The organism is Sporomusa sp. 246TCP1, assembly GCF_057319775.1.
This window is the reverse complement of the sequence record NZ_CM170492.1, coordinates 911,216-968,886: the sequence shown is the minus strand read 5'-3', so window position 1 is coordinate 968,886 and position 57,671 is coordinate 911,216. Positions and strand designations below refer to the sequence as shown.

Here is a 57,671-nt window from a genome sequence, read left to right as displayed (position 1 = left end):
CGTTTGCCTTGGCTAATAATGGTGTTAGGAGCTATCTCCTTTAGGTGTTCAACAACTTCATGATGGGTAGTTGATTCAAGGTGGTCAAGCAAGCCAAGGATGCCAAGGATTCTAGCGCCCGAGCACACTGACATGGTAATTTGGGAGTTTTTGCATGTCTTATTTATCCAGTCAAGAACTTCCCGTTTGTTAATTTCTGCTCTGGTTCCCACTCCTCCGGGGATTACAAGAATGTCGATGGGGGGATGGTTAGCAAAGCTGAAGTCAGGCACTACTCTTAATCCATTTACAGATCTTATCTCGTAGCCATCACTGGATATAGTGAAGACCTTGAAGAGTTGATACTCATTTAGTTCAGATGTTACGGAAAATACTTCGTACGGACCGGCAAAATCGAGAAGTTCGATATCGTTGAATAAAAAAATACCTACGTTATTCATAAATAAGCCCCTCCTTATTAAACCCCATTAAATGTTTTACTTTATAGCAGTTTTCCGGCGATGTCAGCATCTCTAGCAAAGTAAACGCCACATTCAAAGCAGTGAATAAACAAGAAGATGTTATTATATTTTTATCGATCACCATTAATTGGTCAACTATTTCCACTCCGTAAGACGCTAATTGATCTTGTCGATAACCATTATTTAGATGATATGTAGTTCCTTTGCGCCCCTTCAGTACGCCGCTTCTGCCTACCGGTAAAGCTCCAACGCATATGGAGGCGATGATTTTGTTTGCCCGGTCAAATTCACGAATGACAGAAAGAAATTCATCGCTGAAAGCATCGGTGTAAAAGCCGGCTTCCTCAAAACCGCCGGGAATAGCCAGTGCGTCAAACATATTCACGTCAACTTCCGAAAGCAACATTTCGGGAATAACGGTGAAATTCCAGGTACACTTCAATTCCTTGCGGCCGCCGCAGGTTATTACCTCGGTGCAGCCGTCACCCTTCTGCTTATTCCAGCCCAGTACATCCGTAAAGACGCTGGCTTCATAGGCTTCAAAACCGTTGACAGCAAAAGCAACACTTTTTTTGTTTTCATCAGATCACCACCTAATTTTCTATAGCAGTTTCTTGTGATTTATCTTATCATAGACGTAACAAATGATAAAATTGAATAATTAGAACGTAACATTCGAAATTACTGAACCAAGGGTGATGATCATGGAACTTCGACAACTCAAAACATTTGTAACTATCGCAAAACAGGGAAGCTTTGTGCAGGCGGCAGATGCGCTGGGATATGCTCAGTCAACCATAACAACCCACATTCAGAATCTGGAAAACGAGATGGGAGTAAGACTGTTTGAACGGCTTGGACATCGCATATGTCTGACTGCTCAGGGAAAAGCTTTGCTGCCATATGCTGAACAAGTAATCAAGCTTACTTCGGAAGCTGCGAAAGTGATTGCCAATCCCGATGTTCCGCAAGGCGCTTTGACCATCGGAACTAATGAATCGTTAGGAACTTATCGCTTGCCAGCATTGCTTCAAGCGTATCGAAAGGCTTATCCCAAAGTAGAAATGGTCCTGAAGTTTGTAAACTGCGATGCAATTTATGACGACATTCGCAATAACAGAATCGATGTTGGGGTAATTATTAATAACAAGGTTTGGGAGTATGATCTTATTGCAGAAGATATTTCCCGCGAACAAATGCTGTTCCTGGCAGCTCCAAACCACCCGCTGGCTCAGAAGGAAAAGGTTAGACCGTATGACTTGGCCGAAACATGCGTAATTCTCACTGAACCGGGTTGCAGCTATCGTTTAACGCTGGAAAAATTCCTCAAGGATTTTAGGACAACTCCGCAATCCATCCTCGAAGCCAGCAGTATCGAAACAATAAAGCAACTTATCATGCTTGGTTTGGGAATATCTATGTTGCCTCGTTTTACGGTAGAGAAGGAATTAGCCGAAGGGCAAATACAGCCTCTCCGATGGGACGAGCCTATTCCCAATTATACTGTGCAGTTGTTGTACCACAAAGATAAATGGATATCACCTACACTCCGGGCTTTTTTCCAGGTGGTGCGTACGCGGCAAACAGACGATGGCCCCACTACGCATCAGCTATATCCCTGACCCTGCCAAATTCTTGCCGAAAAAACATAAAAAACCGGTCAAGGTGATTCATTCTACACCCCAACCGGCCTGTTTTCTATTTCTGTTTAATTTCGCATTCTATTTCTGTACCATCAAGCAAACTTACAATCAATCTACTATCGTCATATACTTGTACATTCTTGTTGTTGCTCAAACGGTGCTAACAGAATCACTCAACGCATAAAGCGTTAGTTGAAAAAATGTAAGCGATTGCCCTAGAGATTATTATAGTAGTAATAGATACCCGCTCTTATTCGATCCATCTATTAGCAAACCACATAGCATAATCACTACTGGTTGAAAATTCCTACTTGTTTTTTCGACCAGTTCAAGATCGCAAAGAGTCCAGATGTACTTTCTTCTACCAAATCTTACAGCGACAAGTATTCCATACTTATCATCTATAATCTCTTCTATTCCCGTAACTTTCAAGATATTGCCAATCATCAATGGGCCAGGCTCATCAATTATTTCCGCTTCAAAAGGAAATATAAGTTCCTCTTGAAGCCGGTTTTTCCACGCTTCTAAAATTTGTTCATCATCTTCATATCCGCAATTTCTGATGAAATCCTTGACACGCTGCTCCTGTTTATCGTAACGTTTTTCCGCACGTTTGAATTCCAGCGATGATATTGCTGGCGTTTGAACATTAATATATTCAATTTTGACGTTGATCAGTTGGCTTCTTAATATTTTTTTAAATTTGTTCAAGTCAATTTCTTTCTTAATTTTTTGCAACCGCACAAGCCCGTCTGCACCCAAAATTTCAACAATAGCATTCCTGTTCCGCGTAAATTTAACTGAATTAATACTGCCCCATTCAACAAACACCCTATCATTACTTAGCCCTGAAGAAATAGAGAGGCCTTTATCAAACAATTTAACAACTGCATTCATAATAATCAGGAAAAACACAGGGACAGGAGATATGTTTCTTAAAACAATATCCCTGTCCCACGTTTTCTTCTGTATTTTATCATGGTTATCCTTGACCTCAAGGCTTAAGAATAGTCAATAATTGGGGTTTTCGACTATTTCTTTTAAACCCCCGGATCATTCCTTTTCGTCCTTGACCTCACACAATCACTAAGCGTTTGACTTTTACTATGCTCAAAGGTTTAACACTAATCTTCCATGAACAGCCAGCCAAATACATGGCGGTTGCTTCGAGGTATAGGAAACCCGATGCCGCTTATGAGCAGGAATACAGACCCAATCACCGGCTAACAGCTTTTGTTCGCTCCCATTTTCCCATTGAAGAGCGGCCTCGCCTTGTAATACAACTACCCATTCGTCCCGTTCCTGGTCATACCAAAAATCTGGCGGCGATACTTGCCCTGTTGAAATAATTCGTTCAATCAAAACCCCCTGGTCAGGCAGCAGCGTTTCAACCAGTTCTTCCGCTGGCAATATCTTGGGCAAATCAAATAAGTTCATCGGCCTCACATCCCTATAATGCTCCCTATTCTACTAAGTGGCGAACACAATTTAGTAACGTAATTGTCGGCCGGCCATCATAGTATTCAATGATATTGACGGCTGTGTTATCCTGTCTGATGCTCCACACATGATTCAAATGAATGCCAAGCATAGCGCATAAAATTGTGCCAATTGTGCCGCCATGGGCCACTACTGCTACCGTCTGGTCCGGATGCGCTGCTACAATTCTTTCGATAGCCGCATAAGCTCGTTCTTTGAGCTGTTGAAAGCTCTCCCCGCCTGGTATTTGAAGTTCATCGGGAGTTGTCCATAACTTACCCAGCAGCCCTGGCCATTGCGCAGAAATTTGTTCATAATTGAGACCTTCCCAGTCACCAAACTTTATTTCCCGTAAGGCAGGAACAACACTTACCGTTAGACTGTGCCTGGCCGCAATGCATTCCGCTGTTTTGAAAGCGCGCGATAAATCACTGGCATAAACGGCATCAATTTTTTCATCAGCTAAACGCGCGCCAACGGCCTCCGCTTGCCTGAGCCCCTTGTCTGTCAGCGCAATATCGCTGTGTCCCTGATATTTTCGTTCTAAATTCCACACTGTCTGCCCGTGGCGTACTACTATTAATCGAGTCATAGCTTCACCTCAATACCTGCTCTAACCATTGGAGCAAAATTTTGTTTTGTTCATTGAGCTTAACAGCTACCCGCACATAACTAGTAGATAATCCCGGATAATTACTACAATCACGAATTAAAATACTCTGGGCAGCGAGTACCTGCCGCAATTGCGGTGCAGTCCAGCCACTTGGGCTTATATCTATTAAAATGTAGTTAACAGCCGGCACAAATGGCTTTATTCCTGGCAGGGCTTTTAGACTGGTATAGAATCTATTTTTTTCAACCTTCACAGTCTCCCGGCTCTTTATTTGATACTCCGTATCTGCTAAAGCAGCCACACCGGCGGTTTGTGCCAATAAGTTAACATTCCATGGATCTTTAGCAGCATGAAGCTTAGCCGCTAAACCAGGATGAGTCAACGCAAAACCAAGCCTAAGACCGGGAATAGCATAAAACTTTGTCAGTGAATGGATAATTACCAGATTATCATATTTCGTAAGCAATGGCCGGCAAGTATAGTCCTGATCACCGATGATAAAGTCCATAAAGGATTCGTCAACAACGACGATTGTTCCCGTCTGCCTGGCTGCTTTCAATAAGCAATCTATTTGACTGACAGTCACTAGCGTACCTGTAGGATTATTAGGATTGCCGATAAAAACCATATCTATTCCATTTAGACGGCTGCCTAACCCCTCTACATTGATGGTAAAATCATTTGCCGGTACTAAATAGGCATACTCAATTGCTGCACCAACCGCCCTGGCAGCCCGCTCATATTCGCTAAAAGCAGGCGCGGGAATTAGTACCCGCTTAGGACGCAGCGTATGTGTCAACACATATAACAATTCAACAGCACCATTGCCAGCCGTAATTCGCGCAACATCCACATGATAGTGCCTGCTTATCGCTGCTTTCAACAGCGCAGCCTCTACATCCGGATAATGAACCACCTGGCCTACTGACTGAATTATAGCTTTCCGAACACTCTCAGCCAAGCCCAGCGGATTGATATTCGCACTATAGTCTAGTATATCTGCTAACTCACCAGCGCTCTCTCTGGCCCAAGCATGCACATTACCGCCGTGAACAAAGCTATCTATCTGCTTTTCAGCGATCACTACCATCATCTCCTGTTATGATAAGCCCACCGGCAATTAACCGGACAGTCTTGAGATAGACTACTGCCGAGCAGACACGACCTATTTCCTTGATACAATTTTCATGGCCGTTCATGGCAGTTGCACTAAACATAACACCCAGAACTGTGCCACTATGAGCGGCGCAAACGCCGACAGCTCCAAAATCCCGACTGATCGTTATAACCTGCTCCAGACAAGGCTTATATAGTATCGATTGATTAGCTACAGCACTCATCGTCGCTCCCTGGCCAATGAGCCGCGCATCACCAGTTTCCAGGCCTTTGGCCACTAATCTAGCGGCAGCCATAATTTGCGGCTCTTTCGCTTGATTTAAAACGGCTAGATCCTTACGGTGGTTAAAAGCCAGTGTATCTACTTGACCGCCAACATCGAAAACAGCAATATATATTGGCGGGGGATTGCCTAAAGAACGGCGAATTTTGCCTTCCACATGATCAAACATAATAATTCCCGGATAGAAAATCCCATCAGTTGGTTCAATGGTTAAAGCAATATCGGCAATCTCGTCACAAGACAAGTGCCGGCCTGCCACTGCCAGTGCAGCAGCCTGACAAGCAGCACTAATATCAGCACTGCTTGATGCCATACCTTTGCCTACCGGCAAATCAGATTCCACAGTTAAACCAAGGTTTCCTGAAACAGTAAGATATTCAAATGTCTTAGATACAGCTGTGGCAGTCTTAGGCTCAGTATGTACCATACTATCACCGGAAACTACGGTAACTTCAGAATACCAATCCACCGGACAGGTAATTAAGAAGTTGATGCCATTTATTGTGCCCTGCACTAATTCGCCGCATGAGCCGGGTGCTTTAACTTTAATCGTCATTGAAAAGTCTGCCTTTCAGTGATTGAATCTTATTTCCTTTAGATTACAAATAGGAGCAATACTGCTAATTCGGTCAATTCAGTAACAGCGCCATAGGTATCTCCAGTTAAACCACCCAAAACGTTAGCCAAATAACGAGCTGTCAATATTCCGGCCACAACAGCTCCACCAGCACTAATTGAGGCCCGGATGCCTAATGCAGCAACCACTGCGATAGCGATAGCAGCAGTAATACCTAAGGTAGCACGACCGGCATATTGCGCGAAGGCTTTCCCCATACCTTCAGGACGTGCATAGGAAAACGAAGTAATACTGATTACCATAACCATGCGCCCTGCCACCGGCATAGTAATAAGTGCAGCAAATAACATTGTCGGTGTCATATCTATAATAAGTGAATACTTCAGCAGCAGTAATAGACCAAAGGCCACTACGCCGTTCGCACCAACCCGGCTATCCTTCATGATCTCCAGCATGCGTTCCCGGGAACGGCCGGAAAATACGCCATCAGCCGTATCCATAAAACCATCACAATGCAGCCCGCCGGTAAGCACAATCTCAGCGATAATAAGGACCGCTGCCAGCACATGGGACGGTAAGAACTGACTAAGAACATAATTCAGTCCAGCTAAAATCAAGCCAATAATAGCACCAATCAATGTAAAATATTTAACACTACGCCCAAAGCTATCTGGTGACCAATCATTTTGCTCAACCAGCCGAATGCGGGTAAGAAACTGTAATCCGGTAAAAAAGTCTTTCAACCTTTATTCCTCCACCTCGAATGGCTGCCTATAGGTAAGCAAACAACCATTTACAAGCTAATGTCCCTGCAATAAACAAAATTGTCACCATATACATAATTTGGATCGTATTCTCAATATGTATTGGCTCAAGCTCACACTTTGCCTCACCCATGTAAGAACGCAACGAGGCCACCCCACCATAATAATTAAGTCCACCCAGTCTAATCCCTAATGCTCCGGCCACACCAGCTTCAGAATAACCACTGTTGGGGCTGGGATGCTTAACCGCATCGCGCTTGATGGCCTGAAAAGCGCCACTCGCATTCTGTTTGAGCAAAGCTGCTGCCAAAATAATCAGTAAACCGGTAATTCTCGCGGGAATATAGTTAAACACATCATCAACCCGGGCAGCAACCATGCCAAAATCCTGGTATTTTTCGTTTTTATAGCCAACCATCGAGTCCATAGTATTAACCGCACGATATAAAAAAGCCAATGGTACACCGCCGATTGCAGCATAAAAAAGCGGTGAGATAATGCCATCTACAATGTTCTCTGCCACTGTCTCAACAGTGGCCCGGGTCACTTCGGCAGTATTGAGTTCAGCGGTATCCCGCCCGACAATCCAGCCCACCTTATAGCGGGCCTGTTCCATATTGCCGCTACTCAGAAAGCCTGCTATCTCCCGTCCGGCTTCCGCCAAACTTCTTGTTGATATCGTAAACGATAGCAGCACTGCACCGCCAATATAACCAGCCCAGGAATGAAGCGAACTTAAAGCCACCATAACCAGCCACACTACGCCATATACTACTGCCAGCACACTAAGAACGAGAACTGCACCAGCCAGCTTTTTATAAACCGGTGCATGAGTGGCCTGCAAAAGCCGTCGTTCCAACCAGGCAATAAAATTGCCGATAATAACTACCGGATGAAGTGCTGTCCGAGGATCGCCAACCAAACGGTCAAGGATGACTGCTCCGACTATTACATACTCTGTCATAGCTATCTACCATTATTTTCGTTCATAATCCGGTAGACGAGATCCATATCCAGACTCTGCCGGACAACGTCAGCCAACCGGTTATAGGCGGCATCTTTAAGCGCCTGCGTATCCTTGATTACTCCTAACGGCGCTAACCCTTTGCGCACTCTCAGCGCATCCAGCACCGCCCGCCGATAGGTGTCATTGTCAAAAATTCCGTGGATATAGGTACCCATAACCAAACCGTCGGCAGAAATAGCGCCGTCAGTCAACTGTACTGGCTTACCTGACCGGGTGGCAATAGTAAAAGCAGCATCTACCGGGGATAAAAACTGGGTACGACCCATATGAATTTCATAACCGGCCAAGTTGTGACCACTATAATTAATCCCTAAAAACTTATGGTTACACGCCGCCACCTTAACTTGATGGGTTACTTTATTGGCTTCAAAGATCGTAATACTGTCGATAAGACCTAAGCCCATAACTTTGTCCAGGTCTGACTCTGTATGTTCAGGGTCTTGTACCTCCCGCCCCAACATCTGATAACCACCGCAGATGCCCACAAGCGGCGTACCGCTTTTAGCCAGCTTGATAAGCTCCTGTTCATAGCCATTGTGGCGAAGATACAATAAATCTTCCGTGGTATTTTTACTGCCTGGCAGGATAATCAGATCTGGTTTGCCAATAGCTTCCCCCTGGCGCACATATCTCACCTGGACATCACTTTCATTAGCTAACGCATCAAAATCAGTAAAGTTGGATATCTTCGGCAAACGCAATACGGCGATATCAAGCTCGCTGACTTTCTCCGGCTGCTCTTTATCCTCCAGTGATACAGAATCTTCATCATCAATCCCCAGCCTGTCAAGATGTGGCACAACGCCAATAACCGGCTTACCTGTCTTCACTTCAAGAAAATCCAATGCTGGTTTCAGTAAGGTAATATCGCCCCGGAATTTATTAATAATCAGGCCTTTGACCAACGCACGTTCATCCGTGTCTAGCAATTCCAGTGTCCCGACAATGGAAGCTAGGGCTCCGCCTCGATCAATATCGGCAATAAGCAGAACTGGTGCACCAGCCAGTTTAGCAACACGCATATTAACAATATCATTGTCTTTAAGGTTAACCTCCGCCGGGCTGCCGGCTCCTTCAATGACAATAGTATCAAAGTCTTTGTGCAGCTTTTGGATACACTCGGTCACTACCCCCAGAGCCTTCAGACTATAACCGGCATGATATTCCTTTGCTGACATGTTACCCACAGGCTTGCCCATAACAATGACCTGTGAGCAGGAATTACCTGTCGGTTTTAGTAATACCGGGTTCATTTCGACAGTCGGGTCCAGTCCGGCTGCTTCGGCCTGAGCCACTTGTGCCCGACCCATTTCGCCACCGGTTTTGGTAACATAAGAGTTAAGTGCCATATTTTGTGCTTTAAATGGGGTTACCCGCTGACCATCCTGTTTAAAAATCCGGCATAACGCCGTAGTTAAAATGCTTTTGCCAACATGGGAGCTTGTTCCCTGCAGCATAATTGCTTTAGCCATTAAGTTCACTCTCCTTCAGACTAACGGCTATTTTTTTTAGCTCAACAGCCAAACCACTTACTACCAAATATACTTCATCCGCATTAGCCGCTACCATTTGATTGACAAGCCCCGCCACATCACGATATTCGCGAGCCAACGCATTATCTGGCACAATTCCTAAGCCAACTTCGTTAGAAACAAAGATCACATCACAATTTCCCTGTTTAGCACTTGCCAGTAATTTTTCAATGCTGCCAAGCACAGCTTGCCGGCGTTCTTCCCTGTCACTTGGTGCCTTAGGTGCTAAGAGTAAGTTACTTGTATAAAGTGTCAGACAATCAAATAATACAGTGTCTGCACTCAAAGCTGCTTTTGCCATGGCCTCGTCGCCATTATAAGGAGCTTCAAAAGTCAGCCAGTTGGCGGGACGGCGGCTTTGATGGATACTCACCCGTTCTTTCATTTCCTCATCATAGATTTGAGCAGTAGCAATATATGCTACCCTCCGTCCGCCGCGAGCGGCTATCTGTTCAGCAAATGTACTTTTACCACTGCGGGCACCGCCGGTAACCAAAACAATTTTACCTGCCATCGTAGCTACATCTCCAGTCCTGCTAGGTGTCTATACTGAGCGCACCGCGTGACAAACTGCTCAGCAGCTTGTCTATTGCCCGCAAAATGCATATGCAGATAAGATGCTAATACATTTCCTGCCGCATAGCCGCCCTGATAAATAGCACCTGTCCGCATTTTTTTAAAGGCAAAAGCCCACGGAAACTCTGCACTGCTTACCTCAGGCAACATCCGAGAAAAATGAAATTCATGCCCCCGCAGACTTTCCCCAGTCGTACATAGTACATTGTTGGTTAATGCCTTAGCTTCCACATAGCCTACTGTTTCCAGTTTAGACTGCATCTGACATACTGCCGGAATAATGCCAGCCATATCATATGTCCGGCCATCAAAATCTGTAATCTGCCGTGCCAGGTACATCAGTCCGCCACACTCGGCATATATCGGCATACCTGCCTTAGCAGCCTGCAGTATATCCTGCCGCATGCCAATATTGGCTGATAATTCCCTGACAAACATTTCTGGAAAACCACCGCCTAATATAATACCGTCAACTGTAGGCAATTGTTTATCCATAAGCGGGCTGAACGGAATAATTTCCGCACCAAACTCAGCTAAAACTTCCAGACTTGATGGATAGTAAAAAGTGAAAACATCATCCTGGGCTACGCCAATACGGATTGGTGTTTGATTATGTTTGCTCTTTGCCGGTGCATGATGCTTGGGAAGCGGGCCGGCAGTTTTAGCCACAGTCACCAGCTTATCTAAGGCCACCTGCTCTGCCACTTGCTGTCCTATTTTATCTACCACAGCTACCGCATCCTGCTCAGTAACTGGTGTTAAACCAAGGTGGCGTTCTGGCATACTAAGCTCATTATTGCGGAAAACTGTGCCAATAACCGGAATCCCCAGTCTATCCATTGCCTCACATACCATCAGCTTATGACTTTCTGAGCCAAGTCTGTTAATAATGACCCCAGCCAAATCCACTTCTGAATCATACAGTTTAAAGCCGAGCGCAATAGCCGCCGCGCTCTCGCCCATTGATTTAGCATCAATTACCAGCACTACCGGTGCCTTTAACAATTTAGCCACAGTTGCCGTGCTGCTAACACCAGCGCGCCCGCCATCATACAGCCCCATAACGCCCTCAATAATGGCAATATCGTTTTGGGCCGCCGTACTGGTAAATATATCTGCCAATAATTCCGGCGGCACCAGCCAGGAATCAAGATTATGCGCACTTTTACCACTGGCTAAACGATGGAAACCCGGATCAATATAATCAGGACCCACCTTATAGGATTGGACTTTAAAGCCACGCTTAGATAACGCCGCGAGCATCCCGGTTACGATGGTTGTTTTACCAACACCACTATTAACGCCAGCAATCACAACTCTTGGAATATTCAATTGGTCCATGCGCACCCCTCCTACGGCAGAATAAAGATTACTATAAACTTGTTTATTGGATTGCTTATCGTTTAGCGGCCTAACATATACATGACGGCATTGACAGAGGCGGCCGCGATCGGACTGCCCCCCTTATTGCCAAGCACAGTAATATACGGCACAGGTGCAGTCGCATGCAGCAATTCCTTCGATTCAGCGGCACCAACAAAACCAACAGGCACACCAATAATCAGTGCTGGTTTAATATTATCTTCTTTAATCATTGTCAGTACTTCAAACAGCGCGGTTGGTGCATTGCCAATAGCCACAATGGCACCATTAAGCTGCATACCAAATTTACGCATCGCCGCCATCGAGCGGGTAATACCGGCTGCCTTAGCTTCCTTAGCCACTGTCTCATCTGCTACCAAACAAAACGCCTGGCCGCCAAATTCGGCCAATCGTCGTTTATTAATGCCTGTACGCACCATTTCAACATCACAAAAAATATTACAGCCGGCCTTAAGTGCAGCAATACCTGCGGCGATGGCCTCCGGATGCACTTTTATTATATTCGCATAATCCGGGTCGCCGGCAGCATGAATAATTCGCGAATACACCTTGATTGTCTGTTCATCTAAATGAAAATCAGCCAGATAAGGCGCAATAATTTCCATACTGCGCGTCTCAATAGCCATCGGATCTTTTATATACGGCATAGTGCTACCTCCCTAGTAAATTAACATTACCTGTTGTCATTCCATATTCTTTACCATATCGATTACTTGTTCTTGTGTCTGGCATAAATTTCTATAGCTGATATCCGGTCTACCAATTACAATAATTGGTAGGTTTAATTCAATGGCTGCCGCTATTTTAGTATCTGCGCCGCCGATTGTCCCGCTATTTTTTGTTATAATGACTTCGGTATCATATTCCTTAAATAGTGCAGCATTAAGCTGTTGAGAAAATGGCCCTTTGATGGCCACAATGTCACCTGGATTAAAACCTAAGTCAACACACTCTTGCACAACGTCAGGTTGGGGCAGCACACGCGCAATCAGGCGACACTTCGCCAATAACGGTTCGGTTTTAAACATTTTGAGCGTGCGGCTGCCGGTAGTTAAGAATATCACCTTGCCCAGACTGGCAGCCAGCTTGGCAGCATGAGCAGCATCACTGGCAACATATAATCGTTCATACTCAGGCACACAAACTTCGGCACGCTCATACCTTATATATTCAATACCTGCAAGTTCACAGGCCTGCATGGCATTCATCGAACCATTGACAGCATAAGGATGACTGGCATCAACGAAAACCGTAATGTTCTGGTCGGCAATTAAATTCTGCATACCTTCTACTGTCAATTGCCCGGTGTGAACACGAATACCCGGTAATTCAGCTAGACTTCGCCCGTACTCGCTAATTACTGCAGCCAGCACCTGATGTCCGGCTGCAGCCAAATGCACAGCCAATTCCCGGCCATCAAGCGTTCCAGCCAGCACTAAAATCATAGACGATAGCCTCGCGGTGTCACCATTTTTCCATCAGCTACATAAGTCTGACTATTGCCAATGATGACCAGCGAAAACATATCAATATGCTCATTCGTAAACTGTTCCAATGTTGAGATCTTCCTATTCTCTTTTGTACGACTGGCGTGATGAACAATACCGACAGGAGTTTCCGGACCCCGGTGCTTCAGTGCAATTTCGCGCACTGTTTCAATTTGACTTGTCCGCCGGATACTTTTCGGATTATAAATAGCAATAACAAAATCACCGGCAACTGCCATCTCGACTCTCTTTTGAATAACCTCCCAGGGAGTCAACAGATCGCTCAAACTAATGACAGCAAAATCATGCATTAACGGCGCACCCAAAATAGAAGCCGCCGCCCCAACAGCGCTAATACCAGGAACAACACTAACCTCAGGCTGAACAGTCTCCGGATATTTGGCAACAAGTTCAAGCACCAGGCCGGCCATACCGTAGATACCTGGATCACCACTGGAAATAACGGCAACCTGCTTTCCTTCCATTGCCTGTTCTACCGCTGCCTGGCAACGATCAATTTCCTGCATCATACCTGTGCCGATAATGGTTTTTCCAGACACTAAATCTTTTATCAACTCTAAATAAGTATCATACCCGACAATGACCTCAGCACCTTCAATAGCTTGCCTGGCGCGCGGTGTCATATCAATCTGACTGCCAGGCCCTATTCCCACCACCGATAGTTTACCTGCGTGATAGCCACAGTCACTTTGGGATACTTCGCTTTCGGCAAAATCAGGTTGTTGCTTTTCCCCGCTAGAATTGCTGCTGGTTCGCATACATTTCCCACTCCTATCTTTTCTTTAACAAAATTTGATAACGACAAGTCATATTGTTCAATACACGCTTGCAATTGCTTATTAGAAAAAAACTTAATCGGCACTGCCAGTTGCCGAGCTGCTGCCAGTAGACCGATTTCGTCTTCCTTAACCACTGTACTCCCAATTATGGCCACACTGTTACTACTGCGTTTAACAGTCAAACAAGCCTGACTGATAGCTGCTAAAATTTCAGCACTGGTCGTGCCGCGCCGGCAGCCAAGACCTATGGCTAAACTACCGGGACGCAAATACAGGTGTGGTTTGGGGATACTTAGTTTCCTGTCGGTAATTACAACGGCTGCATCATATTCCTCGCTAAGAGCTAATCCACTACTATCAGCCAGCACGACCCCCTGTTTTGCCGCCAAACAAATATATTGCTCCTGTCCGGCCAGCTCTCTATCCAGGAAGAATTTTACATTATCACCATTTACAATGGCCGCGTTAATTGTCTTTAAAGAATTAAATGGTTCTATCACCAGGTTAAGTTTGGCGGCAAGTACATCGGCAGCCGGTAATTTTGCAACATCTGTTGCTGTCGTAATTACAGGCGTGGCCCCGGCAGCACTCCCCACCCGCTGCGCCAGCTCATTGGCACCGCCAATATGACCTGACAGCAAACTAATTGCAAAATTGCCGCCATCATCCATAACCACTACCGCCGGGTCAACCCGTTTATCTCTAACATAGGGTGCAATCACTCTCACAACAATACCTGCTGCCATAATAAAAAGCAAACCATCATAATTTGAAAATAGTTCACCGGCCAAATCACCTAAACAGCAGTAGGTATGAGGTTCATTGCACGGATTTCGCCCAACCTTTGCATATATATCAACTTCAGGCCCGATAAGCGGCGCTATCTTGCTGGCTAATTCAGCGCCTTTATTAGTTACTGAAATGACTGCTACTTTCACAGCCTACTTGGCCTCCCTGAACATATGTCCAAATTCGGGGGCGTAGAGTCTGGATAAAGCATACTCTGTGCTTAAAACCTTGCCAACAACAATCATAGCTGTACGGTCAATGTTATTTTCTTTAGCAAGCTGAGCAATTGTAGCCAAGGTAGCACGAAAAATCTTCTGATCAGGCCAGGACGCCTTTTGCACAATCGCTACCGGCGTTTCCTTTGTATAGCCACCGTCGATTAGCTCTTGTACCACATCGTCCAGCATATGCACACTCAAAAAGATGCACATAGTTGCCTCATGACTGGCCAGCTTAATTAGCTTTTCTTTTTCAGGTACAGGCGTACGACCTTCCAGCCGGGTAATAATCACCGTCTGAGATACATCGGGTAAGGTATATTCCTGTTTTAAAGCAGCAGCGGTAGCCAGAAAAGAGCTAACACCCGGGATAACCTCAAAAGTAATATCTTTGACTGCCAGCTTATCCATCTGTTCCTGGATAGCACCATAAATGCTGGGATCTCCGGTATGAAGTCTGACTACCAACTTGTTTTCTTTAACCCCTTGTTCCATAACAGCAATAACTTCATCCAAGGTCATAGAGGCGCTATTATAGATGGCAGCACCATTTTTAGCCAGCGACAGCAGTGCTGGATTGACCAATGAACCAGCATAAATAATAATATCCGCCTGTCCCAAAAGCCGCTGACCTTTAACAGTGATTAATTCAGGGTCGCCCGGACCCGCTCCAACGAAAAAGACATTCATGTTACTATCTCCCTTCTTCTTAGGCTGTTACATCCAGCCTGAACCTATTTACTACACGCGATTATGTATATCGGATTAAGTGCCTTGAACATATTACTGGCACCTACTGATTGAATTCGGGTTACCTGCACCGAGCAGGCATCGACATTGTATTCCTTTTTCTCTCTCAGTATATGAAGTGCAGTAGAGAGCGTTTCCACTGTAACTGCTGTTACAACCAACCGTCCACCCGGTTTAAGCAATTTGTCGGCACAAGCCAGTATATCTGGCAATTTCCCGCCACTGCCACCAATTAAAATAACATCAGCAGCCGGCAATCCTGCTAATGCCTCCGGGGCTGCTCCCAGTATCGGCTCAACATTTTCCACTTTAAATTTAACGGCATTAGCCTTGATTAAGTCAAAACCTTCTGCTTCACGTTCAATGGCAAATACCTTGCCATGTTTAGCTAGCAAAGCTGCTTCTATTGACAATGAGCCGGTACCTGCACCAATATCAATGACAGTATCATTAGCGCCAATATTAGCCTTTGCTAAGGTTAATATCCTAATCTCCTGCTTGGTCATCGGAATATTGCCCCGAATAAACTGACTGTCTGGAATCCCTAGCCCCTGTGTCATGCCTTCACCACCATTACACTATGTTCAAACCCGGAAATTGACCTTGTCTCAGCCAACGTTGCACTGACTATTTCCTCATTATCATAGGACAGATTGGTGCATAGCCACACACAAGCAGTCACCGGCCAACCGTGAGCTAATAGAATACCGGCAATCGTTGCCGGATTATGCTGAGTATCTGTTAATATCCCCACCTTATATCCGGGGCGATAGCATAATACATCGTCAGCAGCCCTGCGGCCATGCATACTGATTAAAGCCGCATCCTGCCAAACCTCGGCCACTCGCGCAAAAGCAAGCTGCACTGAACTAATTCCCGGAATAACAGTAAGGCGCTTAGCGGCAAAACGCTTTCTCAGTGCAGTCAACATACTGTAAAACCCTGGATCACCTGATACCATAACAACTACATCCTGACTGGCAAACTGCTGTTCAATAAAATCAAGCACACCGGTAATATCTTTGTCAATCACCCTGGTAACCTGATTATTCGTCGCAAAGGTATCAAGCGACCGTTGACTACCGACCAAAACAGCCGCCGCCGTAATTGTCCGGCTGGCTATTGGCAACAGATAATCAGGCGAGCCGGGACCAATACCCACAACAATTATTCGATAGGTACATTCCATCCTAAATGTCCTCCAATTTCCCGGGCCGTCTGATCAAGCCCCAGTATCTCTCCCTTTAAAGTTACAATAACTGTTCCCACTGTTAAATCACCAAACACATACCGCATGGCTCTGCTGCTGGCCCTTTCAGCCAATAAATTATACACCTTGTTCATATTATAGCGGGCAATAATCGGCATAGCTGCTTCGGTTGTAGTCGCAGACAACACCTCTTCAATGGCTGCCTGCGGTGCGCCGCTAACGGCCATATAGGCAGCTATTGTTTCCATCCGGGCATCAGCCATTCGATTATGCGTATGGAATATTCCTGCCGAAACTTTACCGATTTTCCCCAGATGACCAAATAAAAGCACCCGTCGCATTTCATACTTCACGGCATTTTCCAACATATGTCCGATAAAATTACTTGTTTGCACAACTGTTTCAGCTGGTAAACCATAGCGATTAACGGCAATATCCTGTCCAATCTTTCCGGGGGCAAATACGATTTCGTCATATCCCAGTGCCCGCACCACACTAATTTGGGGTACCAGCGAATTTTTAAAGGCTTCTTCAGACATGGGTTCAACAATCCCGGTAGTACCAATAATGGATAACCCGCCCACTATTCCCAGCGTTGGATTAAGCGTTCTAGCAGCTATTGTCTCCCCATTGGGAACGGAAATAGTAACTACAGCTCCTTTACCTGGCGGCAAACAATCGTTAACCGCCTTAGTAATCATGATACGCGGTCCAGGGTTTACAGCCGGCTCTCCTACCGGCATAGCCAGACCCGGTTTTGTCACCGTACCGACACCCTCACCGGCCTTGATCATAATTCCCGGCTGATCGGTTATAATTACTTCCGCTACAATTTTAACCCCATTCGTAATATCCGGATCATCGCCGGCATCCTTAATTACCCAGCCAATACCGCCATTAGCAAGCGCATGACTGGCAGCAATCGGCGCTGTCAGTGTTATGCCCTGCGGTGAAATTACTTCAACGACTGCAGCCTGCTGACCTTGCCAGGCCAGTACTGCCGCTTTGGCAGCTGCGGCCGCACAAGTCCCGGTAGTTATTCCTTTGCGCATTGGTATTGGTATATCAGACAATAGAAAAACCCCCTTAGCAGGGGGTATAACACCAAACAATATATGCATTTTGCCTGATTATTGTACCCACACCTGCCTATCTTCCGTAGGTCCTAGCGGCGTGTGTTAGAACAGGCAGGTCTCCTGACTCTGGTTCATCGCCGCCCTAAGCCTTCCCGGTTTCCCAGTGGCAAATTTAGGAAGCATCCCCATTACAGTGGCGGGACCGTGCCGGTATTACACCGGACTTCCCTATTAAGCACAAAGCACCCATTCCCTTACACTATCAAATTATGTTAGTGGTATTATTCCATATAATTGGCTCTTTTCCTGCTAGCAAGACGATAATTATCAAAATTAAATATTTTAATTTAAATTATAGCAATCACCCTTTACTGTTATTCATCCCGGCAAATGACACGAGTTTAATATTCTCTTGTTCCAAACGCTGAACAACCCGGCAGCTAGTAATTGCACTCAGTTCCTGCTGCCAATGGTATTGCCAGTTAAATACGCTATTGAGAGCAACCTCATCTAAGCCAGGATGAACCATAACTTCTGTTATGCCCTCAGACAGATTATCAATAATAGTAAGTAGTAACTTTTCCTCCATACTGCCGCCCGCTACCATTCCATAGAAATGATCCGGTGCCGCTAAACCAGCCTGTCGCGCCTTAAAACGAGCCATACCAGCCAAAATACTAAGACCGGAGCGGCCAATTATCCTGCCTGCTCCCGGTTTAAAACCACCTAAGAACACCAGCGATTCAGCCGGTATCCGTATAGCCCTGATATTAAATTCTTTGGCAATACTTAGCACAATATCAAGAATCCCCGGCACCACATGCAGGTGCTGATGGCTGTCAAGATGAGTAATCGTAATGCCAGCCGACAATATTCTTTTAACCTGTGCCGTTAGTTCACGGCGCACATCGTCTAAGCAAATACCTGCCAAACAAAACTTTTTCAAAAATGCCGGATAACTGGTACACAACATCCCCTCAGTATCAACTAAGGAAGGAATAGACCCCGGATCAGTTACCGACATTCCACCCACAAGTGTAAGATGAGCACCAATCCCCAATTGCGGATGTTCGGCAGCTAACGCTGCCGCATGATTAAATGCAGGTCCACCGGCCATAAGTGAAGTACTCGTAATACAGCCTCGGATATGCCCTTCGATAATGCCAAGATTAATGTTTTTATGTAACCCAAAATCATCTGCATTCACAATTAACTGTTTCATATTATAACCTCAACTGGGATTTTTTATATGAATTGCTATTGGGCAAAAAATCCCTGGTATGACTTGATATATGTTTTCTGATACTAATATTGGTCACATGGCCAAATTAAAATTCAGGGAGGTAATCACATTATGGAACAATCCAAACAAAGCAAACAAGCAGCAAGCAAAAGCGAATATGGTACCTTGACTGCCAAGATGGATGCAAATAACGATTACTCCAGCAAAGCCTCCGGAATGTCCGGAACATCCGCTAGTTCCGCTAGTTCCGCTACTTCCGGCACAGCTTCGGCTACCTCTGCAGATATGAACAAGTTAAGCCAACTTGCTAAACAATCGCAAACAAGCAGCAGCACTACCTCAGCGACCAATTCGAAAAGCGCTATGGCCAACCAAACCTTAACTGCCAAATATGACGCAAATGGTGACTATTCCGCTGAATAGTCCCAAAACCCAAATGCGGCGCCGGACTAGCCTACTGGAGTCCGGCGCCGCTTTATTAGCTTTCTACACACTCAATATGCGAGGCATAGGCGCTATGGTTATGAATAGATTCATAGTTTTCACACTCAATTTCAAACCATTCAATACCATCAATCTTACGCAACGTTAAGACTAAGTCCCTGAGTACATCTTCAACAAATTTAGGATTTTCATAGGCCTTTTCCGTAACATATTTTTCATCCCCGCGCTTTAACAAAGGATATACCTGACAACTTCCTTGTTCTTCCATCATTGCTGCCAAATCTTCAATCCAGATAAACTTTCCCGGCTGTTGTTTAATCTTCGCCTTCATAATCCCCCGCTGGTTATGCGCCCCATATTGCGATATCTCCTTACTACAGGGACATAGTGAGGTAAATGGTACCGTAATACCAAACATCAAGTCCAAATGCCCGCCATGCACTAAGTTACCTGAAAATACACAATCATAATCCAGCATGCTTTTAAAGCCACTCACTGGTGCCATCTTTTCGATGAAATATTTAAAATTAATATCAATATGCGCTCTTTTGGCCTGCAAACGGTCAATTGTGTCTGTCAACATATACTCAATTTCCCGGTAGGACACCGGTTTTTGACTCCAATCGCTAAGAATTTCAATAAACCGGCTCATGTGTGTCCCTTTGAACTCTTGCGGCAAATCAACGGTAAGCTTAATTTTGGCTAAAACACTTTGAAAGGAACCGCTTTTAGTTTTTATTAAAAACGGCAGATGCACATCACTGACTCCAACTTTTTGAATTGCAATACCACGTTCGTCACAGCTATTTTGGACATCTTTAATTGTGCTATTAGAACTACGTCCCTGGGTAGTTTGCCTCATAATTGTTCACTCCTAGTATGATACAAAATAGGATCAATCCGGCCTGCCTCAGCATAGCTAAGAAATATACTCCCCTTATCGCATTAATATTAGTTAGGCTCTAGCGATTTTCACAATTCGCAACGTTTTGTTACATTCTAAATCAATATATTCCTTATCCTCAGTAACTACTATTGGCCGTGATGCCATAAATTGTCCCAAATAAATTACTTCCGCTTGGCGGCCATCACTTAATTCAACAATATTGCCGATAAAATAATCACGAACATTATTTAAAAAAATTGCACCAATCTCAGGATCAAGCTTTTGAAACATTTCCTCAACAATCATTCCGACTACTGCAAATGGTGAGATTTTACGATGATAAACGCGATCCGAAGTCATAGCATCATATATGTCGGCAACCGCAATAATTCGCGCATATCGATGAATTTGATCGCCATAAACGGCAAGAGGATAGCCACTGCCGTCAAACCGTTCATGATGCTGGAGAATTCCATGAATTACGCCGTTTGGAATCCCCTGCTTCGTGGACAGCAGTTTATATCCCCTGGTTGTGTGAAGCTGCATAATCTCCATCTCGTCAGACGTAAGCTTGCCTGGTTTATTTAATATTTCAAGTGGGATTTGGGTTTTACCGATATCATGAAGCAATCCGGCTAGTATCAAGTCCTTCCATTCTGCACCTGTATACCCAAGCCACTTACCCATTACTCCGCATATAATGGCTACATTAACAGAGTGATGAAAGGTGTAATCGTCCTGTCGGCGCACCAAATTTACATGATTAATTACACCAGGCGAATTAATCAACGGTTCAATCGCATTACTAGCCAACTCCTTCATGGCATCCAGCGGAACCTCTTGAAAAAAACGAGTTTTGGCAAAGGCTTCCTTCACAACACTGACAGTATTATCATAATCTGCATAGAACTTTTTCCGGACAACAGTTTCAGGAATAGAAAAATCAATACCTGGCTCAGATGGCAATGCTTCTTTAATAAATACTGTGGTAATATTCCAAAATTCCAAGCCGTGCAGCATACTGTCTGTGAGAATTGTACCTTCACTTAAAATAACCTTGTCCTCTGGGGTTAGTACCATCCGTCCAATTTCCATGCCAGGTTTTGCCTCACTCAGCGAATATGGTTTGATACAATACCTTACCGCCACGCTTCTTCCCTCCCCTGCGAGCCATTTATTTAATTATGAAAGTTACAATATTAACAATTATAATTTTACATATTTTCAGTTTTTCCTGCTAACAAAGGGTAAATTCCTTTATATCTGCTCAAAACTCTTAAAATACAGCCTATAAACTTGACTTAATTCATCTTTTCATACTTAATTTATCCATAACATAAATATCTTTAACAAATTGACATGGCTTCTTTTAATGCCAGCTGCTGGACTACCTTAAGCGGTATTCCCGACTTCGCCGCAATTTTTCGACAATCCTCGTATTCAGGCGCAACATTGCATATTTTGCCCTGATAAGAACTGACTTTCACTCTGACATCCCCCCAGGGTAATCCGATAACAATAAATTCACGGTCAGCCATCGTTCTTGCTACCGGATAACAGCGCATACCAATCGATGTTGTTTCCTGCAAGATTATTTCTGCGACCTTATTTTGACAATCTGGAGCAGCCAGTACCGACAATTTGGTTGCCGGCCGATTCTTTTTCATAATAATGGGGGTTAGCCAGACATCCAAGGCACCAGCGGCAAATAATCTATCCATTATATACCCATAGATTTCGGGAGTTTGGTCGTCAATATTGGTCTCAATTACCAAAAATTGTTCATCTTTTGGATTCTCATCTTGCCTATTTTTGCTAGTGGCTGTTACCTCACCTAAATAGAGGCGCAATACGTTAGGGATAGCAATATTCCAGGTACCGGCACCATACCCAATTTTGCTGCTAATAAAACCGACCGGCATGCTGCCAAAACCAGTACCAAGTGTTGCTAAAACAGCGGCTCCAGTCGGCGTTACCAGTTCCTTTTCAATATCACCCGGATAATAGGGAATGCCATGCAACAGTTCGGCAGTAGCCGGTGCCGGGACAGGAATAAGCCCATGACAGCACGTAACGAAACCACTGCCAACACGAAGTCGCGAAGCATATATATGTTCAATATGGAGATAATCAAGAGCCCACGCAATACCAACAATATCAACAATGGAATCTACTGCGCCAACTTCATGAAAATGAATTTCATTAAGCGGCATACCATGGACTTTGGCTTCAGCCTGAGCCAAACGAGTAAATATAGCTTTACTGCTTTCCTTTACAGCAGGTTTGAGGGTGGACTGTTCAATAATAGCAATTATATCAGCTAAATTACGATGTTCTTGTACTGCTTCATCGACCTGAACATCCAGGTAAAAGGCGTTTATACCACCCTTATCAACCCTTGACAAGTTCAACCGATACCCTGTTACTGCCAGTTTGGCCAGTTCAGCCCGCAACAATTCTGCTGGCGCACCGGCATCAAGCAAGGCTCCAAGCAGCATGTTGCCACTAATACCGGCAAAACAATCAAGATAAATGGCATTACATTTTATATCCATTTGTATATACTCACCTCATGTGGTTAATCATACTGGCCATCCGGCCTGCGCCAAAGCCATTATCAATATTAACAACAGCCACTCCGGCTGCACAGCTATTAAGCATACTTAACAAAGCCGCCAGGCCACCGAAACTTGCGCCATAACCAATACTTGTCGGCACCGCAATAACCGGTTTGGCTGCCAAACCACCGATAACACTTGCCAGCGCACCTTCCATGCCGGCTACCACCACAAGTACATTGGCTTGTTCAATCAACTGGTGCTGATCAAGCAACCGGTGAATACCCGCCACTCCAACATCATACACCCTTTTCACTTCATTGCCCATCATTTCAGCAGTAATGGCAGCTTCCTCAGCTACCGGAATATCGCTGGTTCCGGCACTCATAACCAAAATAAACCGTTCCTTATCTACCGGCGGTTTCTGCCGTTCAACAGTAATAAGCCGTGCCAATTCATGATACCGGGCGTCAGTCACGACTTGCTTTACCGCATCATACATCTGTTTAGTAGCCCTTGTCGCCAAAATACTGTGATTATACCTAGCCAGCCTTTCCATAATAGCTTGTACCTGCTCCACTGTTTTCCCCTGACAAAAAACAACCTCAGCAAACCCCTGGCGCAACAATCGATGATGATCCAGCTTAGCAAATTCCAAATCTTCATAAGGCAGTATTTTTAGCTTGTCCAGAGCTTCGTCAAGTGTCAGATCGCCTGCCTTAAACTCCTCAAACAGGCGACTCACATAATCTATATCCATTACTACACCTCGAAACCTTCCTTTTTGCATAATAGCATCTCTGCGCCCTAATGGCAATAAAGTCATCGTTCTTCTTTTAGAATTACTCGCTGTTATATAATAGCATAAAGACATAATGTCCTCTACGGGCATTATGTCTTTAAACTATTCCATAGCCATAGTAAAAATCCTGTTTTTCACAAACTTTTTTCTAATTCTGCAATTTGGGAACAGGCTGAGATCGTTCCAAAAGTTCTTCCAGACTCTCAATAATCTTTAACTGAGTCTCTTCCATTAGTAGAATCCCCTGATTTAGCAGAATTATTTGTGGATGAAACCTAGCCTGCATCTCCCGAACAGCCATCTCCAGATGGCCAATGGCAAGTTCCATTTGTTCAGCAGCAACTAAAACCTGACTATCCAGCAATCGCTCCAATAAAATATAATGGTAGATCTGCACCAACTGCGCAGCTTGGCTGTAGCCTTCACTGTTATAATGATAATGAGCAAATTCGAAAAAATTATCAACAAACATGGTGAATTCATGATTGTTAGCCAGCGTCAAATCAGTAGCGGCGGCATATATTAGCTTGTTTAACTCATGAATATAACTATTTTGCAGTCTCATCAATGCCAGTAGATTATTCACGGCTTCTGTCCGGTTAAACAATATCATCCCCCCTAAGCCGGCGCATCTCACACATTACAATGTATACTATTCAGTTTCCAAATATTATGTCACTATCAAACAGCAAGCCGCCGCAGAGTTTGCTTTTTAAAACTCTCTACGTGAGGAGGATATTCACCCTTACTACCGAATAGTTGTGTAGCAAACTAGTAAAGGAGGCTCCTTTAATGGCAATGCTTACAATAACGAACAAGGCGCTTGCATATATTAAGTCCCACGGCAAACCGGTCTATCTTGAACTATTTCCGGTTATTAGCTGCTGCATTGATATCCGTGAAAGCCCGTCTGTACGCCTCGGGCAACCACATGACCCTCACAACTACAGTTGCGAAGAAATTCAGGGAATTATGGTTTATATCCCGCATGAGCTGCCTGCAATACCGCTGACCATTACTCTTAGTAATTTTTTTGGATTCAAAAAACTGGTTATTGAAGGCTGGTCATTAGCATAACAACAGGAAGAAGCCCTAGCATTACTCGCTAGGGCTTCTTTCTGTTATATCCAGTTTAACTGGCCTAAAATAATTTTGCAGTCTATCAACAAGCAAATATACCAGCGGGATAATGACCAAAGTCAGGAAGGTTGATGTTATTAAACCACCAATTAACGCTATCCCCATTGATGAACGAATTTCAGCACCTGCACCAATACCGAGTGCAATCGGTGCCATGCCAAAAATCATCGCCATTGTTGTCATTAAAATGGGACGCAGTCGTACTGACCCGGCCTCTACCAGCGCATCAACAACAGGCATTCCCTGCAGTCTGAGCTGATTAGTATAATCAACCAGCAAGATAGCATTTTTGGTTACCAGACCCATCAGCATAATCACGCCAATCAGAGACATCATGTTAACAGTACTGCCCATAATTAACAACCCCACTATCGCTCCAATCAAAGAAAATGGTAATGATAACATAATTATCAGCGGATGAATAAAGCTTTCAAACTCTGCCGCTAATACCATGTAAATAAGGATTACTGCCAATAATAGTGCTTTGGAAATTTCTTTAAACGAGTTTTCCATCATTTGTGCCTGCCCTACCAGCTTATGGGTATAACCCATTGGTAAATTAAGACCGGGGATAAGCTCTTTTACTGTATTAATTACCTCCCCGGACGAAGCTCCTACCGCATTGGCATAGACAATTACCTGACGTTGACGGTCCTCACGATCGACCTGAGTCGGACCTGACGACAACTTAACTTCGGCAATATCACCCAAGCGCACGAAACCATTTTTGCCACTAATTCGCAGATTTGCCACATCCTCTAAGCTCAGCCGATTGGACTGCTTCAGCTGCACCCGGATATCGTAATCACTGTCAGCCACATTATATTGGTTTTTGGCAGTGTCACCCAAAAAGGCAGTTTGCACAGCATTACCGGCAGTTGTCGCGTCAAGTCCAACATCACCCAACCGGGCTGGATCAAGTTTCACCTGTACCTCTGGTTCTGACTGCTCACTGGATATGTCAACATCAGTTGTACCGGGAATTTGTTTTATCTTGTCAGCCAGTGTATTTGCATACATATTCAGCACATCTAATTCCGGCCCGCGTAAAGCAATTTGCACTGGACGAGAATCACCCTTACCCGTGCTTTGACCTGTTGATACATTTACTTTCAACCCATTAATATTGCGAAACTTGCTGCGAAGTGAATCCATAATCTGCATCATAGAACGAGATCGCTTGCCTGAATCAATCAACCGTACACCAATCAGCGAACGGTACACCTGACGATTGGCACCAACAACCAGGTAGGCTGATTCTAATTCAGGAATAGCCATAACCTCTTTTTCAACCTGAGCCACTAATTCTTTATTCCGCTCAATGGACGTTCCTGATGGTGCTATCAGATTGATATTAAATTCGCCTGAGTCATAGGTAGGCTGAAACTCGGAACCTAAGAAAGGCAATAATAATGCATTAAGCAGCAGCGATAGGATAGCCAGTGCTACCAGTTTTTTCGGTCGCTGCAGCGCCCAATACAACACTTCCCGGTAGTAACGGCGAAAAGCTTCAAAGCCCTGCTCCCACTTATCCAGTATCAACTCCAGCCAGCCTATCCGTAGGCCTTGTCCTGCCTGACCGGTTTTTAACCAATACGCCGACAACATTGGCGTAAGCGTAAAGGCTACAAATAGAGAAAAGGCTACAGCAAAAGCTATCGTTAAGCCAAACTGTTTAAAATACTGACCGATAATCTCGCCCATGGTACCTACAGGCACAAATACGGCAAGAATTGAGAAGGTTGTCGCCAGAACAGCCAGAGAAATCTCTTTCGTGCCGTCGCGGGCTGCCGACATCGGGCTTTTGCCTTGCTCCATGTGACGGAAAATATTTTCAACAACAACGATAGCATCGTCAATAAGAATTCCCACAGCCAGACTAAGCCCCATCAGTGACATGTTGTTAAGGGTAAAATTCATGACCTTCATCAAAAAGAAGGTCGATATAATCGAAGTCGGAATGGCAATAGCACCTATTATCGTAGCTCGCGTATTACGCAAAAACAGGAAGGTAATCGCCACCGCCAACAAACCGCCAAACACCATCGACACCATGACATCATCAACGCTGTCTCTAATATAAACAGAATTGTCCCGTACTTTGGTCACTTTCATATCCGGAGGCAACACATTTTGCTCTAACTGCTGCATCGACTGTTTTACTTTTTCAGCAACCCCTACCGTGTTGGTACCTGACTGCTTCTGAATACTAATAATTACACTTGGTACACCATTGGTTGCCGCATAAGTTCGTTCTTCTGCCCAGGTATCTGTTACACTGGCCACATCCTGCAGGCGCACTAAACGACCTTGCTGATTGAGAACAACAATGCTTTTAATCTCATCAACACTTTTATATTTACCAATAGTTCTAACGGTTAGCTCAATACCCTGTTCCTTAACATGCCCACCCGGCGTATTGACATTATTATTATTAACCACATCAATTAATTGCTGCAATGAAACACCATAAGCTTCAAGTTTAGACGGATCAGCCAATATCTGTATTTCTCTCAGGGCTGCCCCATAAATACTGACCTCAGCGACCCCTTCTACCTGTTGGATCTGATCTTTAACAATATCTTCAGCAATTTTACGGATTTCTCCCCGCGACCGCGTCTCTGAGGCTAAACTAAAGCTGAGAATCGACTGAGCGGTGATGTCAAAGCGCTGTACTACCGGTTCATCAATTTCATCAGGCAGGCGCTTCCGGACACCGGCGACTTTCTCGCGCACATCATTGGCGGCCATTTTGGGGTTTGTACCCAATTCAAACTCAATGGTCGTCTGGGATACCCCTTCCCGGGACACAGAAGATAGCGTCTTTATCCCCGCAACTGAGCTTACAGCATCTTCAATTGGTTTCGTAATAAGACTTTCCATCTCTTCCGGTGAAGCACCTGTATAAGTAATATTTACTAATACGATGGGAAATTCCACATCAGGATAAAGATCAACACCCAGACTTGGATACGAATTAAGACCGAATACTACCAGCAGCATAACCAGCATGGTAGTAAATACCGGGCGCTTGATAAAAATATCAATCATTTACTGCCAGCCTCCCCAGGCGCCCCCAGTTTGACCATTGAACCATCTCTCAGTTTATTTTGGCCGGCAATAACGATTTGCTCACCGTCTTTAACACCATCAAGCACCTCAGCCCAGCCACCGCCAACAGATCCCAGCTTAAGCGCACGCTGCTGCACTTTGTTGTCAGCCGTAAGTACAAAAACTGTTTTGATATCCTCCTTCATTACCAGTGCTATTTCCGGCACCACCAGCGCCTGTGCATGGATCTGAATAGGAACCTCAACCTTAGCAAACATACCTGCCTTCAAAATGCTTTGCGGATTAGGAATCGATATTTCCGCAATAAATGTCCGCGAAGGCATAGCTGCTACCGGCGAAAGACGGGTAATTGTACCAATAAACTCCTGCCCGCCTAAAGCATCGATCCTTACTTTAACAGCAGCGCCCAGCGTCAGCTTTGCAATCTCGGCCTCGCCAACAGTAGCTTTTGCCAAAAGCGTGGTAATATCAGCAACGCTAACAATAGCCGTACCTGCTTTGGCATAATAACCTGATTGCAAATAGCGTTTAACAACTACCCCGCTCCGCGGTGAATTTATCGTAGCACCTGTAAGTTTGCTATCATATAAGGCTAGTGCCCCCTCAGCCGCGCGAACTTGACCAGCAGCCAAATCCCGTTTAGTCCTGGCCGAATCAAGGGTTTGTTCTGAGATAGCGCCCTGACTGGCAAGCGATTCCATTCGCCTAAGATCAAGTTCGGTTTGTTCAAGATTGGCTTTGGCCTGGAATAAATTCCCCTCAGCCTGAACTACCTGGGCCGAAAGCTCCCCCATGTCCAGGATAGCTATTGTCATACCATCTGAAACGGTATCGCCTTCATCAACCGTAAGTTGTTCGATACGTCCGTCCACTTTACTGGAAATATCTGCACTCCATATCGGCTCAAGACTAGCAGAAAAGGTTAAAACCGGCGTAATATCCCGTCTGGTTATAGCTGCTACTTCAACAGTAACCACCTGCCCCTGGGACGCCCGCGCAGCCCGCTCTTTATTTGCTTGTGTATTACTATAAATTCGGTAGCCGACAATTCCAGCCAAGACTATTGCAATAACAGATACAAGGATAATTGCTCTTCTCTTCCTGCTTGCCACCTGCTCATTCCTCCAATTTTTTTGATACCCACTTTTTATTCGACAAACCCCCACTCTCTCCTGCCTTTATAAAATAAATTATGGGACATTCAGACAACCCAAAATGGGCTGCTTTAAAAGCAGCCCTAACATTTAAATGTGACTGTTGTTTTCCGGCCTACGCAGAAATGATCTGTTAATCTTTTAAGGCGGCAGTTGCCAGCCTACTGCCAATGTCATAGTAATAAGCTGTCTCAAAATCGACCGGCATGCTTGTATGAAATCTGAAATCCGCCGCGTCCATATCCTCAATCCGCCTTACTTCCATGTTGTGTTTACTGTACCATCACAGCGGCTTGGAAACATACCGGGAGGCCCGCCTGTGTTTACAGCGGCCTCCCGGCAGATACCCATCAATGAACCCGTTTCAGCTTTGCTGAAACATCGGGGTTCTGGTGGAGAGTCTATTCTACCTGAACTAACGCCGCCTATAGAGGCGGGAGTCTTAACTCAAACGCTAAGATAAACAGGGCTTTGGCTTTGGCAGACTCGCGTATCCAGCTTGTAGTCTTATCTTCCTCACGGCGCCCAGGAAAACGTGCCGGTACTTTCATTTTCCATATACAGGCGGTCGAAGGATACCTTGCGGCGGTTGCCGCCTGGCGGGCAGGTTTCGCCGTCATAATATTTGAAGCTTTCTTTAATGACCGTCCGTTTTATTGCGTCTTCGCCGATGCCGCCCCAGGACGCATCGCTGGTATGGGCATGAAGATAGAGGAAGGTCCTCTGGGTGGAGCTGGGAAATTCCAGGTGCCGGGTGCTGTTGGCTTCAATCTTGTACCAACCTCTGGTTACCCATTTGCCGGCCGCATCCTCATAGTATACGAGGGCAGTCCACATGGTCTGACTATAAGGGTTTTCGACGAAGATATCGAAGGCTGCCGCCGGCTGCGGAATGATGACCGCCAGTAAAAGGAATAAACCCAGGATTGCTTTAGATACGTTTTTTTTCATTATATGTCACCTCTTCACTAAATTTAAAACCGCTGAAACCTGATCCGGCATCCTCATGGCCGCCAGTAAACTATGCCGCTATTTTCCACATACCACCGGTCAAGGTGCACCTGCCGGCGATTGCTGCCCGGCGGGCAGGGTTCGCCATCGTAGTATTTAAAAGCTTCTTTTATCACCGTCCGCTTGATCGAATTTTCGCTGCCTCCCCAGGACGCTTCGCTGGTGTGAGCATGGATATACACGGAATTTTTCTTGGTTGACGAGGAAAAATCCAGTTTCCGGGTACTATTGGGGGCGACTTTGTACCAGCCTCTGGTTACCCACTTACCGGACGAGTCCTCAAAATATACGATGGCTGTCCATAAGGTTTGACCGTAAGGATTTTCGAGACTGATGCCGATGGCTGCCGCTGGTTGCGGAGCAACAGCCACCGCCAGCAGGATGAATAAACCGAACAGGATTTTGCATGCTTTATTTCCCATTCAACTCACCTCCTCCATATAAGTTTTTCGCAGTTTGCCTGTCTGGCGACCGGCTCCCGCCTCCCGTTCAGGCCGTTACACCGACTTTTCCCGGTAGAAAGTCGCCGACAGGAATATCGGGGGCATCGGTCAAAATGGCCTTTTCCGGCAGTAGTTTAGCTTCCACCGCCCGGCTTTTTTGCCTGTCGCAGCCTGTCTATAAGCGACGTCAGTTTAGGTGGAGTAGACTCTCCACCTAAACCCCCGATGTTTCAGCTTTGTTGAAATAAGTTCACTCGACATCAAGTGTGTTCAGCATTTTAACCAGGATAATACCGTCGCTGATACCTGTCAACTGAGCGCTGACCACTCTGTAATGCTTGCCGTTGATATTAGCATAGTAAAATGTGCCCCTATCGACCGGTACGCCGTCAAGCACGCCGGTGAACGGCCTGCGATAAAAATCATACCCGTTTAGTGTCGTTTGGTCGGTCGAATAGGCCCATTCTATTTTTCCCCGACTCAGAGGCTCTTCGCACAATGCCTTTTCTTCCAGTTCGGTCTGAACCGCCCGGTCAGCCAGATTATCGACGGCGTTCCCCAACCGGTTCACAAAAACAAACCACTTTCCGGCCGTAACTTTCACGCCGTCAGTAGTATCCCTGGCGACGGCGCCCTCAGGCAAAAGGAGGGAAAAACCCTGCACCGATTTGTAAACCGTTGCGTTGGGAAAGGGCATGAAATCCAATTCTTGATCTTCGGCTTTCAATTCCCCCTGTTCCTGAAGAACTACCTGTTCACACACCAAGTGTTTCTTGCCTTTTTTATCCAGGCTATACTGTCTGGCTATTATTAAATTCCCGTCTTTGTCATATGCCTGCTCAATGATTTGCAAGGGGCTAAGCTTACCGCTGCGAAGGAAAGTATAGGTTGCCTCCACACTGTCGGTGGCGCTCACATGGGTAAAAGAATGCACGGTCTTAGCACTGGAATCAAATACAGGTGACGCAAGGTTGCTCAAGCCCTTATGGAAAACGAACTCTTGTCGTTTTTGATCCCACAGCCAGCAGTGATAATACACGTTGGCATTGCCCTGCATCGCCGTGATTTTTAAATCTGTATAACCGTCAAAATTCATATCCTCCGGCGTAACCCGCTCGCTGTTATCAAGTTCGGGCAGCAAGGCGGCATCATACGGAATTTCCTGCAGCAACCTGCTGGCCGGTCCGGCGGTATAAACAGCGATCTTGTCAGGCGTAATCGTCCAGTTTACGCGGGGTGCGTCCTTTCCTACGGCAAGGCTGCCTTCCTCACACGCCTGCACCAGTGGCAGGCTAGCGCAAAAAACCGGCAGGACAATCGCCCACAGTGCCGCCATGAATAGAAAACGCATTGGCTCCACTCCTTTTTTTCAGCTCTGCTGAAACGAATTTACTTCCCTGTCCCGGTTCAGCCCCCGGTCTGGGGATTAATCCAAATATCGCGGGCAATGACCATGCATTCCGGCTGGCTGTCAAGGTAATGCCGGTACAGCCTGTTGCCCATCCGCTGCAGTAAAAAAAGAAATTCCGGCGTCACAATGTCCCAGGAGGGAAAAAGCCGTGCAGCGGCCTGCCGATGGCAAGGTTCATTCAAAATACACAGGGAAACCTCTTCCGCCATAAGAATCCGCGCGCCGACCTGGGCGGAACCGAATTGGCCGGCGTACATGCCACGATACACGATGGTCTGCAATTCTCGTTCGGCGTACAGGACTGTAAGCAGCAGCGTGCCACCGGCTTCGTCTGGCCGAACCTCCCGGAGAATCGCATTCCCGTATAAAAAACGGCTGTACATAGGTTCGTATGAGGTCCTCCCAGTCAAAAAGAAACCTCCCTTCTCCTCCTATCTACACCACTATACACCGAAAAGGAATATCCACAATAGCCCCGAAAAGTATCCTTTTGCGTCAGTAAAAAACGCACAAATTTTCCTCTTAGCGACGGAAAACTTGTGCGTTTTTACTTGTTAAAGCACTATTCACATATACCGCCGTCAGGTAAAAAAAAGCTTTACCTCACTGCGTTTTCCGATGTCCAGCCGGTCGAATACCCGGGACACCACTTTTTTTATATAGGCGGGGGAGTAATTTAGCAGCCGGCTGATTTCTTCGTTGGTATACCCCTGCGCCACCAGCGTGGCCACGGCAAATTCGGTTTTAGTCAGACGCTGCTGCATGGTAAGCAGCTTATCGGGCTGCAAACCGCCGATGCCTGTCTGGTTCTCCCGCAGCATATCCAACTGACAGCGTCTTTGTGCATGGTTGAGTTGAAGGGAAATGCGGGCCAGCAAAACATCCTTCACCACAGGCTTTTTAATGTAATCCATAGCACCCAGCCGCAGGCCGTAAGCCTCGCTGTCCGGGCTCACAATGCCGGTCAGGTAAATAACAGGTACCTCTGTTTTGGCGTTTACGGCGCGCAGCTGCAGCAAGGTTTCAAAACCATCCATATCCGGCATGTCGATGTCCAGCAGAATCAGATCCGGGCTGCCGCCCTTTTCCAGGAAGCGCACGGCCTGCGGCCCCGATTTGGCAAGGCTCACTTCGTAATACTCCTTCAACAGTTCCTCCATAACCTTCAGCAGCATGATGTCGTCGTCCACCACAAAGATCTTACTTCTCTGATGCATGGGACACCGCCTCCTTCCTTCGTGCATTGCAGAATTGCCCAAATAGGACCTCCGCGTCCTCAAAGCTAAGATTATCCACGGCAGTAAGAGCCTGCTCCAGCAGCAGCCTGCAGCCCTGGTCCTGCTCCAACGAGAGCAGCAACATCAGCGCCTGCTGGCTTTCCGTGCAGTGATAGCCGGCAATGCGGGTCTGCGCCAGGGCAGTCAGCGCTGCAAAATTCATAGAAGGAAGCGGGGAGGATGGTGACTCACCGGCGGCGACCACACCTTTGGTCTGTTGCAGAAACTGCGCAAGTCCCTGACGGGTCGCCGCCAGTTCATGGCAAAAGAGCGGCAGTGCGGTTCGTATGTATCCAGCTTCCCCGGAAGAGCACTTTTGTTCGATCCGCCGGGCAAGAGCGGAAAGTTCCCCGGCCCCGACGAGGCGGGCCAGAGTTTTGAGCGAATGAGCCAAATGGGAAAGTGCCGTAAGATCATTCTTCACGGCAAGCCGGGTCAGAAGGTCTGCGGTCTGCCGGGTGTGGGTGAGGAATATCCCGGAAACGATTATGTACTGGGACAGGCTCTGACTCAGAAACTGAAGCCCGGTTTCCAAAGAAATATCATATTTTTTCAACTGCTGCCGAAATTGCTCCGCCGCATCCGGGCAGGCGTTCCCAACGTTTACGTTGGTGCGCGTCACCAGCTGTTCTGGCAAATAGGAGAGCAGGCTCTGTTCCAGTCTAGCCCAGGATACAGGTTTGGAGAGATAGTCGGCAAACCCTGCGGTTAGGAGCTTCTGGCACGTCCCAGCGGTAACATCGGCCGTCAGGGCAATGACAGGAATGTGACAGTTCATTTGCCGCAGCCTGTGCAAGGTTTCAATTCCGTCCAGTTCCGGCATCATATAATCCAGCACAATAACATGATAATGGCTTTGACATACCTGCTCAAGGCATTGCCGACCGCTCAGCGCAGTGTCGATTTGCAGCAGGGTCCGGGCCAGCAGGGCTTTTATCACGCCCAAATTCCCCTCATTGTCATCCACGACAAGGATTCGTCCCTGCGGGGCGAAAAAGCTCTGTTCGGCCAGCGGCGCAATAGACCTGAGAGTACAGTCAGCCATCCCGGCGGCGTAACGCTGGGGAATTTCAGCCGTAAAGGTGCTGCCGCTGCCATATTCGCTTTGCACCAACAGACGGCCTCCCATCAGGTTCACCAAATTCCTGACAATGGCAAGCCCCAGCCCGGTGCCTTCGATTTTAAGGTTCCGGACCGCTTCGCTGCGGGTAAAGGCTTCAAAGACGGAGTCAAGGTTTTCCGACCGGATGCCTATTCCCGTATCGGTCACCGCAACGGAAAGCAAAATGCCTTCCCCTCCGGGCATTTCCTTGGCAGTAAGGGCAAGCCTGACTGAACCAGCCTCGGTGTATTTCACGGCATTGCTCAAAAAATTGGCGACAATCTGACGAATATGCAGGGTATCCCCCCAAAGCATAACCGGCAGCCCGGAAACCTCGGAGGAAAAGGAGAGGCCTTTTTTTTTCGATTGTTCCCGGCCCAATTGAATCAGCCGCTGCACCAGGTCATCGGTATAATAAGCTTCCTCTAAAAGCTCCATTTTGCCGGACTCGATTTTGGAAACATCCAGAATATCGTTGATGAGAGACAGGAGCATTTGACCGGCATCCTGCGAGCAAGCGATATAACCGGCAACCGCCCGGGAGGGCTGTTCCCGCAAAACCATCTCGTTCATGCCCAGCATGATATTGATGGGAGTGCGGATCTCGTGGCTCATACTGGCAAGAAACATGCTTTTCGCCTGATTAGCCCGGATAGCCTCCTCCCGGGCCTGCTCCAGCTGCCGCTGCTGGCTGTTATACATGCGGAAGCTGAGGTGCATGGTGATACCCAGCGCCACGCTGACAGAAACAAAGCATACGATGACATCTGCGAGAAACTGCCCCTCGGTCTCAATCCAGACAATATGCCCAGGTGCATAATAGCCATAAACACAAAGTCCGACGTAAAACAGCAGTTCCAAAACAGCGACGGCAATCATCCGCCGGCCTTCCAGCATAAATACGGTAAATATGATACCAAAAATGAAGAACGAAGGAAGACCGCTTCGATATCCTCCGCCGGAAAAAAATAAAAAGGTAAATCCCACAAAGAAGATAAGGAAAATGGTGATCAAATAACACCGCTGGTATTGTCCGCTGGTGTAGGAATAGTAAAGCAGCCCGAAGGAAAGTCCGGCAATAAACAAATTGAGTACAGCCATCTGGGAGCCGCCGACGACCAGCAGCGAGAATACTACCGCCAGCAGACTGTTGATGGTGCCGGCCATGGCGAGCAGGTTAAACAGCCGTACGCGAAAATCCAGTTCAGGCCGAAAAAAAGGATTTATTAATTTTTTCAGCAAACGCTTCATCTGGCACCTCCGAGTACAGCGATAAGTTCTCCTTTTTAAGGGAAATTATACCATGCTGTTTAAAAGAAAGCAAAGTACTAGTATAACTCAATCCGTATATATTCCCTGCCAATCAATTTCCTTTACAGATTGCAAAATACCAGAAAAAAGACTGCTGCGTTGCCTCTTTCCGTTCAACACAGCAGTCTTACTTTTCCCTTATCCTTATTAAGCACGTTTAATGAGCATAGGAGACTATATTACCCTAATATAGTCATTGTGAAGATGTACTGCGAAACAATCTCATTTCTTATGGTAGTTGATAACTATGTAACCTGCTCTAATACAGCCTTAATAGCATCCTCTGTAACTTCCTGGGTTATTTCCACATGACCAATTCTGGACATTAACACCCAATTAATCTTGCCATTAACCACTTTCTTATCTCTGACCAAATAACTGAGCAGTTGCTCTGGATGGTAACCTGGTGCTGTAAGTGGTAAATCCAGCCGGTTAAGCAGTTTTTTCAGAGCAGTTACCTGACTTTGTTCACACAGTCCGATATGCTGACTGATAAGTGCGGCCGCATGCATTCCTATAGCTACACCTTCACCATGATTATACTCAGAATACCCACCCTCGGCCTCGATGGCATGTCCAATCGTGTGGCCAAAATTCAAGATCATACGCAGCGAACTCTCCCGCTCATCTTGGGCAACAATATCGGCTTTAAGCTGACAGCACTTACCAATAACGCGTGTGAGCACCACCGGGTCACGCGCTAGTAGTGCTGAAGCATTGTCTTGTAAGTAAGTAAAGAAATCACCATCAGCAATAACGCCGTATTTGACAACTTCAGCCAAACCTGCCTTCAATTCCCGGTCATTGAGTGTGTCTAAAACCTGCGGATCAATAACTACCATACGGGGCTGGTAGAAAGCGCCAATTAAATTTTTTCCCAACTCATGGTTAACGGCTGTTTTACCACCAACGCTTGAATCAACCTGCGCCAGTAATGTCGTCGGTACTTGAATAAATGGCACACCGCGCAAATAACTTGCCGCCACAAAGCCAGCCAAGTCACCAACAACACCGCCACCTAGCGCAATAATAGCCGACTTACGATCAAGCCCGCTAGCGATAGCCTCTGTAAAGACGATATTTGCCGTAGTAAGTGACTTTGAGCTTTCTCCTGGCGTTACAGCTAAAACAGTAGGATTAAAACCCGCGGCCACCAAACTGCGAGACAGTGTAGCCGCATAAAGTGGACAGACATTGTCATCTGTCACAATAAGAATCTTATTCCCTAATGATAGCGTACACATCAGCTCACCTACCAAGCTGATACCACCAGTAGTGATATGAATGGTATAGCTGTGTGCATCCAGATTGACGTTAACTTCGGCCACGCAAATGCCCCCCTTCCCTAAGAAATACAATAATTCTCTCTGTCACCTGCTGTGGCGACATACAACTGGTGTCGATTGTATAGTCAGCTTTCATGTACAGACTGGCCCTATCCTGAAAAAGTTTGGCTACCCGCTCAGCTCGGTCTTCACAGTCTAGCAATGGCCGAATACCAGGTCGCGCTGTTCTCTCTAAAATAATTTCCAGTGAGGCCATAAGCGAAATAATTACACCGGTATTTTTGAGTCTAACCATATTCTCCTGTTTGAGCACCACCCCGCCACCGGTAGCAATAACCGTATTGGTATAACGGGCCACGCGGGAAATAACCTCCCGTTCTATTTGGCGAAAATGGTCTTCCCCATAAAGCTGAAAAATATCACTAATGGCCAATCCTGTTTCTTGCTCAATCTTTTTATCAACATCAATAAATGGGCGGTTAAGGCGTCCTGCTAATAACCGTCCGGTACTGGTCTTACCTGTACCCATGAAACCTATTAAAACTATGTTTTTCACTTGTTCCTCCAAAATAGTAAAGCATAGCTATTTTACGATACGTGGAGTAAGAAAAATGACCACTTCTGTATCGTTTTGGGATTTGTTAAAATTCTTAAATAGAGCCCCAATTATTGGTAAGTCGCTAAAAAACGGTACTGCCTTTCTAGCTTCATTGGCTGTAGACCCAATTAAACCACCAATTACCATGGTTTCGCCATCTTTTAGCCGTACCGTGGTCTCAGCCTGACGAGTAGTAATCTTATAAGCCTTTATATCAGACACTAGTGTTGCACTGCTAACTTCTGTACGGACAGCTACCGTTATTAACCCATCAGCATTAATCCGGGGCGTATAAATCAATTTGATACCAGCATCTATATACTCGGTACTGGTTGTTGTTATCCCATTTGTCAATGTTTGAACCTGCACCGGGATACGATCACCAATAAGTATCTGTGCCTGTTTACCATTGATCGTGGTAACTTTAGGTTTAGCCAGCACCTTAGCATCACCGTTGCTTACCAAAGCATTAATCGTTGCCTGATAATAAAACTCATACGGATTTCCTTCCGGATTACGTCCAAACTGAATTACGCCCTTACTACCCGTGCGGGTAACAGTAACAGTTCCATTATCGTCTATAGTTCTCTCTGCATATTGCGGTGTTGCTTCCCACGACCATTCAATCCCCAAATCTTTTGTTTTCTCTTTACTAATTGCCAATACCTCAGCTTCCAGTGATACCTGCTGATAGGGTATGTCTAGTTCAGACAATAATTTTTGGATCTGTGCCGCCTCAGCCTCAGTACCAAAGAGAACTAATGAATTTGTTGCGTAATCGATCGTCAATCGGTCTAACTCTGTTGATTTTTCGCTAGCTGCTTCACCAGAAGTTGCTGCCGCACTAGCTATAGTGCTCTTTTGTGAATTGGCACTGCTTACCGCCGTCTTTGTTGCTTTCTCGCCTTTTTTCTCACCAAATAAGATAGAAAAAATTGTATCTTTCACCGAATCCGGATTAATGAATTTCAGTTTAAATATATGTACCGAACCAAATCCTCTGCCGATTTGATCAGCAACCCCTACGACCATAACGCCATCAATAATCTGGTAGGTAAGCCCTTTGGTCTTGCACACCAAATCTAAGGCCAGATCGTACGGAATATTCGTAAGTTGAATGGTAATCGTGCCTTTGACCGAATCATCCATTACCATATTTACCTTGCCAACAGTCGCCAGCGCGGTAAGTACATCCCGTACTTCGCCATTAATCACCTTCAAATTTACTTGGGGATTAGCCACTGCAACGCCGGTTATAGTAAAAGAACAAATCCACAACGCTACCAGTATTGATTTTATCAGACAGCGCATTGAAGATTTCACCTTTCTAAAATCAAAACTTTTTCACCTTGTGGTCCCCCAAGAGTAACTGATCTTTCCCTCACTGCCAGCAGTTGATATGGTCCAAGATAATCCTTGATTTGATAGGAACCACTCTTGCCGGCACTTTTAATTATCGCCACTTTTTGCCCGCCACCGCTCACTATACCAACAAGTTCTAATGAGATTTCCGGTATTGCAGACGGTGGCAAACCAGTGTGGGGAACACTGGGGTAATTCTTGGCCGGGGGCGATAAAGCCGGAACAGATGCCACTTGCTCAAATTCCTGGGGAACGGCAAACGGATCACGCATCGCCGGCAGTGCCGAATAGCCTATAACTGGCTGAAGCATCTCTTGTGAAACACTGTCTTGTTGAGCGGTGTCAGAATAACTGCCTGAAGACGCAATCAGCCCCGGCGCCCAGAAGAAAAAACCTAGTGCCGCTACTAGCAAGCAACAGATAATTAGTAGTCGAGCACTATGTTGCCGGAGGTTAAACCTCGCCACCATTTATACTCCTCTCTTCGAAAAAACTCACTACATGGCTATTCACTCGTTAATTCGTATTCTATAGCTATTGATCGCCAGCCGCAAGTCCTCAATGCTGTCACCGCCAAATTTTTCGAGCAAGGACTCAGCCAGCACAATAGCCACCATGGCTTCGGCAACAACGGCCGCAGCAGCAACAGCACACACATCGCTGCGCTCCGTATTGGCCTTTATTGCTGTTTTATCTGCTATATCTACAGTAGCAAGAGGTTTCATCAATGTCGGAATGGCCTTCATTACCGCTTTGAGAATTATCGGCTCACCATTACTAATACCGCCTTCAATACCACCGGCATTATTAGTACGGCGATAATATCCCTGCTTGCTTTCATAATATATTTCATCATGCACCTGACTGCCAGGCAAATTGGCATAGGCAAATCCGGCCCCAAATTCTACCCCCTTAATGGCTTGAATAGACATAACTGCAGCCGCCAAACGGGTATCCAGACGCCGATCCCACTGCACATGACTACCTAATCCAGGCATAACCGGGGAAGCCATAACCTGAAATATGCCGCCAAGGGAATCGCCGGCCGTCTTAGCCTTGGCAATCGCTTCGATCATTTCCGTCTCAGTTTGCGCACCGCCAATATTTAAGACGCTAGATGTTATGGTAATACCAGCCACAGCAATAACCTGTTTGGCGATCGCTCCTACAGCCACACGGGCGGCAGTTTCACGGGCACTGGCCCGTTCCAGAATATCCCGGATATCTTGCCGCTGGTATTTTAAAACACCCGGCAAATCAGCATGTCCCGGGCGGGGTGCAGTTATCTCAGCTCCCTGCGACTGGCCAAATACAGCCATTCGATCCTGCCAATTCTCCCAGTCACGGTTAGATATCACCATTGTAAGAGGACTGCCTAACGTACTGCCAAACCGTACACCTGATGTTATTTCGGCTTTGTCTTTTTCAATCTTCATGCGGCCACCCCGGCCAAACCCCTGTTGTCTGCGCGCCATGTCCGCATTTATTTGGTCATAATCTAATTGTAAGCCGGCAGGAATACCTTCAATAATAGCGGTAAGCGCCGGTCCGTGTGATTCACCAGCTGTGAGAAATCTAAACATGCATTGCACCTCTTTCGGGAAAATTACTTTTTAGTCAATGGGTCTGAATTTTGTAACGACGACTGCTTGGTCTCCCCAGCAACTCCGAAGCTGTAGATAACCATAGTAAGTTTGACTTCCAACATTCCTTGTTTGGCCTGAATATTAGTATTACTAATAGATGTGAACCTTTGGCTGCCCTCAATTGCCTTAATAAATTCCAATAGATTGGTAAATGAACCTGTCAGCAGGATTTCTATGGGAATTTCCCGATAACCTGCTTTTTCAATAGCGGCAGCCGGCTTAATCTCAGCAAGCCGCATACTGCTTAGCTTGGATGCTTGTTCGATTTGCTTGATGAATTCACCAAGTTCCGGCTGATTCGGTAATTTAGCATCAATTAGCGTAAGCTTTTGGTCAAGCTCCTTTAGATATCCGATGGAATCAGGATGCTTTTTGGCATAAGCTTCGATGACTTTTAACCTTTCCCGCTCAGTTTGGTTTTGATCTGTAACCATGGCAATAGCCGTCCGCTGGGGGATGACTACCCCAATATAAAAAAACATGGTAACAAGTAGTGCACTAACCCCCAGCACCCAGCCCTTATACCGGACTATTGCTTTATATTTTATAAACGAAGTACCCAGCCATTGCATTTACACTATATCCCCTTACGCTTTACAGTCATCTCGAATTTGGTATAGTTTAATTTACTGTCTTGTTCGGCTTTAATGAGTACCGGTTCTGTTATTAGCTTATCTTTTTCCAGACTGTAAAGATAGTTAGCCAAATCAGGATAAGTCATAGCATTACCTTTTAGTAAGATGCTATTTTTGTCGCTGGCAGCAAGTTCTGTGAGCCATACCTGCGGTGGTGTAATTATAGCAAAATGGCTAATCACAGCATACCAAGACTTCTGTTCGCTAGTAATTGCAACTAAGATATTGTTCTTTTTATCAATGGCCTGCTGTTTACTAGCAGCCAGTTGCATATTGTCCTCAGTAGGACGCAACAGGCTGTAATGTTGACGTGCTGCTGCAAGCTCCTTTTCCAGAGACCAAATAGTATAGCAATTATAGGAAAAAATACTGCCATATAACACCAGCAGTATTATACTACATAGTAAAACAGTTTTTTTGAATAGCCATGTTGGCATTCGCTCTGATGGGGGCAGCAAATTAATCGTTATCATGGCTTACCTCCGCGCATAGCTAAGCCAATTGACAGCGCAAACTGCAAAGCCATATCTTGCAGGTAGCGGGTATCAATACCTGGCGATAGCGTTACGGCAGTTAGCGGGTTATGCAGCAAAACCGGTACCCCGCCCAGCTTTGCCGCAATATGCTGTGGTAAATTAGTAAGTTTGGCTCCACCGCCGGTAAGATAGAACTTATCTACAGCTGCTTCTCTGTTTTGAACCTGATAATATTCAACCGTTCGCCGCACTTCGCGAGCCAATTCATCTACCAACAAGTCAATTTGTTGATACCTAAATAGCTGTTCACCTTCAAAGTCAGGGTTTTGACCAGTCTGGCACTTCTTCAACCGTTCAGCCTCAGCATAGTCAAGTTCAAGCGTTCGCATAATTACCTCAGTAAAACTGATTCCACCAATGGGAATAAAGCGGCTGACGACTGGCGAAGCTCCCTGAAACAGCATTATGTGTGATATATGACTGCCAATATCAATGATCATGGCATTCTCCGCATCACTCAGTGAGCGATATATAGCCAAGGGTTCAATATCAACAGCAATTAGCCTGCAATCAGCCTGCTTTATAACAGTGACAAGGGTATTAACCAGTTCATGCGGTGCGGCTACCAGCAGTACTTTTATCTCTAGTTCATTGTTACCTGGTCCAACAACAGCAAAATCATAATAATAACTACCAGGCTCGTAGGGAACATATTTTTCCATATCCCATTTTATGGCTTCTTTAATTTCGGCCTGATTCATTACCGGCAGCATTACCTCCCTAACGAAAACTAAACGACCGCTGACTGCAACAACAACCTCGCGCGAGACAATGCCGCTATTAACAAACAATTGCCGGATAACCTCTGTAATGGCTTTGGCATTAGTAATAAAGCCCTCTTCCATAACGTTCTTAGGCAAGTCAAGTACGCCTACTGCTCTAAGTTCTTTTTGTCCATTACTAAATGAAATTTCCGTTGCCTTAACACAGCTTGAACCAATATCAATACCAACAGCACTTGCTGGTTGTTTGATTAACCAGTTACCCAGCTTGCTTGCAATAGTAGCAAACCTATTTGGATCCATGATGTGGCTGACTAGATACAAGGTGAATCGCGTGGCTAATGGCTGTAACGACATCCACATTAAACTGTTGTTCCAGCGATTTTGTCTTTGCAAAGGTTTCGCCCTGGCTAGTCACAACATACCGCGGCGGTAAAAAATTGAGAGCAATTGCGGCAATGTCATAACGGCATCTTTCACAAGTACAAACATTTCTATGGTTGTCCAGCACCTCAGCAAGCCGCTGAAAAACTAAATCTTCCATATAATTTTTAACATGCATAACTATACCTCCCTAATGATAATTCCAGGAAACAATATTGATTTGGGGAACAACGGTAGCTTTTACTACAATTTTGCGAACTGCATTATTGACAACACCTTTTGCTTCTATAATGGTTGGGGTACCTGCAATAATTGTTAGGCTATAGTTTCCGCTGCCTTCCTTGTAGGGATTGACAGGCTTCCAGTTGGGATTTTTAGATAATTCGACAATAGACCGGCGTGCTCCTGCTTCCGCCAAGTACTGAGCAGCTATACCATCACGATAATTTGCCGCCATATTCACTTCTGTACTGCTGACACCAATAAAAGCACTACCCAAAACGCCTAAAAACAGCATCGCAACAAGGGCTACTATACTTGCTGAACCATGCCGATTTTTACATCTGCTCCAACCAAAATGCACTCTTAGTTCACCTCCGTGACGTGTTAAATGCCAAAGTGGCCGCCTCCATAGTATAATCAATACCAGTCTGTTTGTCCCTAATAGTAAGCATAACAGTAACCAGTTTTATATATAGCAGTTTTCCATCTTTATCCCGCATAGCTACCTCTTGAACAGCAAATTGTTTTTTATTGTCTGGATTTTCTACAACTATGATTGTTCCTTCTGCACCGCCAATACCATTGCCAGTAAGCGGGTCTTCAGCAGATCCATTTACACTCATGCACAGAGCCTTGCTCTTAGGACTAATAGCAAACTTTATATCCCAGCCATTTCCATCCTTTATCACAAGTGTATCGCCAGCATCGGCCAACGACACATTACTAGCATAACGCACATGCTGGGTAATTCGCTCAATTACCAGTCGTGCAGTCTGCTGAATTTCAGCTTGCGAGCGGCCTAATTGCCAGGCTTTAACGGCAGTTGGCATCATCAGTGCAATGCCTGACATTAATAGTACAATAATTGTCATTCCTGCAATTACTTCAATAAGCAGCATACCCTTTTGCTCAGAAATATATCTCCTCATAACTACTCCACTAGTTGGCAAACTGCGGCAGCTCCCGCAGCACATAAGTAACCATACTAATTTCACTTAACCCTTCAACATTCACGGTTACTTTAATAATCCGCTGCTTCACCGGATACTCCGGGTCAAGTGGACTAAGCTCAGCCTGAGTAGTTCTTTTATAAGTAACCTTATTCATAGAAATAAATTCGGTCGCAGAGTGATAAGGAAAACTTAGACTATTCCAGAATAGGTCATCTTTTATTTTCATTTGTTCCATTTGTTCTTGAACTAAACTGGCAGCAACCGTATCATTTGCTGCACTGGCAGTGGCCTGTAGCGACTGGATAAACATCCCAAGCATGGCTACCAACGCTACTGTTATAACTACTATAGCTACTACTGCCTCGACCAGCAAAAAACCGCGTTGACTCTTGACTAAATTCATAAAAATTCTCCTCAACTAGCCCCATCGCTGATTCGTACCCGTCCGGTTACAGGAGCCAGCTTGATATACAGAGATTTACCCGTAACTTTACTCTGAAGTTCAATTGTTTGCTCGCCTATAAATGGCATTCCATCCAGCCTAAATACAATATCGTCCGGATATCCCATCATCTTTACAGAATTAGGTAAATAAACCTTACGTATGGTTTGCGGTCCGGCAGTAAAATTGTAGCGAGGTTCAATATCATTAATAAAGCGGAGTTTATATGCAGTATCACCACCGTTAATTGACATTTGTTGCATACCACGTATATCGGCAGCTAACAGCAGCGCCGCTCCGTCCAGTTCATTTTCGGCAACTGCCTGATTCATTTTAGGAATAGCCATAGCTGCCAATAGCCCAATAATCGCCATAACAATGATTAGCTCAATTAACATAAAACCACAGTTTTGCTTATCACCGGCAGCCATATCCTAAAGTTTCCTCCCATCCCTACTTGGCAATTGTAAGCAAATACCACCAAATAAGCTTTCTTCCATACAAGATACTAATAAAAGCTCCGATCGCCAAAAACGGCCCAAAAGGTATAAAATCTTTGCGGCCTTTCACCTTGAAAAGAAGCAAAAACGCACCGCCGATACCACCAATAATAAATGCTAACAGCAGCGCAACGATTACCAGCTTTACTCCTAACCATAGACCTAGCACAGCAACAAATTTGATGTCACCGCCGCCCATGCCACCTCTGGTAAGCACGGCGACAAGGAGCAGCAACCCACCACCGGCCAGCGCGGCAATAACCATATCAGAAATGTGGGGATAACCACTACCTAGATTTATGGCAACCCCAACTCCGGTAAACCATAGTAACACCTTGTCAAGGATAAGCTGGTGATCGTAGTCAATGAACGTAATGACAACAAGAAACGCTGTAAATATAAGTACTTTAAGCAAGTCCGGACTCCAGCCAACAATCTGATAGCACCATAGAAATAAAAGTCCGGTAATGAGTTCCACTATAGCATAGCGTGATGAATAAGGCTTAGTACAGTAGCGGCATTTGCCGCGCAAGAGAAGATAGCTGAGGATAGGAATTAAATCCCCAGCTTTAAGCTTAGTATTGCAATGTAAACAGTGTGATGACAAGGTTACAATTGATTGATTTTGCGGCAGACGGTAAATGCATACAGTAAGGAAGCTGCCGATTATCATGCCAAGTACCAGTATCATAAAATCAAGCATCATAAACTCCTAATTTCAGCTATTTAGTATTTAAATTACCAAGCAGGAGTAGTAGTGTCTGCAAATATTTTTGTACCAGTTGTTATTTCAATATACGCTCGATAGGTAGGTGAAGTCCCCCCGTTATCAAGTTTGTATGTTAGACCCGAACTACCCTTATATGGACTAGGCACACTAGGTACTGCTACGATAAAATCGGGTGCTAATTTTAGCAACGAATCCGGATACTTACCCTCTTTAGCATAGTACATAGAAATAGCACTATCTAATGTTCTTAAATCGGCCTGTATCTTGGCCTTATTAGCTGAATCAGCGGCAGAACCAAACTTCGGCACGGCAATTGCAGTAAGAATGCCAATTATGGCAATCACCACCATTAATTCAATCAATGTAAACCCTTTTTGACTTTTCATTTTATTTTTGATGTTTATAATGATTTTCACCCCCTGGCATACTATTATACAATTTTGTTGAAATTAGTAAGAACATCAAACATAGGCAGCATTACTGCAATCACGATAAAACCAATTATCACTCCCAAAACGCCGATCAAGACGGGCTCCAACATACTACTCAACCGATTAACCATGTCCTCAACATCACTATCATAAAAATCGGCGATTTTCTCCAACATAGTATCCAATTTACCGGTTTCTTCGCCAATAGCTACCATTTGCACCACCATCGGAGTAAAAACATTGCTGGATCCTAATGGTGCTGCCAAACCCATTCCTTCACGAATACTATTCTGAGCCATAGTTAACGCTCTTATCATACTGAGATTACCTGAAGTCTTTTTTACTACCTCAATAGCGGTAATAATAGGCACCCCGCCCCGCACTAACGTTGAAAGCGTACGACTAAAGCGGGCGATGGCTACCTTACGCCACAATAAACCAAACACTGGTAAAACAAACAACAGCTGATCTATAACAAGTCGATACTTGGGCTGCCGTTTTAATACTAATAATCCATAGCTAACCACTGTTAAAATAGCAGCCATCCACACACCGTAATTAGTAATAAAACCGCTTAGATCTAGTAGAATACGTGTCGAAAAAGGCAAGTCAACCTTCATATTCTCAAACAGCTTCATAAAAGTCGGCAAAACAAAAGTCAAAATAAAGGCAACCGCTGCTAACGCCATACCAATAACCACTACCGGATAAACCATGGCAGATTTAATCCTTTCATTCAGCTTATGCTCTTGTTCTAAGTGAGTTGCCAACCTGCTTAATACCTTGTCAAGCACACCACCTACTTCCCCGGTTTCCACCATACTGATCATGATCTCGGGAAAAATATTCAAGTACCCATTCATCGCCTGTGACAGCGTTTCGCCTTCCTGTATCTTCTTATAAATAACCTGCAAAGCAGCTTTGAATTTTGGGTTATAGGTTTGATCAATTAAAATACTCAGACAGGCTACCAACGATAATCCAGCATCCACCATTGTGGAAAACTGTCGGCAGAAAACAGCCAGCTCTTTTATACTTACCCATTGCAGGCTTGTCAACAACGGTTGGGTACAGCTTACTGATTTTTGCACTTTAATCTGAGTAACGAAATAGCCTTTATCCTGAATATAGGCGGCTACTGCGGCTTCGCTTTCGGCCATGATATTGCCTGACAACAACTGACCGTTGCGGCTTTTTGCCCTATAGATATATGTTTTTGCCACCTAGCCACACCTCGCCGTTTACCAAGTGAATAAACAGTGAACTTGTTTCAGCATAGCTGAAACATTGGGGATTCAGGTGGAGAGTCTACTCCACCTGAATTAACGCCGCCTGTAGAGGCGGGAGTCTTGACTCGCGTACTAATAAACAATTAACCGTTTACCAACCGGGCAAATGTTTCCTGATCCATCGCCCGTGCCAGTGCTTCCTCATAGGTCACAGTACCTTTCCAGTATAGATCACGCAGCGACATATCCATAGCCTGCATGCCAGTCTTAGCCCCTGTCTGGATAACTGATACAAGCTGCTGGGTCTTGCCTTCACGGATTATATTGCGCACCGCGGGTGTTGCCATCAGCACTTCCATGGCGGCTACCCGGCCTGAATCGTCGCGGCACGGCAATAGCTGTTGCGCCACAATTCCCTGCAGCGTAAGTGACAACTGAGTCCGGATTTGCTGCTGCTGGTAGGGTGGAAATACATCAACAATTCGGTCAACAGTCTGCGCAGCATCGCTAGTATGTAAGGTAGCAAACACCAAATGTCCAGTTTCAGCAGCAGTTATGGCAATACCAATTGTCTCCGCATCGCGCATCTCACCCACCAGAATTACATCCGGATCTTCCCTAAGCGCTGCCCTAAGCGCGTTGGCGAACGACTTGGTATCAGTATTAATCTCGCGTTGATTAACAATACTTTTTTTATGCCTATGCAGATATTCAATAGGATCTTCTAATGTAATGATGTGACAAGCCCGCTCGGTGTTAATTAAATCAAGCATGGCTGCCAATGTAGTTGATTTACCGCTGCCGGTAGGCCCAGTGACAAGCACCAGTCCTCGCGGCTTACGAGCCAACACTTTTAATACTTCCCTATGCCCAAGCTGTTCTAATGTAGGTATCTGCTCAGCCACCACCCGGATAGCTATGGCACATGAACTACGCTGCCGGAAAGCATTAACACGAAAACGACTCAAACCCGCTATGGCATACGAAAAATCAAGCTCACCCAGCTGCTGAAATTTTTCTTTCTGCTCAGCATTAGTAATTGCCGTAACCATTGCTTCGATATCTTTATCGTCAAGTACCGGATGTTGAGTTGCAGTTAAAACGCCTCTAATACGAAAAATTGGAGAAACCCCGCTAGTAAGATGAATATCAGAGGCTTGTGCCACTACGGCCTCTTGCAGCAGATTATCTATATTTAGCATAGGTTCTCTCCTCTCCCCGATTCATGTTCCGGCATAGGCAACTCGCATAACCTCTGACACTGTAGTAAGTCCGTTATATGCCTTAGCAATACCATCCTCACGCATTGATATCATACCTTCTTTTGCGGCAAGCGTTGCTAACATGTCATTGGATACTTGTCGGTTAATAGCCTCGCGCACAGCTGAGCTGACAGACATTACCTCATGGATGGCCATACGGCCAAGATAGCCGGTATGACTGCAATAGGAGCAACCGGCGCCCTGATATAAGACAATTTCCCGCCCGGAATCACATCCCAGAAACTGCCACTCCGGTGAACCAACCTCAGGCACATATTCTTGCTTGCACTCCGGGCATATCACCCGTACCAGGCGTTGAGCAACAATTCCAAGCACCGAAGAGGCTACCAGAAAGGGTTCAATACCCATATCAATTAGCCTGGTAATTGCTCCAGGCGCATTGTTGGTATGCAGTGTGCTAAATACCAAGTGGCCAGTAAGCGCCGCACGAATGGCAATATCGGCTGTCTCAGCATCCCGTATCTCACCGACCATCACTACATTAGGGTCCTGACGCAGAATAGAGCGCAAGCCATTGGCAAAATTCAGGCCGGCCTTATGATTTATCTGCACCTGATTGACACCGTCCAGTCGATATTCAACCGGTTCTTCGACAGTGATAACATTTTTGCTTGGAGTACTGATTTCGGCCAGAGTCGAATATAAGGTTGTTGTTTTGCCCGATCCGGTAGGTCCTGTTACGAGAATCATACCATAGGACTGGGAATACAACTTCCGATATCGTATTAAATTATGGGAGGTAAAGCCTAATCCCTTAATATCACAAATAATCGAATTTTTATCAAGTATCCGCAAAACAATTTTTTCACCAGTTATTGTTGGCAAGGTCGACACCCTAAGGTCAATCTCCCGCCCAAATTCCTGAACCTTTATCCGCCCATCCTGCGGCAGCCGCTTTTCGGCAATGTCCAGTTCGCTCATAATTTTAATCCGGGAAATGATGGCCGCATGGGTATGGCGTGGAAAAGTAACAACTTCTCGTAGCACACCGTCAACTCTGAACCGGACTCTAAGCGACTTTTCCTGTGGTTCAATGTGAATATCGCTGGCACGTTCTTTAATGGCTTGACTGATAATGGAGGTAACAATACTTACTATTGGTGCATCATCTGCCAGTTGAACTTCAGCAATACCACCGGATTCATCTGCTTTCAGCTTGTTAACAGCCTTCTCAACTAAGTCCTGCACACCATAAGACTGATTAATGGCCCTTATAATTTCACGTTCGGTGGCGATTACTGGTTCAACTTCGCAACCGGATGCCATCCGCACATCATCAATAGCAAAAAAGTTTGTGGGATCAGCCATGGCTAATGTTAACTTACGCCCCATTTTTTTGATCGGAATAACCTTGTAGCGTTCAGCCAGGGAAATAGGTATCGTTGCAGCAATTTCGTGCGGGACATCCATAGCCACCATATTAACATATGGCACACCGAGCTGGAATTCCAGTACTTCAATCATATTGGCTTCTGTAATAAAGCCTAAATTAATAAGTACCTTTTCCAGTCGTTCACCCGTCTTTTTTTGAATGTTTACTGCCTGCTCCAGTTGTTCCTGTCTGATATAGTTAGCTTCAATTAGCAAGTCCCCCAAGTGTTTACGGCTATTTAACATGCTGTTGTCTCCACTCAATATATAAAACACGGCTTGCCTCAGGGCTTTGGCAAAAGCCAAAGCCGATGTTGATCCTGGTTAAGAAAGTTTACTCTCTGGTAGGGCAAAAAAAGCAACCGGCATAGCAAAACAGAACTTGTTTTGCGGATTGTCGGTTGCTTTTCTTACTCAGCCTGAACTAAGTGCCATAATATAGTCTCAAGCTTCATTGCCACATATATTTACCAGTTATTACAATTTATGTTTTATATTGACTGTATTCGCATTTCAAATGAAAATTCCTGCTGTAATACACAGATTTTTTAATAAAATTTAAATAAATTTTCACTAATTTTTATTAAGAGTTTCTAACCCTGCTAGCAGTGCCTGACGCATTACCTGCGTGTCTGCCTTGCAGCCTGTCCACAATTCAAATGCCAGCGCTCCCTGCTCAATTAACATACCTGCCCCGTCAACTACCGTATGTCCCCGACGAGTACCCTCAGCTATAAAACTAGTTATCAGCGGATTATATACTAAATCAGAGATTACCACTGACTGTTGCAGGAGATCCCAAGGAACTGATGGTTGATTGGCAATAGCCGGATACATGCCCAAGGGGGTTGCATTGACCACAAGATTGGTCTGAGACAATGCTGCAGCAAACGTACTACTATCCCAAGCGACACCATTTACAGGTACAGTTCCGGCAAATAACTGCGCAATGCCATCAGCCTTGCTTTGGTCACGAGCCCCAATAGTTACTGAGGCAATATTGGCACCGACCAATCCAGCAACTACCGCCCGTGCAGCACCACCTGCTCCAAAAACAACGGCAGATTTACCAGCTACAGTAATGCCTGCTTGCTCAAGGGAACGGATATAGCCGTCAGCATCGGTGTTATAACCAATTAGGCGTTCTTCTTTAACTACTATGGTATTGACAGCTCCGACCAACTTCGCACTGGTATCAACTTCATCCAAATAATCCATTATGGCAACCTTGTGCGGAATAGTCACATTCACACCGACAAACCCTAGCGCCCTAATCCCCGCAACCGCTTGTGACAATAAATTCGGCGGCGTAGACAACGGCAAATATATGTAATCCAAGCCACTAACAGCAAAGGCGGCGTTGTGCATGGCCGGTGATAATGAATGACCAAGCGGCCAGCCTAGCAATCCAACTTTTTGGGTTTTGGCAGTTATCTGCATACTCATTACTCCTTCGGTATCAAGTTATACTTATCCACAAACTTTGCTTTTCTATAGTCGCCCAGTCACTTTTAATATGTGTACGGCCAGCTTTTCCAGTTGGCGGGTAACTTTTGTACCAATAAATTCCTTAGTAGTCAATGGTTTAACCCAAATAGTAACCATGCCGAGCCGGTTACCACCTAATATGTCTGTAAAGAGTTGATCCCCGACAACAGCAACTGTTTCCGGGCGTAATCCCATAGTCTGAGCCGCCTGGCGAAAGCCGCTGCGCAATGGTTTTAGCGCCCGGGCCACGAAGGGAACGCCGCATTGTTCCGCTATTTTTCTCACTCGTCTATTGCCATTATTAGATACGAAACACAGTTTGAAATCCTGGGCAGCCAAATAATTCAGCCACGCCAATACTTCCGGACAGACATCCGGGCTATTCCAGGGAATTATGGTGTTATCAATATCAAACGCTATACCGCGAATACCATGTTGCTTCAATTCAGTAAGCTTGATATCATACAAAGAATTTATCACCATACAAGGCACTAATAATTTGAGCAATTGTCCCTCCCACTTCACTTCGTGTCAATTAATAAAAATTATAGCATGATGATAAAAAAAACAAAAGAAAAAAGCCGTAACCCGAAGGCAAGACGGCTAACTATCCTAACAAACTATTGATCAATTATTAAACTGCTTTGTGACTCATAGTTGTAAGGCATTCTTTACAAACATTTTTCCCCTTGAATTGTACTACCTCATTAACACCTTCGCAGAATACACAAGCAGGCTCATGTTTCCGCAAAACGATTCGGTCATTTTCGGTATATATCTCAAGACCATCTTTTTGTTCGATGCCAAAGATACGACGCAATTCAATAGGTAGTACTACTCGACCAAGCTCATCCACTCTTCTAACAATTCCAGTTGCTTTCATTTTGCATTTCTCCTGTTCTGCCATATTCGACAAAATATTACAAGTTAAATATACCAATTTATATAATACTTGTCAATCATCTTTTTTCAGGATAATGCATAAAATAAAGCAAAAACCGCCCACTTGAAGGCAGACGGCTACATTTCCTATTCAACACGTTCCATTACAACAATTACTTTTATTCGCCACTGCCCATTAACACGTTCAACGTATTCTGCAGTGGCAAAATGCTCTAAAACCTGATTCAAGGCTTCTTTGGCGGCAATTAATTGTAATCCTCTGGATGGTGTTGTATTGGGATCATCAATTTGCTTGACAATGCCATTATACTCATTAATGATATTCAATAGGGCTGTTTTGAGTTTCCGTTCCATAATAACCTTCCTCCCAGCCATCTTTTTGCTATTACTTGGGATTTTCATTCTTTTTTCCGGTTATTTTATAACCTAAATACAGGTATAAGAAAAGCACCCGCAGGACGCTAAAACAGTATAATTATTTTGGAACTTACTTGGGAGTGCAACTCCTTTTCTAACAAACTCTTGAAAGATATTTTTGGCTTTTTCCTTGCAGAATATGTAGATTCAGTATATTGGTCTTGTATATTTGCTTTTTGGCTTGGTAAAATAGGGACAACCTTAGTAATTTTCAAGATATTCACCATCCATGCTTCTACAGATATATTCTCCAATTGGTTACTTCTATTCTACTAAATTTGGTATTTAATAGCAATGGGGATGAGTGCCTGAAAAAAATAGCCGCCAACTTATCATCGGCGGCATTAACCATCTACTTCCAAACCCAAAAACCATGTTTTGTCCGCTTAACTTCTTCAGGATGGTTTCTGAGAATCTTAAAATACTCACGTCTGTTTATGTGCGTCATAGTCACCCTCCTTTATTGAGTCTCTATGACAGCATGTGTTTGTATTCGTTAAAATATTCGAACCACCTAATAAGGATGGCTGGTTAATAGGATATTAATTCCTATTTTATCTAAGCATGGAAAATAGCCAGTCGCTCTTCAACCCATTATTTTCTGATGTATATAAATACTCACACGGGAACACTAAACTAGGAGGTGTAATTAATGCGTAAAAAATCTCAAATGGAATCATTTGCAAGTGAATATGCCATGAGTGCTGGTGACAACGGGTTATCGCGCAAGGAAATCAACAAATCCATTGTTTCTGAAGCTATGACCAATGAGCATAAACACAGAGAAGCGTTTGAAGAGTTTTTAAAAGATGAGGCGGCAGACTAGCCGCCCCTTTTTATTTTTAATACTTCATACACCCATTTTTCCCGGGCTGTCAGACGCTGGATTTCACGGGTCAATCTTTCCTGCTCACATAAACTTTCTACCGCTTCACCCACAATGTCAGGAGCTGTGCCCAATACATCAATTAAAGTATCTCATTAACCCTTAGTATTTATATGTAATTATATGGGGTTCCTTATATGTAATACTAACTGTTTTTTTCAATATTTACTCAGAACAACAACTTTTTTATAAGGACATTTAGGTATGTTCCGTTTCGACGACTTATTCTTTACAACGGTTAAATTTTTAACAATACAACTTGCTGATTGTTCATTTATTCCCTCTATTGAGAACTTAATTTCTTTAGGTATTAGGATTAATCCATTTACATCAATCAGCTTTTCTTCTTTACTATGCGATAGTACTACTCTTACCCTTCCTTGTAATACATAGATTACCCGATAACCAGCATCCGCAAGATTATTATAGGTTATACCGTATAATTTTCTTATACATTCAAGATGCAACTCCGGACATTCAATGCACTCTTTAATACTTTCATCATTAGCATCTTTAGCATAAAGTGGCCCATAAGAACACAAACACTGCTCTGAAAGCATAAGTTTAGAAATTAAAAACATAAATGACTTCCTCCACCGACCTTTTGAATATATTTTTAATCATAACATATTCTAGGACAAAAGTCCTAGAAATATCGATTGTTTAATAAATGTTTTCGTTAGGTTTTTGAGCATATTGCTTACACCAGTGAGCCATGTTACACTCTTGTTTTTCCCAGCTTAGCATCATCTTCGGCTATTAATACTCTCATCCAGATACATTCCTTTCCCAGCGTCAGCGACGCGGTTATTCCGTAATTGATAATAAGAGAATTCTCTGCTATTTTTTAGCAATTGATAATTAAACTTAGCTACTTCTAACAGAAATTGGTCTGTAAAGGGCAGATATTGAGTTACCACTAGCGAAAAAAGCCGAAATAAACGGCTATCCGCAGGAAAAGTAATGATTAATACGGTTTTCCCACGTCATGATTTCTTTCCTTTCAACGTTGTTGTTTCATTAATTAATGACCCAGGTCAGTTATGTGGTAAAAAAAGCTGCGCATTTCCTACGCAACTTAAACTATTTCTTTCCACTCCCTTTTCAAAATGGCGTATTCAAACGTATTTTCGTACTTCGGTGTTCCATCTGAGTTTTGAATAAAAGATATAAACTCTATAAAGTATGCTTCTCTACGCATACCAAGCCGCTCACAACGTTTTTGTGACCGAACATTATAATCTTCCACGTAAGCATAAATCCGTCTTGCATTTTTATCATTAAATAGAAAATTTAGAAATGCGCACGCCGCCGCGCGGGTCAGCCACGTCGCCAGCAAACCGGGGAATCAAATAGTGCCTGTCCCCTGTCCATTTCTTCGTAGTAGCTGACCTTTGCTTCGTAGCTGTATGCTTCAAATAGTTAACCAAACTATTAGCGAAAGGAGTTCCCATCGTTCTAACGCTGGAAACTTCTTATTCACAGTATACATTGTAATAATTTCGTCACGGCTGCCGCAGCCTTATGCGGACAGATGCTCAACTACAAGCTCATTGCTGACGCTGCCGGTACTGACCAGATTACCGCCAAAAACTGGCTTGGGATTTTAGAGAGACTGGGGATAGTATTTTATCTCCACCCATATTCTAACAACATGCTTAAACGCATGGTAACCAAGCCAAAGCTCTATTTCTATGACTGCGGGTTGGTAGCATACCTGACCAAATGGAGTAACAGTGATACTCTGATGAACGGTGCCATGAGTGGTGCGATTCTTGAGAATTTTGTGGTATCTGAGATTGTTAAAAGCTATCAGAATTGCGGCTGGGAATCCTTAATTTATTACTATCGAGATAAGGATACTAAGGAAATTGATATTCTACTGGAGGATAGCGGCAAGCTATACCCTATGGAAATCAAGAAAACTGCCACACCTCAAAAGCAGCTCACTCGTGTGTTTGGCGTAATTGACAAGGCTACTTTGGAGCGTGGAACAGGAGCGTTGCTTTGTACGACTGATAGGCTGTCAGCGTTTGACAGCCAGAATTTGATTGTGCCTATTTGGGGGATATAAATAAATGCCTTTGGTCGTTACTTCGGTAACAAATTATCAAGGACTTTTTCATCAAAAAGCCAGCTATGCAACAGATTGATTCACTGTTGCATGGCTGGCAGAAAAAACACAAATGATGAAACTATGATTCTTTCATCATTTGATAAATGGCGGGGGGTGCAGATAAAAATTTCTTTGAAGAGGTATTAAAAACCTCATATTGTAAGCCAGATGCAAAGATGCAGAACTTAAAAGAGAAAAATGAAATAACAGCAAGTAAAATCAAGCAGTAATCTCTCTATTTCTTTATAATAAATGTAGGGTGGTTGAAACGAGGTGAACAGACGAATGTATGAGTGGCAAAAACAAATTCAAATAATCGTTGATGAAATTGACAAATGTATTAAAAATTATAATGATGAAACCTTGACACTACGCTTTCTTTCTCGCAGGCTGGGTTATTCCGAATTTTATACAACGAGAAAATTCAAAGAAATATCGGGTATGCAATTTAGGGATTATCTGCGGCATAGAAAACTAGCCTTTGCACTAAAAGAGGTACGGGATAGTGAAAAAAGCATTTTGGATATTGCTTTTGATTATGGTTTTTCATCACATGAAGCTTTTACCAGAGCTTTCAAGGGAACATATGGTGTAACTCCAAGTGAATACCGAAAAAAGCCTAAGCCTGTCGTTCTTCGTACAAAAATAAACCCTTTCGACCGCTACTTTTTCGGATTTGGAGAGATTGGTATGATGAAATCTACGGATGATGTTAAAATTTATTTTGTAACCATTCCCGCACACAAATTTTTGCACATTAAAAACTATGAGAGTAATGGGTATTGGGATTTTTGGCAAAAGCAAAGTCTTATTCCGGGACAGGACTGCGAAACAATTTGCGGCTTACTCGATAGTATCAAGGGCAAATTGGATGACGATGGTGGGAGCGAATCTAACAGCGGTAGCGGTCAGATTATTGCGTACATTAATGACCCAGACGGCAGACTCTGCGATTGGGGTATTCCACGTACAGAGTGTTATGGTGTACGTCTTCCTTTTGATTATAAAGGCGAAGTACCACCACAAATGCTTATGATTGATGTTCCCGAAGCCGAGTATATTGTTTTTGAACATGGGCCATTCGATTATGAGCAGGAAAATCGTAGTGTAGAGGAAAAGATGGAAAAGGCAATGGCAACTTTTGATTTTGCAGGCACCGGTTACTGCTTTGATACTTCCCCCGGTAGAATAATTTACTTTTCATTTAATCCGGAGCGGTTTTGGAAGTATATCAGACCCGTGCGGAAGTAAATAAAATCGACTGCCTATCCACTATAGTCAATGACCATATGAAGTCATGTTTATTTTATAAGGAGTTATTGAAAGAGTAGTTTCATAGTGCGGGGTCGTAGCATTTTTATAAGTAAACACAATACGATTTAGTTTCCAAAGACGATGTAACTTCAGGCCAACTTGTCCGCGCAGCCGATGCGACCCGGACGGGTTATTAGCCATCCTCCGCGAGAGAGGGCGATTTTTCGTAAAAAGTCCGGTGCTGATGCTGCTTACGGCTAAATTGGCCTTCACCAACGCGCTGGCGTGGGGATTGATCTGGCTTTTCCAGCCACTTTTGGCAGATGCAGGACTTCCTGTTGCTTACTATGGCGTAGTTCATGCGGCGGCCTGTATCGGCCAGATATTTTTCCTAAGTAATGTTGAGCAGTTAGAAAGACTGCTGGGGTCCGGATACCGAGTTTCAGTGCCTACATGAATAGGTACATTCCTTCCGACAAGCGGGCGACGGTACTATCCCTAACTTCGATGTGCCGTACACTGGCCATAGTGGTAATAAATCCGCTCATCGGGTTGCTGGCAGACTGGTCCGTGGCGTCACGATGATTATTCTCGGTGTGGGACTGATGGCTACGAGATTCTTTTCGAGGATAGAGGAAC

At 44.8% G+C, this 57,671-nt stretch carries 63 protein-coding genes and 1 riboswitch (1 of these 64 cut by a window edge); of the genes, 6 read left to right on the top strand and 57 right to left on the bottom strand.

Annotated features, from left to right (window positions below):
* Positions 1 to 440 carry the 5' portion of a DJ-1/PfpI family protein gene (locus AC1ECB_RS04660; RefSeq protein WP_485667676.1) on the bottom strand. The gene continues 148 nt to the left of window position 1, outside the view, so only the first 440 of its 588 coding nucleotides appear in the window; the start codon lies at positions 438 to 440; the stop codon falls past the left edge of the window.
* The gene (locus AC1ECB_RS04655; RefSeq protein ID WP_485669281.1) at positions 433 to 969 is read right to left on the bottom strand and encodes a DJ-1/PfpI family protein; all 537 of its coding nucleotides are present in this window, start codon (positions 967 to 969) and stop codon (positions 433 to 435) included. The genes AC1ECB_RS04660 and AC1ECB_RS04655 overlap by 8 nt, the downstream gene beginning before the upstream one ends.
* Positions 970 to 1,165: 196 nt before the next feature.
* Here AC1ECB_RS04655 and AC1ECB_RS04650 point away from each other — a divergent pair, with 196 nt between their 5' ends.
* Positions 1,166 to 2,083 (top strand): LysR family transcriptional regulator, encoded by a 918-nt coding sequence (locus tag AC1ECB_RS04650; protein ID WP_485667675.1) that lies wholly within the window; start codon positions 1,166 to 1,168, stop codon positions 2,081 to 2,083.
* Positions 2,084 to 2,329: 246 nt separating this feature from the next.
* On the opposite strand, the gene AC1ECB_RS04645 is transcribed toward AC1ECB_RS04650, so the two are convergent.
* From AC1ECB_RS04645 to AC1ECB_RS04555, 19 genes are all read right to left on the bottom strand, one after another.
* Positions 2,330 to 2,983 (bottom strand): calcium-binding protein, encoded by a 654-nt coding sequence (locus AC1ECB_RS04645; RefSeq protein ID WP_485667674.1) that lies wholly within the window; start codon positions 2,981 to 2,983, stop codon positions 2,330 to 2,332.
* Between the two features lie 231 nt (positions 2,984 to 3,214).
* Positions 3,215 to 3,541, bottom strand: a complete 327-nt coding sequence (locus AC1ECB_RS04640) for a cupin domain-containing protein (protein WP_485667673.1) — start codon at positions 3,539 to 3,541, stop codon at positions 3,215 to 3,217.
* A gap of 25 nt (positions 3,542 to 3,566) precedes the next feature.
* On the bottom strand, positions 3,567 to 4,175 hold the full coding sequence (cobC, locus tag AC1ECB_RS04635) for an alpha-ribazole phosphatase (protein WP_485667672.1): 609 nt from the start codon (positions 4,173 to 4,175) through the stop codon (positions 3,567 to 3,569).
* A gap of 4 nt (positions 4,176 to 4,179) precedes the next feature.
* Positions 4,180 to 5,280, bottom strand: a complete 1,101-nt coding sequence (gene cobD / locus AC1ECB_RS04630; RefSeq protein ID WP_485667671.1) for a threonine-phosphate decarboxylase CobD — start codon at positions 5,278 to 5,280, stop codon at positions 4,180 to 4,182.
* Positions 5,270 to 6,151: a GHMP family kinase ATP-binding protein gene (locus AC1ECB_RS04625; RefSeq protein WP_485667670.1), complete on the bottom strand. Its 882-nt coding sequence runs from the start codon at positions 6,149 to 6,151 to the stop codon at positions 5,270 to 5,272. The genes cobD and AC1ECB_RS04625 overlap by 11 nt, the downstream gene beginning before the upstream one ends.
* Positions 6,152 to 6,189: 38 nt before the next feature.
* Positions 6,190 to 6,915, bottom strand: a complete 726-nt coding sequence (gene cobS / locus AC1ECB_RS04620) for an adenosylcobinamide-GDP ribazoletransferase (protein WP_485667669.1) — start codon at positions 6,913 to 6,915, stop codon at positions 6,190 to 6,192.
* Positions 6,916 to 6,943: 28 nt separating this feature from the next.
* Positions 6,944 to 7,900 (bottom strand): adenosylcobinamide-phosphate synthase CbiB, encoded by a 957-nt coding sequence (gene cbiB, locus AC1ECB_RS04615; protein WP_485667668.1) that lies wholly within the window; start codon positions 7,898 to 7,900, stop codon positions 6,944 to 6,946.
* Between the two features lie 2 nt (positions 7,901 to 7,902).
* Entirely contained in the window at positions 7,903 to 9,435 is a 1,533-nt protein-coding gene (locus AC1ECB_RS04610; RefSeq protein WP_485667667.1) for a cobyric acid synthase, read from the bottom strand.
* Positions 9,428 to 10,009, bottom strand: coding sequence for a bifunctional adenosylcobinamide kinase/adenosylcobinamide-phosphate guanylyltransferase (gene cobU, locus AC1ECB_RS04605; RefSeq protein WP_485667666.1), 582 nt, complete (start codon positions 10,007 to 10,009; stop codon positions 9,428 to 9,430). Before cobU ends, AC1ECB_RS04610 begins: the two co-directional genes overlap by 8 nt.
* Positions 10,010 to 10,014: 5 nt before the next feature.
* On the bottom strand, positions 10,015 to 11,412 hold the full coding sequence (locus tag AC1ECB_RS04600; protein ID WP_485667665.1) for a cobyrinic acid a,c-diamide synthase CobB: 1,398 nt from the start codon (positions 11,410 to 11,412) through the stop codon (positions 10,015 to 10,017).
* Between the two features lie 62 nt (positions 11,413 to 11,474).
* Positions 11,475 to 12,101 (bottom strand): precorrin-8X methylmutase, encoded by a 627-nt coding sequence (locus tag AC1ECB_RS04595; protein ID WP_485667664.1) that lies wholly within the window; start codon positions 12,099 to 12,101, stop codon positions 11,475 to 11,477.
* A gap of 36 nt (positions 12,102 to 12,137) precedes the next feature.
* Entirely contained in the window at positions 12,138 to 12,899 is a 762-nt protein-coding gene (gene cobK / locus AC1ECB_RS04590) for a precorrin-6A reductase (RefSeq protein ID WP_485667663.1), read from the bottom strand.
* Positions 12,896 to 13,585 carry a precorrin-3B C(17)-methyltransferase gene (cobJ, locus tag AC1ECB_RS04585; RefSeq protein ID WP_485669280.1) on the bottom strand — a complete coding sequence of 230 codons (690 nt, stop codon included), beginning with the start codon at positions 13,583 to 13,585 and terminating at the stop codon, positions 12,896 to 12,898. The genes cobK and cobJ overlap by 4 nt, the downstream gene beginning before the upstream one ends.
* A 20-nt stretch (positions 13,586 to 13,605) precedes the next feature.
* A complete protein-coding gene (locus AC1ECB_RS04580) occupies positions 13,606 to 14,679 on the bottom strand; it encodes a cobalt-precorrin 5A hydrolase (protein ID WP_485667662.1) in 1,074 nt (357 codons plus the stop codon).
* A 3-nt stretch (positions 14,680 to 14,682) separates the two neighbouring features.
* Positions 14,683 to 15,438, bottom strand: a complete 756-nt coding sequence (gene cobM, locus AC1ECB_RS04575) for a precorrin-4 C(11)-methyltransferase (RefSeq protein WP_485667661.1) — start codon at positions 15,436 to 15,438, stop codon at positions 14,683 to 14,685.
* A 44-nt stretch (positions 15,439 to 15,482) separates the two neighbouring features.
* A complete protein-coding gene (cbiT, locus tag AC1ECB_RS04570; protein WP_485667660.1) occupies positions 15,483 to 16,058 on the bottom strand; it encodes a precorrin-6Y C5,15-methyltransferase (decarboxylating) subunit CbiT in 576 nt (191 codons plus the stop codon).
* Positions 16,055 to 16,687: a precorrin-6y C5,15-methyltransferase (decarboxylating) subunit CbiE gene (gene cbiE / locus AC1ECB_RS04565; protein ID WP_485667659.1), complete on the bottom strand. Its 633-nt coding sequence runs from the start codon at positions 16,685 to 16,687 to the stop codon at positions 16,055 to 16,057. Before cbiE ends, cbiT begins: the two co-directional genes overlap by 4 nt.
* Positions 16,666 to 17,760, bottom strand: coding sequence for a cobalt-precorrin-5B (C(1))-methyltransferase CbiD (cbiD, locus tag AC1ECB_RS04560; RefSeq protein ID WP_485669279.1), 1,095 nt, complete (start codon positions 17,758 to 17,760; stop codon positions 16,666 to 16,668). Before cbiD ends, cbiE begins: the two co-directional genes overlap by 22 nt.
* 117 nt (positions 17,761 to 17,877) lie before the next feature.
* A riboswitch (cobalamin riboswitch) is annotated at positions 17,878 to 18,049 on the bottom strand.
* A 96-nt stretch (positions 18,050 to 18,145) separates the two neighbouring features.
* The gene (locus AC1ECB_RS04555) at positions 18,146 to 19,006 is read right to left on the bottom strand and encodes a ChbG/HpnK family deacetylase (RefSeq protein ID WP_485667658.1); all 861 of its coding nucleotides are present in this window, start codon (positions 19,004 to 19,006) and stop codon (positions 18,146 to 18,148) included.
* Positions 19,007 to 19,138: 132 nt separating this feature from the next.
* On the opposite strand from AC1ECB_RS04555, the gene AC1ECB_RS04550 reads away from it, so the two are divergent.
* The gene (locus tag AC1ECB_RS04550) at positions 19,139 to 19,450 is read left to right on the top strand and encodes a hypothetical protein (RefSeq protein ID WP_485667657.1); all 312 of its coding nucleotides are present in this window, start codon (positions 19,139 to 19,141) and stop codon (positions 19,448 to 19,450) included.
* Between the two features lie 55 nt (positions 19,451 to 19,505).
* On the opposite strand, the gene folE2 is transcribed toward AC1ECB_RS04550, so the two are convergent.
* The 5 genes from folE2 to AC1ECB_RS04525 form a co-directional block, all read right to left on the bottom strand.
* A complete protein-coding gene (folE2, locus tag AC1ECB_RS04545; protein WP_485669278.1) occupies positions 19,506 to 20,294 on the bottom strand; it encodes a GTP cyclohydrolase FolE2 in 789 nt (262 codons plus the stop codon).
* A 132-nt stretch (positions 20,295 to 20,426) separates the two neighbouring features.
* Positions 20,427 to 21,506, bottom strand: coding sequence for an HD-GYP domain-containing protein (locus AC1ECB_RS04540; protein ID WP_485667656.1), 1,080 nt, complete (start codon positions 21,504 to 21,506; stop codon positions 20,427 to 20,429).
* 197 nt (positions 21,507 to 21,703) lie between these two features.
* Positions 21,704 to 22,912, bottom strand: a complete 1,209-nt coding sequence (larC, locus tag AC1ECB_RS04535) for a nickel pincer cofactor biosynthesis protein LarC (RefSeq protein WP_485667655.1) — start codon at positions 22,910 to 22,912, stop codon at positions 21,704 to 21,706.
* 10 nt (positions 22,913 to 22,922) lie between these two features.
* Complete coding sequence (gene larB, locus AC1ECB_RS04530) at positions 22,923 to 23,675, bottom strand: nickel pincer cofactor biosynthesis protein LarB (protein WP_485667654.1); 753 nt, start codon at positions 23,673 to 23,675, stop codon at positions 22,923 to 22,925.
* 190 nt (positions 23,676 to 23,865) lie between these two features.
* Positions 23,866 to 24,324 (bottom strand): hypothetical protein, encoded by a 459-nt coding sequence (locus AC1ECB_RS04525; protein ID WP_485667653.1) that lies wholly within the window; start codon positions 24,322 to 24,324, stop codon positions 23,866 to 23,868.
* 185 nt (positions 24,325 to 24,509) lie between these two features.
* On the opposite strand from AC1ECB_RS04525, the gene AC1ECB_RS04520 reads away from it, so the two are divergent.
* A complete protein-coding gene (locus AC1ECB_RS04520) occupies positions 24,510 to 24,794 on the top strand; it encodes a CC/Se motif family (seleno)protein (RefSeq protein WP_485667652.1) in 285 nt (94 codons plus the stop codon).
* 21 nt (positions 24,795 to 24,815) lie between these two features.
* On the opposite strand, the gene AC1ECB_RS04515 is transcribed toward AC1ECB_RS04520, so the two are convergent.
* From AC1ECB_RS04515 to AC1ECB_RS04370, 30 genes are all read right to left on the bottom strand, one after another.
* Positions 24,816 to 27,908 carry an efflux RND transporter permease subunit gene (locus tag AC1ECB_RS04515; protein ID WP_485667651.1) on the bottom strand — a complete coding sequence of 1,031 codons (3,093 nt, stop codon included), beginning with the start codon at positions 27,906 to 27,908 and terminating at the stop codon, positions 24,816 to 24,818.
* Positions 27,905 to 29,041 carry an efflux RND transporter periplasmic adaptor subunit gene (locus AC1ECB_RS04510; protein ID WP_485667650.1) on the bottom strand — a complete coding sequence of 379 codons (1,137 nt, stop codon included), beginning with the start codon at positions 29,039 to 29,041 and terminating at the stop codon, positions 27,905 to 27,907. Before AC1ECB_RS04510 ends, AC1ECB_RS04515 begins: the two co-directional genes overlap by 4 nt.
* A gap of 558 nt (positions 29,042 to 29,599) precedes the next feature.
* Positions 29,600 to 30,034 (bottom strand): DUF1036 domain-containing protein, encoded by a 435-nt coding sequence (locus AC1ECB_RS04505; RefSeq protein WP_485667649.1) that lies wholly within the window; start codon positions 30,032 to 30,034, stop codon positions 29,600 to 29,602.
* A 53-nt stretch (positions 30,035 to 30,087) separates the two neighbouring features.
* Positions 30,088 to 30,516: a DUF1036 domain-containing protein gene (locus AC1ECB_RS04500; protein ID WP_485667648.1), complete on the bottom strand. Its 429-nt coding sequence runs from the start codon at positions 30,514 to 30,516 to the stop codon at positions 30,088 to 30,090.
* A gap of 271 nt (positions 30,517 to 30,787) precedes the next feature.
* The gene (locus AC1ECB_RS04495) at positions 30,788 to 31,888 is read right to left on the bottom strand and encodes an XAC2610-related protein (RefSeq protein WP_485667647.1); all 1,101 of its coding nucleotides are present in this window, start codon (positions 31,886 to 31,888) and stop codon (positions 30,788 to 30,790) included.
* A gap of 56 nt (positions 31,889 to 31,944) precedes the next feature.
* The gene (locus AC1ECB_RS04490; protein ID WP_485667646.1) at positions 31,945 to 32,358 is read right to left on the bottom strand and encodes a hypothetical protein; all 414 of its coding nucleotides are present in this window, start codon (positions 32,356 to 32,358) and stop codon (positions 31,945 to 31,947) included.
* A gap of 171 nt (positions 32,359 to 32,529) precedes the next feature.
* Positions 32,530 to 33,165, bottom strand: a complete 636-nt coding sequence (locus tag AC1ECB_RS04485) for a response regulator (RefSeq protein ID WP_485667645.1) — start codon at positions 33,163 to 33,165, stop codon at positions 32,530 to 32,532.
* Complete coding sequence (locus AC1ECB_RS04480; RefSeq protein ID WP_485667644.1) at positions 33,149 to 35,578, bottom strand: ATP-binding protein; 2,430 nt, start codon at positions 35,576 to 35,578, stop codon at positions 33,149 to 33,151. The genes AC1ECB_RS04485 and AC1ECB_RS04480 overlap by 17 nt, the downstream gene beginning before the upstream one ends.
* A gap of 305 nt (positions 35,579 to 35,883) precedes the next feature.
* Positions 35,884 to 36,966: a 3-dehydroquinate synthase gene (gene aroB, locus AC1ECB_RS04475; protein ID WP_485667643.1), complete on the bottom strand. Its 1,083-nt coding sequence runs from the start codon at positions 36,964 to 36,966 to the stop codon at positions 35,884 to 35,886.
* A complete protein-coding gene (locus tag AC1ECB_RS04470) occupies positions 36,953 to 37,480 on the bottom strand; it encodes a shikimate kinase (protein WP_485667642.1) in 528 nt (175 codons plus the stop codon). Before AC1ECB_RS04470 ends, aroB begins: the two co-directional genes overlap by 14 nt.
* 27 nt (positions 37,481 to 37,507) lie before the next feature.
* A complete protein-coding gene (locus AC1ECB_RS04465; protein ID WP_485667641.1) occupies positions 37,508 to 38,833 on the bottom strand; it encodes a type II secretion system protein GspD in 1,326 nt (441 codons plus the stop codon).
* Positions 38,834 to 38,841: 8 nt separating this feature from the next.
* Positions 38,842 to 39,354: a hypothetical protein gene (locus tag AC1ECB_RS04460; protein WP_485667640.1), complete on the bottom strand. Its 513-nt coding sequence runs from the start codon at positions 39,352 to 39,354 to the stop codon at positions 38,842 to 38,844.
* A gap of 39 nt (positions 39,355 to 39,393) precedes the next feature.
* Positions 39,394 to 40,467, bottom strand: a complete 1,074-nt coding sequence (locus tag AC1ECB_RS04455) for a chorismate synthase (RefSeq protein ID WP_485667639.1) — start codon at positions 40,465 to 40,467, stop codon at positions 39,394 to 39,396.
* A gap of 23 nt (positions 40,468 to 40,490) precedes the next feature.
* Positions 40,491 to 41,102 carry a type IV pilus inner membrane component PilO gene (locus AC1ECB_RS04450; RefSeq protein WP_485667638.1) on the bottom strand — a complete coding sequence of 204 codons (612 nt, stop codon included), beginning with the start codon at positions 41,100 to 41,102 and terminating at the stop codon, positions 40,491 to 40,493.
* A gap of 5 nt (positions 41,103 to 41,107) precedes the next feature.
* Entirely contained in the window at positions 41,108 to 41,638 is a 531-nt protein-coding gene (locus AC1ECB_RS04445; protein WP_485667637.1) for a PilN domain-containing protein, read from the bottom strand.
* Positions 41,635 to 42,726: a type IV pilus assembly protein PilM gene (gene pilM, locus AC1ECB_RS04440; RefSeq protein WP_485667636.1), complete on the bottom strand. Its 1,092-nt coding sequence runs from the start codon at positions 42,724 to 42,726 to the stop codon at positions 41,635 to 41,637. Before pilM ends, AC1ECB_RS04445 begins: the two co-directional genes overlap by 4 nt.
* Positions 42,713 to 42,985, bottom strand: coding sequence for a late competence development ComFB family protein (locus AC1ECB_RS04435; protein WP_485667635.1), 273 nt, complete (start codon positions 42,983 to 42,985; stop codon positions 42,713 to 42,715). The genes pilM and AC1ECB_RS04435 overlap by 14 nt, the downstream gene beginning before the upstream one ends.
* 12 nt (positions 42,986 to 42,997) lie before the next feature.
* Entirely contained in the window at positions 42,998 to 43,390 is a 393-nt protein-coding gene (locus AC1ECB_RS04430) for a pilus assembly PilX N-terminal domain-containing protein (protein ID WP_485667634.1), read from the bottom strand.
* Between the two features lie 7 nt (positions 43,391 to 43,397).
* On the bottom strand, positions 43,398 to 43,958 hold the full coding sequence (locus AC1ECB_RS04425) for a PilW family protein (protein ID WP_485667633.1): 561 nt from the start codon (positions 43,956 to 43,958) through the stop codon (positions 43,398 to 43,400).
* A 10-nt stretch (positions 43,959 to 43,968) separates the two neighbouring features.
* Positions 43,969 to 44,385, bottom strand: coding sequence for a hypothetical protein (locus tag AC1ECB_RS04420; protein ID WP_485667632.1), 417 nt, complete (start codon positions 44,383 to 44,385; stop codon positions 43,969 to 43,971).
* Between the two features lie 11 nt (positions 44,386 to 44,396).
* Positions 44,397 to 44,855 (bottom strand): pilus assembly FimT family protein, encoded by a 459-nt coding sequence (locus tag AC1ECB_RS04415; protein ID WP_485667631.1) that lies wholly within the window; start codon positions 44,853 to 44,855, stop codon positions 44,397 to 44,399.
* Between the two features lie 22 nt (positions 44,856 to 44,877).
* The gene (locus AC1ECB_RS04410; protein ID WP_485667630.1) at positions 44,878 to 45,630 is read right to left on the bottom strand and encodes a prepilin peptidase; all 753 of its coding nucleotides are present in this window, start codon (positions 45,628 to 45,630) and stop codon (positions 44,878 to 44,880) included.
* 32 nt (positions 45,631 to 45,662) lie between these two features.
* Positions 45,663 to 46,040, bottom strand: coding sequence for a type II secretion system protein (locus AC1ECB_RS04405; RefSeq protein WP_485669277.1), 378 nt, complete (start codon positions 46,038 to 46,040; stop codon positions 45,663 to 45,665).
* Positions 46,041 to 46,084: 44 nt separating this feature from the next.
* The gene (locus AC1ECB_RS04400) at positions 46,085 to 47,308 is read right to left on the bottom strand and encodes a type II secretion system F family protein (RefSeq protein WP_485667629.1); all 1,224 of its coding nucleotides are present in this window, start codon (positions 47,306 to 47,308) and stop codon (positions 46,085 to 46,087) included.
* Positions 47,309 to 47,457: 149 nt separating this feature from the next.
* Positions 47,458 to 48,516, bottom strand: a complete 1,059-nt coding sequence (locus AC1ECB_RS04395) for a type IV pilus twitching motility protein PilT (protein WP_485667628.1) — start codon at positions 48,514 to 48,516, stop codon at positions 47,458 to 47,460.
* A gap of 21 nt (positions 48,517 to 48,537) precedes the next feature.
* Positions 48,538 to 50,214: a GspE/PulE family protein gene (locus AC1ECB_RS04390; RefSeq protein ID WP_485667627.1), complete on the bottom strand. Its 1,677-nt coding sequence runs from the start codon at positions 50,212 to 50,214 to the stop codon at positions 48,538 to 48,540.
* Between the two features lie 327 nt (positions 50,215 to 50,541).
* Complete coding sequence (locus tag AC1ECB_RS04385; protein WP_485667626.1) at positions 50,542 to 51,408, bottom strand: shikimate dehydrogenase; 867 nt, start codon at positions 51,406 to 51,408, stop codon at positions 50,542 to 50,544.
* Positions 51,409 to 51,459: 51 nt separating this feature from the next.
* Positions 51,460 to 51,963 carry a YqeG family HAD IIIA-type phosphatase gene (locus AC1ECB_RS04380; protein WP_485667625.1) on the bottom strand — a complete coding sequence of 168 codons (504 nt, stop codon included), beginning with the start codon at positions 51,961 to 51,963 and terminating at the stop codon, positions 51,460 to 51,462.
* Positions 51,964 to 52,090: 127 nt separating this feature from the next.
* Positions 52,091 to 52,339 (bottom strand): AbrB/MazE/SpoVT family DNA-binding domain-containing protein, encoded by a 249-nt coding sequence (locus AC1ECB_RS04375; RefSeq protein WP_485667624.1) that lies wholly within the window; start codon positions 52,337 to 52,339, stop codon positions 52,091 to 52,093.
* Between the two features lie 146 nt (positions 52,340 to 52,485).
* A complete protein-coding gene (locus tag AC1ECB_RS04370) occupies positions 52,486 to 52,713 on the bottom strand; it encodes a hypothetical protein (protein WP_485667623.1) in 228 nt (75 codons plus the stop codon).
* Positions 52,714 to 53,428: 715 nt separating this feature from the next.
* Here AC1ECB_RS04370 and AC1ECB_RS04365 point away from each other — a divergent pair.
* On the top strand, positions 53,429 to 53,602 hold the full coding sequence (locus AC1ECB_RS04365; protein ID WP_485667622.1) for a hypothetical protein: 174 nt from the start codon (positions 53,429 to 53,431) through the stop codon (positions 53,600 to 53,602).
* A 218-nt stretch (positions 53,603 to 53,820) separates the two neighbouring features.
* On the opposite strand, the gene AC1ECB_RS04360 is transcribed toward AC1ECB_RS04365, so the two are convergent.
* Positions 53,821 to 54,243: a hypothetical protein gene (locus AC1ECB_RS04360; protein ID WP_485667621.1), complete on the bottom strand. Its 423-nt coding sequence runs from the start codon at positions 54,241 to 54,243 to the stop codon at positions 53,821 to 53,823.
* 896 nt (positions 54,244 to 55,139) lie between these two features.
* Between AC1ECB_RS04360 and AC1ECB_RS04355 the strand changes: the two genes are divergently transcribed.
* Both AC1ECB_RS04355 and AC1ECB_RS04350 read left to right on the top strand, forming a co-directional pair.
* A complete protein-coding gene (locus AC1ECB_RS04355) occupies positions 55,140 to 55,736 on the top strand; it encodes a DUF4143 domain-containing protein (protein WP_485669276.1) in 597 nt (198 codons plus the stop codon).
* A gap of 327 nt (positions 55,737 to 56,063) precedes the next feature.
* Positions 56,064 to 57,029: a helix-turn-helix transcriptional regulator gene (locus tag AC1ECB_RS04350; protein ID WP_485669275.1), complete on the top strand. Its 966-nt coding sequence runs from the start codon at positions 56,064 to 56,066 to the stop codon at positions 57,027 to 57,029.
* Positions 57,030 to 57,671: the final 642 nt, after the last annotated feature.

Bases quoted from the DNA above. Each gene is read 5' to 3' on its own strand.
- AC1ECB_RS04410 (WP_485667630.1), bottom strand. From the start codon at position 45,630: ATGATGCTTGATTTTATGATACTGGTACTTGGCATGATAATCGGCAGC.
- AC1ECB_RS04395 (WP_485667628.1), bottom strand. From the start codon at position 48,516: ATGCTAAATATAGATAATCTGCTGCAAGAGGCCGTAGTGGCACAAGCC.
- AC1ECB_RS04465 (WP_485667641.1), bottom strand. From the start codon at position 38,833: ATGCGCTGTCTGATAAAATCAATACTGGTAGCGTTGTGGATTTGTTCT.
- AC1ECB_RS04365 (WP_485667622.1), top strand. From the start codon at position 53,429: ATGCGTAAAAAATCTCAAATGGAATCATTTGCAAGTGAATATGCCATG.
- AC1ECB_RS04555 (WP_485667658.1), bottom strand. From the start codon at position 19,006: ATGAAACAGTTAATTGTGAATGCAGATGATTTTGGGTTACATAAAAAC.
- AC1ECB_RS04405 (WP_485669277.1), bottom strand. From the start codon at position 46,040: ATGAAAAGTCAAAAAGGGTTTACATTGATTGAATTAATGGTGGTGATT.
- AC1ECB_RS04640 (WP_485667673.1), bottom strand. From the start codon at position 3,541: ATGAACTTATTTGATTTGCCCAAGATATTGCCAGCGGAAGAACTGGTT.
- cobK (WP_485667663.1), bottom strand. From the start codon at position 12,899: ATGATTTTAGTGCTGGCTGGAACGCTTGATGGCCGGGAATTGGCTGTG.
- AC1ECB_RS04370 (WP_485667623.1), bottom strand. From the start codon at position 52,713: ATGGAACGGAAACTCAAAACAGCCCTATTGAATATCATTAATGAGTAT.
- larC (WP_485667655.1), bottom strand. From the start codon at position 22,912: ATGGATATAAAATGTAATGCCATTTATCTTGATTGTTTTGCCGGTATT.
- AC1ECB_RS04425 (WP_485667633.1), bottom strand. From the start codon at position 43,958: ATGAGGAGATATATTTCTGAGCAAAAGGGTATGCTGCTTATTGAAGTA.
- AC1ECB_RS04460 (WP_485667640.1), bottom strand. From the start codon at position 39,354: ATGGTGGCGAGGTTTAACCTCCGGCAACATAGTGCTCGACTACTAATT.
- AC1ECB_RS04445 (WP_485667637.1), bottom strand. From the start codon at position 41,638: ATGATAACGATTAATTTGCTGCCCCCATCAGAGCGAATGCCAACATGG.
- AC1ECB_RS04480 (WP_485667644.1), bottom strand. From the start codon at position 35,578: ATGAAGCGTTTGCTGAAAAAATTAATAAATCCTTTTTTTCGGCCTGAA.
- AC1ECB_RS04385 (WP_485667626.1), bottom strand. From the start codon at position 51,408: ATGCAGATAACTGCCAAAACCCAAAAAGTTGGATTGCTAGGCTGGCCG.
- AC1ECB_RS04450 (WP_485667638.1), bottom strand. From the start codon at position 41,102: ATGCAATGGCTGGGTACTTCGTTTATAAAATATAAAGCAATAGTCCGG.
- AC1ECB_RS04650 (WP_485667675.1), top strand. From the start codon at position 1,166: ATGGAACTTCGACAACTCAAAACATTTGTAACTATCGCAAAACAGGGA.
- AC1ECB_RS04515 (WP_485667651.1), bottom strand. From the start codon at position 27,908: ATGATTGATATTTTTATCAAGCGCCCGGTATTTACTACCATGCTGGTT.
- cbiE (WP_485667659.1), bottom strand. From the start codon at position 16,687: ATGGAATGTACCTATCGAATAATTGTTGTGGGTATTGGTCCCGGCTCG.
- AC1ECB_RS04610 (WP_485667667.1), bottom strand. From the start codon at position 9,435: ATGGCTAAAGCAATTATGCTGCAGGGAACAAGCTCCCATGTTGGCAAA.
- cobU (WP_485667666.1), bottom strand. From the start codon at position 10,009: ATGGCAGGTAAAATTGTTTTGGTTACCGGCGGTGCCCGCAGTGGTAAA.
- AC1ECB_RS04420 (WP_485667632.1), bottom strand. From the start codon at position 44,385: ATGAATTTAGTCAAGAGTCAACGCGGTTTTTTGCTGGTCGAGGCAGTA.
- cobM (WP_485667661.1), bottom strand. From the start codon at position 15,438: ATGAATGTCTTTTTCGTTGGAGCGGGTCCGGGCGACCCTGAATTAATC.
- larB (WP_485667654.1), bottom strand. From the start codon at position 23,675: ATGGATATAGATTATGTGAGTCGCCTGTTTGAGGAGTTTAAGGCAGGC.
- AC1ECB_RS04390 (WP_485667627.1), bottom strand. From the start codon at position 50,214: ATGTTAAATAGCCGTAAACACTTGGGGGACTTGCTAATTGAAGCTAAC.
- cobJ (WP_485669280.1), bottom strand. From the start codon at position 13,585: ATGACACCGCGCGCCAGGCAAGCTATTGAAGGTGCTGAGGTCATTGTC.
- AC1ECB_RS04520 (WP_485667652.1), top strand. From the start codon at position 24,510: ATGGCAATGCTTACAATAACGAACAAGGCGCTTGCATATATTAAGTCC.
- AC1ECB_RS04500 (WP_485667648.1), bottom strand. From the start codon at position 30,516: ATGGGAAATAAAGCATGCAAAATCCTGTTCGGTTTATTCATCCTGCTG.
- AC1ECB_RS04350 (WP_485669275.1), top strand. From the start codon at position 56,064: ATGTATGAGTGGCAAAAACAAATTCAAATAATCGTTGATGAAATTGAC.
- AC1ECB_RS04485 (WP_485667645.1), bottom strand. From the start codon at position 33,165: ATGCATCAGAGAAGTAAGATCTTTGTGGTGGACGACGACATCATGCTG.
- pilM (WP_485667636.1), bottom strand. From the start codon at position 42,726: ATGGATCCAAATAGGTTTGCTACTATTGCAAGCAAGCTGGGTAACTGG.
- AC1ECB_RS04595 (WP_485667664.1), bottom strand. From the start codon at position 12,101: ATGCCGTATATAAAAGATCCGATGGCTATTGAGACGCGCAGTATGGAA.
- cobC (WP_485667672.1), bottom strand. From the start codon at position 4,175: ATGACTCGATTAATAGTAGTACGCCACGGGCAGACAGTGTGGAATTTA.
- cbiT (WP_485667660.1), bottom strand. From the start codon at position 16,058: ATGACACAGGGGCTAGGGATTCCAGACAGTCAGTTTATTCGGGGCAAT.
- AC1ECB_RS04360 (WP_485667621.1), bottom strand. From the start codon at position 54,243: ATGTTTTTAATTTCTAAACTTATGCTTTCAGAGCAGTGTTTGTGTTCT.
- AC1ECB_RS04375 (WP_485667624.1), bottom strand. From the start codon at position 52,339: ATGAAAGCAACTGGAATTGTTAGAAGAGTGGATGAGCTTGGTCGAGTA.
- cbiD (WP_485669279.1), bottom strand. From the start codon at position 17,760: ATGCGCAAAGGAATAACTACCGGGACTTGTGCGGCCGCAGCTGCCAAA.
- AC1ECB_RS04505 (WP_485667649.1), bottom strand. From the start codon at position 30,034: ATGAAAAAAAACGTATCTAAAGCAATCCTGGGTTTATTCCTTTTACTG.
- AC1ECB_RS04495 (WP_485667647.1), bottom strand. From the start codon at position 31,888: ATGCGTTTTCTATTCATGGCGGCACTGTGGGCGATTGTCCTGCCGGTT.
- AC1ECB_RS04550 (WP_485667657.1), top strand. From the start codon at position 19,139: ATGGAACAATCCAAACAAAGCAAACAAGCAGCAAGCAAAAGCGAATAT.
- AC1ECB_RS04455 (WP_485667639.1), bottom strand. From the start codon at position 40,467: ATGTTTAGATTTCTCACAGCTGGTGAATCACACGGACCGGCGCTTACC.
- cbiB (WP_485667668.1), bottom strand. From the start codon at position 7,900: ATGACAGAGTATGTAATAGTCGGAGCAGTCATCCTTGACCGTTTGGTT.
- AC1ECB_RS04415 (WP_485667631.1), bottom strand. From the start codon at position 44,855: ATGGCTGCCGGTGATAAGCAAAACTGTGGTTTTATGTTAATTGAGCTA.
- AC1ECB_RS04435 (WP_485667635.1), bottom strand. From the start codon at position 42,985: ATGCATGTTAAAAATTATATGGAAGATTTAGTTTTTCAGCGGCTTGCT.
- AC1ECB_RS04625 (WP_485667670.1), bottom strand. From the start codon at position 6,151: ATGACGATTAAAGTTAAAGCACCCGGCTCATGCGGCGAATTAGTGCAG.
- AC1ECB_RS04600 (WP_485667665.1), bottom strand. From the start codon at position 11,412: ATGGACCAATTGAATATTCCAAGAGTTGTGATTGCTGGCGTTAATAGT.